This is a genomic window from Stenotrophomonas sp. A3_2 (genome assembly GCF_036624925.1).
Classification (GTDB): domain Bacteria; phylum Pseudomonadota; class Gammaproteobacteria; order Xanthomonadales; family Xanthomonadaceae; genus Stenotrophomonas; species Stenotrophomonas hibiscicola.
The window spans coordinates 54,949-96,209 of sequence record NZ_JAZKVY010000126.1 but is presented as its reverse complement, the minus strand read 5'-3'; the positions used below and the strand labels follow the sequence as shown (position 1 = coordinate 96,209).

Genomic DNA, 41,261 nt, shown 5'->3' with positions numbered 1-41,261 from the left:
TGATTCCCCTGCGGTGCTCGGCTCGCTACAAGGCGGACTCAACAGCCGCGAGCACGCATGACCACTCCTGTCGGCCTGAGCCGAGCGTGGGCTCGGCTCTACATTGGCCGCGCACGCAGGAAACCGTCGAGAGCCTGCGGGGGGGTCCCGGCCGGCCCCGGCCGGGCCCGGGGGGCGCCGCCGCGCGTGCCCGGGATGCCGTTCCCCGGGGGCTGGTTGCCGCGGGCGGGGGTTCCGGGTTTTTTGTGTGAGCTTGTCGGCCGGGTACCCCCCCGCAGGCTCCCTCTGATACGCGGAAGGCGCCGTTCTACCCAGCCAACCACCCCAACAAAAAACCCGGCCGAGGCCGGGTTTTTCGCATGACCACACAACGAGCAGGAATCAGTCGCCCTGCTGCTTCTGCAGGTGCTCCCAACGCTCCTGGGCGTCGATGGTGCGTTCAGCCGTGAGGCGCGCTTCGAGGCGCTCCAGGCCGATTTCTTCACCGGTGTCGACGCAATAACCGTAGTCGCCCGCTTCCAGGCGCTTCAGGGTGCTGTCGATCTTGCCGATCAGCTTGCGGTAGCGGTCGCGGGTACGCAGTTCCAGCGAGTTCTCGGTCTCGCGGGTCGCGCGCTCGGCTTCATCGCCGATGTCACGCACTTCCTCACGAAGATTCTCGATGGTCTGCTTGGACTCTTCCACCAGGTCCGCGCGCCAGTTCTGCAGGCGCTGGCGGAAATACTCCTGCTGCAGCGGGCTCATGTATTCCTCTTCCGAGGACGGCTTGTAGCCAGCCGGCAGGATCGGGCGGCCGGTGGCCTCGTCGGTCTTGTACTCGACCACCTTGTACTTGCTGCGCGGGGCCGGTGCAGCCGAGCGGGCGGCGACGGCCACGGCAACCTTGCCGACAGGGCGCGACACGGTCTTCGGGGCGGAATCGGATTTCACGGCGGTTTTGGCAGGCGATTTCGAAACGGGCACGGGATTCTTGGATTGCGGGGCCTTCGAAGCGGCAGGAGCGGCGGCCGGGGCCGGCTTGGAAGCCGGCTGGGCTGCTGCCACTGCCACGGTCTTGGCCGGGACAGGCTTGGCCGGAGCCGGCTTGGCAGCAGGCTTCGGTGCGGACTTCACTACTGGGGCCGGGGCCGGTTTCACGGCCGGCGCGGCAACATTCTTGGCACCCTTCTTTACAGCGGCAGGCGTGGCGACCGGCTTGGCCGCAGCGACCTTCTTTGCTACGGGCTTGGCGACCGGCTTGGCTGCAGCCTTCTTCACCACCGCCTTCGGCGCCGGCTTGGCGGCGGCCTTCTTGGCCACCGGCTTGGCGGCAGCTTTCTTCACCGGCGCAGCCTTGCTGACGGTCTTCTTCGCCGGCGCCTTCTTGCTGGCAGCGGCTGGCTTGGCCTTGGCGGGCGCAGCGGCCTTCTTCGCCACCGGCTTGGTTGCCTTGACCGGCGTTTTCTTTGCGGTGGCCTTCCTGGCCGCCGGTTGCGAGGACGCTGCCTTGGTCGCCGGCTTGCTGGCCGGCTTCTTGGCAACGGGCTTTGCCGCCAACTTCTTCACAACAGGCTTGGCGGTTTTCTTGGCGGCCGTTGCGGCCTTCTTTGCAGTTTTTTTAGCAGCCACGAAACGCTCTTCCTTGGATTCCCCGGGGCCCGGGAAAGCGGGCCTTTATAGCCTACCCGACCCGCAGCAGCAACCTCGGCACCCTGCCCCATTCAGTCCTGGAGCCAAGGCGCCCAATGGGCAGTCCGACGAACACGGACCGCCTTGCGCGGTACGGAACCTGGCCAGCACCCCACGGTGCTGGTACCGGTCGCAGGCCATCGGCGACATGCGACCAACGGCCCATCCTGCACAAATGCGGCCTTCATGCCAACTGGCATAAGATGACTGGGTGATCTCGCGCCTGCTCATCGCCCTGCTGCGCTTCTACAAGCGCTTCATCAGCCCCCTGCTGGGGCCACGCTGCCGTTTCGTGCCGAGCTGTTCTGAATACGCGATGGAAGCCATCTCGCGGCACGGCCCGCTGCGCGGCAGCTGGCTGGCTGCGCGCCGGCTGGGCCGCTGCCACCCGTTCCACCCCGGCGGCTTCGACCCGGTGCCCGAATCCAACCACGCCCCCTCTTGCCGTTGCACAGGAAAACACTGACATGTCCTCCACCCTCATCACCAACGCCCGGATGGTCAACGAAGGCCGCACCTTCGACGGCGACCTGCGCATCGAGAACGGCCGCATCACGCAGATCGGCAACGGGCTGGCGCCGCGCGACGGCGAGCAGGTGGTGGACGCGGCCGGGCGCTGGCTGCTGCCCGGCATGATCGATGACCAGGTGCACTTCCGCGAACCGGGCCTGACCCACAAGGGCGACATCGCCAGCGAATCGGCGGCGGCCGTGGCCGGTGGCCTGACCAGCTTCATGGACATGCCCAACACCAACCCGCCTACGCTGGATTCAACCATCCTGGAAGCCAAGTACGAGCTCGCGCGCGGCCGCGCCTGGGCCAACTACGGCTTCTACCATGGCGCCAGCAATGACAACCTCGAAGCGATCCGTGCGCTGGACCCGAAGAAGGCCCCGGGCGTGAAGGTGTTCATGGGCGCCTCTACCGGCAACATGCTGGTGGACAACCCGGAAACGCTGGATGCGATCTTCCGCGAATGCCCCACCCCGATCATCACGCACTGCGAAGACACGCCGATGATCGATGCCAACCTGAAGGCCTTCCAGGAAAAGTACGGCGACGCGCTGACCCCGGACATGCATCCGGATATCCGTTCGCGCGAGGCCTGCATCAAGTCGACCCGCCTGGCGATGTCGCTGGCACGCAAGCACGGCACCCGCCTGCATGTGCTGCACATCTCCACCGCCGACGAACTGGCGCTGTTCGAGAAGGGCCCGCTGATCCGCGCCGATGGCAGCCGCAAGCAGATCACCGCTGAAACCTGCGTGCACTTCCTGCACTTCGCGCGCCCGGATTACGCGACCAAGGGCAACCTGATCAAGTGCAACCCGGCGATCAAGGAAGTGTCCGACCGCGAGGCGATCACCGCTGCGCTGGCCGACGACGTGCTGGACGTGCTGGCCACCGACCATGCGCCGCACACCTGGGAAGAGAAGCAGAAGCCCTACGCGCAGGCGCCGTCGGGCCTGCCGCTGGTGCAGTACGCACTGGTGGCCGCGCTGGAGCGCGTGCACGAAGGCAAGCTGACCCGCGAGCAGGTGGTGCAGAAGTTCGCACACGCACCGGCACAACTGTTCGACGTGGAAGAGCGCGGCTTCCTGCGCGAAGGCTACTTCGCCGACCTGGTGCTGGTCGAAGACGTGCCGTTCACGGTCAAGCGCGAGGACGTGCTGTCCAAGTGCGGCTGGTCGCCATTCGAAGGCACCACCTTCCGTTCGCGCGTGGCCTCGACCTGGGTCAACGGCCAGCTGGTGTGGGACGGCAGCAAACTGGTGGGTGAACCGGCCGGCCAGCGCATGACCTACGACCGCTGATGCGCAAGGTATTTCTGTTCGGGGCGCTGCTGCTGGCCGCGCCCCTGTTCACCGCACCGTCGGCGCAGGCACAGGACGGCATCGGCAGCCTGATCGACAGCCGCGTGGTGTTGCCGGCCAGTGCGTCGCAGGGCGCGCTGGTGATCGGCAAGGTGCCCGCTGGCAGCCGCGTGCAGTACGCCGGCCGCCAGCTGCGGGTGAGCGGCTATGGCAGCGTCGTGTTCGGCATCGGCCGCGACGAGAAGGGTCCGCTGCACGTGCAGGTGCAACGCCCCGATGGTGGCACCGAGACCGCAACCATCGCGGTGACGCCGCGCGACTGGCCCACCGAGCGGGTCAATGGGGTGCCACCGAAGACGGTGAATCCGCCGGCGGCGATCGCCGAGCGGATCAAGCGCGAACAGGCGCAGGTAACCGCTGCACGTTCGCGCGACGACGACCGTACCGACTTCACCCAGACCTTCATCTGGCCGGTCCAGGGCCGCATCAGCGGCCGCTTCGGCAATGCGAGGGTGTACAACGGCCAGCCCGGTGCCGGTCATTCCGGCATGGACATCGCGGTGCCGACCGGCACGCCGGTAAAGGCACCGGCCGCCGGCATCGTCACCTTCGCCGGCCCCGACCTGTACCTGACCGGTGGCACGCTGCTGCTCGACCACGGTTTCGGGGTCAGCTCCAACTTCCTGCACCTGTCGCGCATCGACGTAAAAGTCGGCGACCGTGTGGAGCAGGGCCAGGTGATCGCTGCCGTCGGCGCCACCGGCCGTGCCACCGGCCCGCACCTGCACTGGGGCATGAACTGGTTCGAGACCCGTATCGACCCGCTGCTGGTGCTGGAGCGCAAATAACGCCCATCGCCCGGTGCAGCGGTGAGCCACTGTTGTAGAGCCGAGCCCACGCTCGGCTGCTGTCGCGCAGAGATGAGCCGAGCATGGGCTCGGCTCTGCAGACAGCATTCAATCAACCGCGCGAGGTAGCGCCGGGCCATGCCCGGCGGAGCGCGGGATCAACCGCGCGCCGCCCACCACACGCGCAGCAACGTGCGCACCGGGGTGGCTTCGATTGGCTTGCCTGCGGCCTGCGCGGCCACACGGGCACGTGCCAGGCTGGACCACACGCGGCGCGGGCGCGGTCCGGGCACGCGGGTGCCCCACCCCTTCAACAGATGCTGCGCCCAGCGCTGCGCAGCGGTGCTGGCATCACCGTCCAGCAGGCTGCGCGGCACACCGGCCACGCCGGCATCCTGCAGGCGCTGGGCCAGGGTCTGCAGCTGCACCGCACGACCGGCGCCGGTGCGCGGCTTGTCCGCGAACAAGGTTGCCTCCACTGCGGCTACGGCCTCGGCGTAGTTGGCCAGCGCGCGCTCGGCGCCGGCTGCATCGGGCGCGACGGTGCGTGCTTCAACCAGATCCGGCAGCGCTTCGGCCAACTGCGCCCACGGCGCACGCACCGGCTCCAGCAGCCGGCCCAGCGGATGGCGCGAACGATGCCCGGCCCAACTGCGCAGCTCCTCGCCCCACCACGCCAGCTTGGCGTCGGCGGGCAGCGGATCGCCGCTGGTGTTGAGCATGTCGTCGAACTCCTGCAGCAGCGCAAACCACGCCACTGCGAGCTCGCGTTGCGGTTCGGCCACGAACGGGGCGGCCACCGACCATTCCGGCCAACGGCTGCGCCACTTGTCGAGGAAACTGTCCAGCGCGGTACTGCTCACTACGGGATTCCTTACGGCTGGGCCGGGGCTGCCGGCCGGGTCGGCCAGAGACTGGCCAGTTGCAGAAGTTCAGCGTTCTCGACCAGCACGTCGGCCTGCCAGGCCAGCGGATCGTCGCTGTGCAGGCGGTAGCCCCACAGCGCCGCCACCGACGGCATGGCCGCGGCCCGCGCGGCGATGATGTCGCGCTCGTCGTCACCCACGTACACGCAGTCTTCGGCAGCAACGCCAATGGCCTGCGCAGCGTGCAGCAGTGGAAGCGGGTGCGGCTTGCGCTCGGCCAGGCTGTCACCGCCGACCAGCACCGCGCAGCGCTGCTGCCAACCATGCTGCGGCAGGATCAGGCGCGCCAGGTACTCCGGCTTGTTGGTGACGATGCCCCATACCGTACCGGCCTCATCCAGCGCGGCGAGCATGCCGGCCACGCCGTCGAACAGCACTGCGTGCTGGCCGATCAGCGCTTCGTAGCGCTGCAGGAATTCCGGGATCAGCGCGTCACGTGCGGCGACGTCCAGTTCCGGGAAGGCAGCCGAGACCATCGCCCGCGAGCCCTTCGACACCACCGGGCGCAGTGCGGCCGGATCGATGGGTGCACGACCACGTTCGGCCAGCATCGCGTTGCAGGTAGCGACGAAGTCCGGCGCGCTGTCCAGCAAGGTGCCATCCAGATCGAACAGCACCGCGCGCGGGAAGCGTGCAGCGGTCATGCCGGCTTGACCGCGTAGGCCAGATAGTTGATGTCGGTGCGGCTGCTCAGGCGGGCATGGTTGCGCCACGGCTCGTAGGCCATGCCACTGACATCCACCAGCTGCACATCAGCCTCGCGCAGCCAGCGCGCCAGCTCGGCCGGCTTGATGAATTCCTGGTAGTGGTGGGTGCCCCTGGGCAGCAGGCGCGCCACGTACTCGGCGCCGACAATCGCCACCGCGAACGCGGCGGCGGTGCGGTTGATGGTCGACAGGAACAGGTGGCCGCCCGGCTTCAGCAGGCGCTTGCAGGCGTCGATGATCGCGCCCGGGTCTGGCACGTGCTCGAGCATTTCCATGCAGGTGACCACATCGAAACTGCCCGGTTGCTCGGCGGCCAGATCCTCGGCGGCCTGCACGCGGTAGTCGACCTTGGCGCCGCTTTCCAGCGCATGCAGGCGCGCGACCTTCACCAGTTCCGGGGCCAGGTCGATGGCGGTGACGTCGGCGCCGGCCTGCGCCAGTGCTTCGCTCAGCAGCCCGCCACCGCAGCCGATGTCGAGCACGCGCGCGCCACGCAACGGCACGCGGTCGGCGACGTACTTCAGGCGCACCGGGTTCAGCGCATGCAGCGGCTTCTGCGGGCCGTCAGCATCCCACCAGCGGTTGGCCAGCGCGGCGAACTTGTCCAGCTCGGCCTGATCGAAATTGGAGGAAGCGTGGGGGGCAGTCATGAGGGGTCCTTGCGGCGCCAGGGATCAGGCGCGGATATGACGGATACGCTCGCGCCACTGGCGCGCGTTGGCGATGATGCCCGGCAGGTCCATGCCGACCAGCTCGCGCTGCACCAGCTTCGGCTTGCCGGCGATCCAGACGTCGCTGACCTGCTGGCGGCCGGTGGCATACACCAGCTGCGACAGCACGTTGTGCAGCGGCTGGGTTTCCAGCGCCGACAGGTCGACACAGACCAGGTCGGCCTGCTTGCCGACTTCGATCGAACCGATGCGGTCAGCGAAGCCCAGCGCGCGTGCGCCACCCAGCGTGGACGCGCGCAGCGTGGTTGCCGCATCCAGTGCAGTGGCGTCGTCGGCCACGGCCTTGGCCAGGATCGCCGCGGTGCGGTTCTCGCTGAACATGTCCAGGTCGTTGTTGCTGGCGCAGCCGTCGGTGCCGATCGCCAGGTTCACACCGGCGCGCTGCAGGGCGCAGGCCGGGCAGAAGCCGGAGGCCAGCTTCAGGTTCGATTCGGGGCAATGCACGACGCTGACGCCGCGTTCGGCGCACAGGTGGATTTCCGCATCGGTCAGCTGGGTCATGTGCACCGCGATCAGGCGGTCGTTGACCAGGCCAAGGCGATCCAGCCGCGCCAGCGGGCGCTGGCCGTGCAGCTTGATCGAATCGTTGATCTCCTGCGCGGTCTCGTGGGTGTGCAGGTGCACCTGCATGTCGAGCTGGTCGGACAGCATACGCACCCGCTCGAAGTTGGCATCGTTGACCGTGTAAGGCGCATGCGGCGCGAACGCGGTGGCGATCAGCGGATCGGTGCGCCACTGGTCGTGCAGTTCACCGGCCTTGGCGAAGTACTCGTCGTCGGTCTTGGCCCAGGCGGTGGGGAAATCGATGATGACCGCGCCCACCAGCGCGCGGAAACCGTGTTTCTTGTAGACCGCGGCCTGCACGTCGCCGAAGAAGTAGTTCTCGTTGGCGCAGGTGGTGCCGCCGCGCAGCATCTCGGCGATGGCCAGGGTGGTGCCGTCGGCAACGAATTCGGGGCCGATCACCGCCGCTTCCACCGGCCAGATGTGCTGCTGCAGCCAGGTCATCAGCGGCAGGTCGTCGGCGACGCCGCGCAGCAGGGTCATCGGGTTGTGCGTGTGGGCGTTGACCAGGCCCGGCATCAGCGCGGCCTCGGGGCGACTGACTACCTGGGCGGCACGGAAGCGCGCGCGCGCCTCGGCACGCGGCAGGATGGCCACGATCTCGCTGCCACGCACGGCGACGGCATGGTCTTCCAGCACCACCGCATGCGGCTCGATCGGAACGACGTAACCGGCTTCGATGAGCAGGTCGCAGGCTTCGGGGAGGTGCGGGCTATCGCTCATGCGGGCTCACTGGCTATTGGAGAAGGGCCTGGCGGGAGGCGGTAGCGCCGGGCCATGCCCGGCGGCTGTCCGCTGCGGCGCCATGGGCGCCAGCAACGGGTTCCGGGTTATGCCCGGAAAGCCGAGCATGGCTCGGCTCTACAGGTAATCCGGCTGCGCCGGATTACTTGACGCGTGCGGAGTACTCGCCCGAACGGGTGTCGACGCGGATCACTTCGTCCTGGTTGACAAACAGCGGCACGCGGACCACGGCGCCGGTTTCCAGGGTGGCCGGCTTGCCGCCGCCGCCCGAGGTGTCGCCACGGACGCCCGGATCGGTCTCGGTGATCTTCAGCTCGACGAAGTTCGGCGGCTGCACGAAGATCGGCTCACCGTTCCACAGGGTGACCACGCAGGACTCTTCGCCCTTCAGCCACTTCTCGGCGCCGCCCATGCCGGCCTTGGTGGCCTGGACCTGCTCGAAGGATTCCGGATCCATGAAGTGCCAGTACTCGCCATCGCTGTACATGAAGTTCATGTCGGTATCGACGACGTCGGCTGCATCCAGCGAGTCAGTCGACTTCATGGTGACTTCCTGGGTACGGCCGTCCTTGATCAGGCGGTACTTCACGCGGGTGAAGGCCTGGCCCTTGCCCGGCTTGACGTATTCGGTGTCGATGATGACGGCCGGTTGGTTGTTGACCAGGATCTTCATCCCGTTCTTGACGTCGTTCATGCCGTAGCTGGCCATGCGTAAACTCCTGAGTGGCAGAAACGCCGCGGGTGCGGCGAGCCGTTAGAATGGAAAGCCCACCGGATGCCGGTGGGCGACTGTTTTTCTGCCCCCATGATAACCGCAGGCCCCCTCTCCATGCAGCTTTCCGCCTTCCCCCGGCCCCAGTCGCCAGGCGCGCCCGCGCGCTGGCAGCAGCTCTGGCGCCAGGCACTGCGCGACCCACAGGCCCTGCTGGCCCGGCTGCAGCTGGACCCGGCCGCGCTGGGCGTCTCGGAAGCGGCAATGGCCCAGTTCGCGCTGCGCGTACCGGAGGGGTTCGTGGCCCGCATGCGCAAGGGTGATCCGGCCGATCCGCTGCTGCGCCAGGTGCTGCCGATCGACGAGGAAATGCGTCCCGCGCCCGGGTTCAGCTTCGATGCGGTGGGCGATGGCGCGGCCAAGAAGGCCACCGGCGTCATCCAGAAGTACCGTGGCCGCGCCCTGCTGGTCGCCACCGGCAGCTGCGCGATCAACTGCCGCTACTGCTTCCGCCGCCACTTCGACTATGGCGCGGAGAACGCCGCCAAGGGTGGCTGGCAGGAGGCCGTAGCCGCCATCGCCGCCGACCCGGACATCGACGAGGTGATCCTGTCCGGCGGTGACCCACTGTCGCTGGCCACGCACAAGCTGGTCGAACTGACCGATGCCCTGCGCGCCATCCCGCATATCCACCGCCTGCGCATCCACACCCGGCTGCCGATCGTGCTGCCCGAGCGCGTGGACGATGAGCTGGTCTCCTGGCTGGGCAGTCTGCCCTGGCCGCTGGCGATCGTGGTCCACGCCAACCATGCCAATGAATTCGACGCCAGCGTGGACGCGGCGATGGCCCGCCTGCGCGCTACCGGCGCCCAACTGCTGAACCAGGCGGTGTTGCTGCGCGGGGTCAATGACAGCGTGCAGGCCCTGCAGGACCTGAGCGAGCGCAGCTTCGACGCCGGCGTGCTTCCCTACTACCTGCATCAGTTGGACCGGGTCGAGGGCGTGGCCCACTTCGAAGTGGATGACGCCCAGGCCAAGGCGCTGATTGCCGGCCTGACCGCGCGCCTGTCCGGTTATCTGATCCCGAAACTGGTGCGCGAACTGCCCGGCGACCCGAGCAAGCGTCCGCTGTAGCCCCAAAAAAGGGGACGGAGGGGATTAAGTCGCAAATGCATAAGCGACTTAATCCCCTCCGTCCCTTTTTTTGTGTCGGTCAGAGGCCCGATTCGATCATCCGCACCACTTCGGTGGCGGTCACCGGATGACTCAGCCAGTAGCCCTGGCCAAGATCGCAGCCGCGCTGCACCAGCAGGTCGAACTGCGCCTGCTGCTCGATGCCCTCGGCCACCACGGTGATGCCCAGTGCGTGGGCCATGGCGATGATCGCCGTGGTCAGCGCCAGATCGTCGGGATCGCGCTGCATGTCGGCCACGAAGCTCTTGTCGATCTTCACCCCGTCCACCGGTACCTGGCGAAGATGGCTGAGACCGGAGAAGCCGGTGCCGAAATCGTCCAGCCAGACCTTCACGCCGGTGCGGTGCAGCTTGTCCAGCAGCTGTGCGGCCACCATCTCGTCGCCGATCACGGCGGTTTCGGTCAGCTCCAGATGCAGCCGCGAGGCCGGTAGCCCGGACTCATGCAGGCACTGCGCCACCAGTGCCGGCAGTTCGCCGCCGCGCAACTGCCGTGGCGACACGTTGACCGACACGAACAGGTCGTCCCCGGCCGTCCCGCGCGGCCATTGCGCGGCCTCCATGCAGGCCGCACGCAGCACCTTCGGGCCGATGACTTCGATAAGGCCACTCTGCTCGGCCACCTCGATGAACACCGAAGGCGGGATCGTGCCCAGGGTCGGGTGCTGCCAGCGCAGCAGCACTTCAACGCCGACCATGCGGCGGTCGCGCATGCGGAAGATCGGCTGGTAGGCCAGGCGCAGTTCGCCGCGCTCCCAGGCGCCGCGCAGCTCCTGTTCCATATGCACGCGACGCTCGACTGCATGGTCCATCGCCCGGCTGTAATAGCGATAGCAGTTCTTGCCCGCCATCTTTGCCTGGTACATGGCAATGTCGCCGTTCTTCAGCAGGGTGGTGGCATCGGCCGCATCGTCAGGGAACAGGGTCACGCCGATCGAGGTACCCAGGAACAGTTCCCGGCCCTGCACCACCAGCGGCTTGCCCAGCTCCCGCACCAGCACTTCAGCCAGCAGCCGCGCATTTGCGGCCACATCACCATCGCCCACCAGTATCACGAACTCATCTCCGCCGAAGCGCGCCAACAGGGCTTCATCGCCCCCGGCTTCGGTGACCGCGCGATCGATACGCTGTGCAAACTGCAGCAGTGCTTCATCGCCAGCTTCGTGGCCAAGGGTGTCATTGACTCGCTTGAAGTCGTCGATATCGGCGAACAACAGGCCCAGCCGGTGATTGGCGGCACGGGCAGCCATCAACCGATGATCAAGCGCCTCGCGGAATGCCAGCCGGTTGGTCAGCCCGGTCAACGCGTCGGTATAGGCCATGCGCCGCACTTCGCGGTCATGGCGGGCGATCGCATCACGCATGCGGGCAAAACCGCGCACCAGTTCACCCACCTCGTCGTCGCGGGTGTTCTCGGCCAGCGGCGTCTGGTAGTCGCCCGCCTCGATGCGACGGGCAGCGACGGCGAGATCACGGATCGGCGCAACCAGAGTACGCTGCACGTACAGGATCACGACCACGCCGATCACCACCAGTAGGCCCAGCATCAACAGCAGCCAGCCCAGGTGACGGCTGCCGACCTGCTGCAGGCGTTCGCCCAAGGTGGCGTTGGCTGCCTGCTCGCGCTGCTGCACCTCATCCAGCGCCATGCCGACGCGGACGCCGCCAATGCGCTGGTTGCCGACCATGATCGGCATGGTGTTGTCGAGCACCTTCGGCGACTCCTGCACGACCAGCGCCTGCGCAGCCGCGGCCCTGGGTGCAAGAGGATCAGCCATCGGCTGGCCGAAACCGGATACTTCGACCGAGCCGTCGTGAACCAGCCGGCCGCGTTCGTCGAACACCAGCACGTAGCGCACCACGGGCTGGCGCGCAGTACTGCGCACCAGTACGCCAACCTGGTCCAGGTCACGGTAGTACAACGGGTTGGCCAGGGCGTCGGACAGTTCACGCGCCATCGCCTCGCCGCGGCTGCGCACGCTGCGGTCGAACAATTCATGGATGACGCCACCACTGAGGTTGCGCACCTCGCCCTGCATCGCCGCTTGCCGCCCCAACAACACTGCCAGGATCGCGATCACCACGACCATTGCCCCGCCCATCGCGAGCAGGAACCGGGCCTGCATCCCCGAGCCAAGCCACTTCATTCCACTTCCATCCGCACGCGCGTCAATCCTTGTTTCAATTCATCCAGCCGCTGCTGCGCATGCGCATCGACACGGTGGAACCCGGAAGTGCCAAAAAACCGATGCAGCGCTCCCCGTGCCCGCGGGTCGCCGGCCGCCTGCAGCAGCACTTCCTGCAGGCGATCGCGCACGCGTGGATCAAGGTCGGCGCGGACCATCTCCACCGCACGCGGGTAGGGTTCGGTGCGCAACAGCTCGCGGAAGTCGCGCCGGAACGCTGCTGGTATCCGCCGTTCGTCATTCCAGTCCACGCTGCTCACCGCTCCCACGTCAACCACCCCCTTGTGCACGAACGTCGCGATGTTCAGCTCGCTGCGTGCAAATACGTAGCCCACGCTATCTGGACCCGGCATATCCCATGCACCGGCCAGGATCTGCGGCGACAGGCCTTCCTGCAGCAACGTCATCACCGGCACCAGGTAGGCACTGGTGGACGACGTGTTCTGCAGGGCCAGGCGATGGCCCCGCAGATCCTGCATGCGCTGGATCGGGCTGTCGCGGCGCACGAAGAAAACCGTCTGGTACTCCCGCACACCGTTGCGCTCGGTCAGCAGCAGCGGACGGGCGCCACTGCGCTGGCCCAGCGCCACCGCCGTACCCGAGGTTTCCGTGACCCAGTCGACACGACCGCGCCGCAGATAGCTGGCCATCTGCTGTGGATCGCGTGCCATCAGGATCCTCCCCTCCTTGATGCCAACGTCGTGCATGCGCGCCACCACGTAATCCAGCAAGGGCTGAAGCTGCTCGTAGTGGGCCTTGGGATCATCGCTGATCCGGCCCAGCACCAGCACGTGGTCCGGTGCTGCACGCACCGTCCCGGCCAGCAGGACCATGGCCAGGCTCAGCAGTCCCCCCTGCATTGCCTTTCGCAGACCCGACACAGGCTTCATCCCCCCCTGGGTATCCAGACAGACTACCCGAAAAAATGAGAACGTCGTCAGCTGTCCTTGTTGCCTGCTTGTGCCAGTCGCGCCATGCGCTGGGTGTCGGCGAGGATGCCGCGCAACAGGCGCACTTCCTGCTCGCTTGGCTCGCTACGCAGGAACAGGCGGCGCAGCTTGCGCATCGCCGATTCCGGCGCGCGGCCCTTGTGGAAATCGATCTCGTCCAGCGTGTCGCCGAGCTGGGCGAAGAAGCTCTCCATCTGCTCATGGCTGGCGGCCTGTTCGCGGAAGCCGGGCTCGGGATTGGGGGCCGGCTGCGCGCCCAGCAGCTGCATGCGCGTTTCATAGGCCAGCACCTGTACGGCGGCCGCCAGGTTGAGCGAGCTGAACTCAGGATCGGACGGGATGTGCACCGCCGCATGGCAGAGCTGCAGTTCCTCGTTGGTCAGGCCGGTGCGCTCACGACCGAACACCAGCGCCACCTCGGCGCCCTCGCCCGCCTTGGCCACCGCGCGGGCGGCGGCATCGGCCGGCAGGTACTCCTCCAGCTGCACGCGGCGGGCACGCGCGGTGCAGCCCAGCACCAGGCGGCAATCGGCCACGGCCTCGGCCAGGGTGGCGACCACCGGGGCGTCCCCCAGCACATCTTCGGCCCCGGCCGAGCGGCGGAAGGCCTCCTCGTCCAGAGGCTTTTCGGGAGCGACCAGCACCAGGCGGGCCAGGCCCATGGTCTTCAGGGCACGGGCGGCGGCCCCCATGTTGCCGGGATGCTGGGTACCGACCAGGACGAATCGGAGGCGGGTGGCGGCGGGAAACTGGGACATGAACAGGGAAAAGGTCGAGCTGGACGATGACCAATGGTAAACTGTGCGGCCGGCCACTGCGCCGGACCCGCTCTTTTCCCCCGCCAGTCCATCTCTTCTGCCTTTCCGGGAGCCCACGCCATGCAGAAACCCGCCGTCACCGTCATGGTCAAGGCCGCCCGCCTCGCCGGCAACGTCCTGTTGCGCAACATCAACAAGCTCGAGGCACTGAACGTGGTGCAGAAGGGCCGGATGGACTACGCCAGCGAAGTGGATGCGGACGCGGAAAAGGTCATCGTCAAGGAACTCAAGCGCGCTTACCCGGACTACGGCATCTTCGGTGAAGAAGGTGGCGTGCAGGGCGAGCGTCGCCAGATGTGGGTCATCGACCCGCTGGACGGCACCAGCAACTACCTGCGTGGCGTGCCGCACTACTGCGTGTCGATCGCGCTGGTCGAGAACGGCGAGCCGACCGACGCGGTCATCTTCGACCCGCTGCGCAATGAACTGTTCACCGCCAGCCGTGGTGCCGGCGCCGTGCTGAACGACCGCCGCATCCGCGTGGCCGACCGCAAGGATCTGGAAGGCACGATGATCCACACCGGTTTCGCCCCGCGCGAGCGCAGCCGCGCCAGCGCCCAGCTGAAGGCGGTCGACGCCCTGCTGGTGCACGGCGAGGACATCCGCCGCACCGGTTCGGCCGCATTGGACCTGGCCTACGTGGCCTGCGGCCGCGCCGACGCCTACTTCGAAGCCGGTGTGAAGGCGTGGGACATCGCCGCCGGCCTGCTGCTGGTCCGCGAGGCGGGCGGCAAGGTCTGTGACTTCAAGGGCGCGACCCTGGGCCGCATGGACAACCGTGGCCCGGAGACCCACCAGATCGTGGCCGGCAACCTGAAGGTGGCCGAGTCGCTGCAGAAGGTGCTGGTGAACACCGGCTACGCCGCCGAGTTCGACGCGAAGTTCTGAGGTTTCGCGTAAAGCGGTTCATGGGGACGGCATCTGCGAAGGTGCCGTTTTCGTTTGTGCGCACGGAGAGTCGTTTCCGCGACCGCGGAGGGGTGTCACTTTCTTTGCGCGCAAAGAAAGTAACCAAAGAAACGCTCCGCCAGCCGCGAGCCGTCGCTACGCGACGGTTCCCTGCGCTTCTCGGAGAATCAGGGGACGGCGCCGAACTCGCTGCGCTCAGACACCGGCGCCTCTTCGCCCCTGATTCCCCTGCGATGCTCGGCTCGCTCAAGGCGGACTGGAAGATCAAGATCAAGATCGACAGCATCCACACGTGGCGCGGATCTACTGGGTGCAGCTGTGGCATTTGACGTTGGGTCCGCCTTGAGCGAGCCGAGCACCGCAGGTCCGGCGAGGGCGAAGAGGTGCGGGTGTCTGAGCGCAGCGAGTTCCCGCACCGTCCCTCGACGGGCCGAGGAGCGCAGGGTACCGGCGTGCGCAGCACGTCGGCTCGCGCCCCGGCGGCGTGTTTCTTTGGTTACTTTCTTTGCGCGCAAAGAAAGTGACACCCCTCCGCGGTCGCGGAAATGATCCTAGGCATCGCCTGGCGCCACCAATGCGTGCGCGCGCAAAACAAAAACGCCCGGCGCGGGGCCAGGCGTTCCTGCACTAACAAGGAGCAGAGAGTTACGCCACCGTCGACGCCCGCAGCGCGGCGATGCGCTCTTCCAGCGGCGGGTGGCTCATGAACAGCTTCTTGGCCGTCGAACCGGAAATGCCGAAGGCGGCAATCTGGGTCGGCAGCGTGCTCTGGCCATGGTTGAGCTGCAGGCGCTCCAGCGCGGCGATCATCTTCTGGCGACCGGCCAGCGAGGCACCGCCGGCATCGGCGCGGAACTCGCGGTGGCGCGAGAACCACATGGCGATCATCGTCGCGAACAGGCCGAACACCATCTCCAGCACGAACACGATGATGTAGTAGGCGAAGCCGCGGCCGCCGCCTTCGCGGTTGCCCGACAGCGCGCTGTCGATGATGCCGCCGACCACGCGGGCCAGCACGATCACGAAGGTGTTCAACACGCCCTGCAGCAGTGCCATGGTGATCATGTCACCGTTGGCGACGTGGGCGATCTCGTGGCCCAGCACCGCTTCGGCCTCGTCTTCACTCATGTTGTGCAGCAGGCCGGTGGACACCGCCACCAGCGCGTTGTTGCGGTTGGCACCGGTGGCGAAGGCATTGATCTCCGGGCCGTCATAGACCGCCACCTCGGGCATGCCGATACCGGCCGCCTTGGCCTGGCGCTCGACGGTGGCCAGCAGCCAGCGTTCGGTCGGGTTGCGCGGCTCGGTGATCACCACCGCACCGGTGGAGCGCTTGGCCATCCACTTTGACAGCAGCAGCGAGATGAAGGAGCCACCAAAACCGAAGATGCCGGCCATGATCAGCAGACCGCTCATCTTGCTCGGGTCGGTTCCCGCCAGCGACATCACGATGCTGGCGAGGATCAGGACCGCGAAGTTGGTCGCCAGGAACAGGGCAATGCGGGTAAACATGGGAAAATCCGGCTCGGAAGGGGTCGATACCGGTCAATTTGCGGCGTGGTCAGCTTGAATTCAAGCGCCAACCTGACCGACGATTCAGCCAGCATGACCTCCCCCATTCCCTGCGGCCGCTTCGCGCCCTCGCCGACCGGCCTGCTCCATCCCGGATCCCTGCTCGCCGCCTTCGGCAGTTGGCTGCTGGCCCGCCACCATGGCGGCCTGTGGCGGCTGCGCATCGAAGACGTTGACCCGCCGCGTACCGTGCCCGGCGCCGCGCAGTCACAGCTGCAGGCACTGGCTGCGTTCGGACTGGTCCACGACGGCCCGGTCCTGTGGCAGAGCGCGCGAGGCGAGGCCTACCAGGCCGCGCTGGATGTGTTGCTGGCCAGCGACCAGGCCTTCATCTGCCACTGTAGCCGCAGCGAGTTGGCCGCCAACGGCGGCATCCATCACCGCTGCGTTGCGCGGCAACCGCGACCGGACCCTGCCGTCCGCTTCCGCGTGCCGCCGGGCAGCATCGTGCACTTCGACGATGGCCTGCGCGGCCCGCAGCAGCAGGACGTGCATGCCGAAGTCGGCGACTTCGTGCTGCGCCGTGCCGACGGCTGCTGGGCCTACCAGTTGGCCGTGGTGGTCGATGACGCCGAGCAGGGCGTGACCGAAGTGGTGCGCGGCGCCGACCTGCTCGACTCCACCGCGCGGCAGATCCTGCTGCAGCAGGCGTTGGGGCTGGCGGTGCCGCGGTATTGGCACCTGCCGCTGCTGCTCGATGCCCCAGGCCACAAGCTGTCCAAGTCGCTGGCGGCGCTGCCGGTGGACAGTTCGCGCCCGCTGCCAGTGCTGCGCCGGCTCTGGGAGTTGCTTGGCCAATCACCTCAAGCGCTGGAACCTGCCTGCGATCTGGATACGCTGCTGGCGGCCGCCCGGCAGGCCTTCGACCCGGCACGGCTGCCACGTGGCGACATCCTGTTGCCGGCCGGCGCACTTTCCGCGCCGATGTTGCAGAATCCCCCTTCCCCCACCTGATTCCCGGACAGCATTCCATGACATCTCGCGTCGCACTGGTCACCGGCGGAACCGGCGGCATCGGTACCGCCATCTGCCAACGCCTGGCCGACCAGGGCCACCGGGTCGCCACCAACTACCGCGACGAGGCCAAGGCCCGCGTCTGGCAGCAGGCGATGACCGAGCGCGGCTACCACGTGGCGATCTTCCCGGGCGATGTCTCCGATCCAGACAGCGCCGAAGCGCTGGTGCGCGCCGTCGAGGCCGAGCTGGGCCCGGTCGAGATCCTGGTCAACAACGCCGGCATCACCCGTGACACCACCTTCCACCGCATGCGCGCGGACCAGTGGCACGATGTGATCAACACCAATCTCAACTCGGTGTTCAACGTCACCCGGCCGGTCATCGAAGGCATGCGCCGCCGCGGCTGGGGCCGGGTCATCCAGATCAGCTCGATCAACGGCCTGAAGGGCCAGTACGGCCAGGCCAACTATGCTGCGGCCAAGGCCGGCATGCACGGCTTCACCATCTCGCTGGCCCGCGAGAACGCCGGCTTCGGCATCACGGTCAACACCATTTCGCCCGGCTACGTCGCCACCGACATGGTGATGGCGGTTCCGGAGGACGTGCGCGCCAAGATCATCGCCGACATTCCCACCGGGCGCCTCGGCAAGCCGGAAGAAATCGCCTATGGCGTGTCTTTCCTGGTGGCCGAGGAAGCCTCGTGGATCACCGGCAGCAACCTGGACATCAACGGCGGCCACCACATGGGCTGGTGAGCCGCGCAGGGGGCGCCGCGGCATGCACCGGCGGCCCCTGCCGATGGTCATGCTGCGCAGCACGCAAACCCTTGTTGCGCAACATGATCGCCCCTGAAAGCCAAGCCTGGCGGGGGCTGGGGCGGTTGCAACCGCTGCTGCACTGCGCCATGCTGCGCGTCTACTGTGACGAGTACCGCTTCATGGCTGCGACCCGCATCATCAAGAAGTATCCGAACCGCCGTCTCTACGACACCGAGATCTCCAGCTACATCACCATCGAGGACGTGCGCCAGCTGATCCTGGACGGTGAAGACTTCGAAGTCCGCGACGCCAAGAGCGGCGACGACCTCACGCGATCGGTCCTGCTGCAGATCATCGCCGACCAGGAACAGGACGGCGAACCGATGCTGTCCACGCAGCTGCTGAGCCAGCTGATCCGCTTCTACGGCGATTCCCTGCAGGGCTTCATGGGCAACTACCTGGAGCGCAGCATGCAGGTCTTCCTCGACCAGCAGCAACAGTTCCGCCAGCAGATGGGCAACCTGCTGGGCCAGACCCCGTGGGCGATGATGAACCAGCTGACCGAGCGCAACCTGGAGCTGTGGCAGGAATTCCAGCGCAGCATGGGCAGCGGCTTCGGTGGCCCGCGCCCGGGCGGCACCGGCACGGGCACGGGCACCGGCAACAAGCCGAACGAACCGGGCACCGGCACCGGCAGCAAGACCCGCCGCTGAGCCGCTTCACAGGCTGACACGAAAACGGCGCGCCCCTGGCGCGCCGTTTCTGTCTGGATCGCGCCAACGATACGTCAGCGTTTCGCCTTGCACGCCGAGCACACGCGCTCGACCTTGTACCCTTTCGCCTTCAGTTTCTCGACCACGCCATCACTGCCCAGCAGGTGCAGCGTGCCGACCACCACCAGCGTACCGCCCTGCCCGGCCTGCAGGTACGGCTGCAGCTTCGGCACCCAGGCATCGTTGCGCCCGGTGTTGATGCGCTGGTACAGCTGCGGGTACTGCTGGCGCATCTCTGCCGCCATCTTGGTCCACAGCAGGCGATCATCACCGCGGCGCCACGCATCATGCAGCAGCCGCGCCTGCTCATCGGCCTTGCCGGCCTGGTCCAGTGCTTCGGCCAGCATCTGCCGCTGTTCCTGCAGCGTCATTCCGTCAAGCATGCCGATCTGGGTATCAATGTCCTCCAGTCCCGCCGTCTTGCGGCCGGTCTTCTGCGCGCGCTCCATGAAGTGGCGGTCCAGGCCCAGCGCCGGGTCCAGGCCGAGCTTCTGCATCTGCCCGATCGAAATGCTCAGGCCGACGAACCAGGGCTTCATGCCCTGCATCTGCGCCAGCGGCAACTGGTTCTGGGCAGCAAAAGCCTGCAGCTTCTGCCAGGTGGCCGCATCCAGATCACGCTTCAGCTCGCTGCCATCGGTGCGGATCGCCGCCTGCACCATGCGGCTGGCCAGCTGGGGCGACTGCATGTCTTCCGGCGACAGTTCGAACACTACCCGCTGTGAGGCCTCGAACGCCTGTTCGACATCGGGCGACAGCGGGTAGTCCTGCGGCTTCAGCAGGTGGAAGGAACCGAGCAGGTAGAGGCGTGAGTCGCCTGGGCCGGTCACTTTCCACAGCAACGGCACCGGCGGCCTGGCCGCCGCTGCGCCAGCGGTGTCGGCTTGCAGGGTACGTGCTGCACCCAGCGGTGCCAGCGCACAGGCCGCCAACAGAACGGCGGCACGCAACAGTGATCTGATCGGCATCTCAGCCTTCTCCTTCAGGCAGGTGGTAGGCCTTCTCGCCCGCTTCCATGCGCAGGTCCAGCCGGTTTTCAGGCGGCGCCAACGGGCAGGTTGCATAGGCGGTGAACGCACACGGTGGGTTGTAGGCATGGTTGAAATCGATGCGCACCGTACCATCGGCGCCTGGCGCATCGGTGTCCAGGTAACGCCCAGCCGGATAGCTGCCGCGACCGCTGGTGCGGTCGGCGAAGATCAGGAACAGCGGCTGCCCGGGTGCACCTATCGCCTCCAGCCGCCAGTTGCGGCCATCACGCTGGAACTCGACCGCGCCCGCGTTCGGCATCTCGGTGGTCAAGCCAGTGATATCGACGATCGGCAGGGTCTTGCCTGGCGGGTGCGCGATGAAGCGCGCCTGGACCTGCCAGTCAGGACCGCCCGGCCAGTACTCCAGGCCGGCGAACCCACGGCGTGCAGGCGCATCGGCGTGCTTGACCCGCAGCGCATCGCGCGGACCGCGACGGATGATGCTGAGCTGGCCTTTGCCACCATCGAAGGCCAGCAGCGTCGGCTGCGGATCCTTGTCGGTGTCGATGCGGATGCGGCCGCGCACCGGTTTGCCCCCATGGCTGACGTCCGTACCGGCTTCGGGAGTGAACCACCATTGGCTGCCTTCGCGGCGCAGCAGGCCCAGCTTGTCCGGCCCCACCGCCAGGCGGATGCCATTGGTCGCGCCACTGCCGACAAAGTGCGATCTGTTCTGCAGCCAGTGCAGGCCGACCAGCGCTGTCCAACCGTCCGGGCGGGTCAGGTCCTGATAGCGTGCCACCCGCCACTGCTGCTGCCCGGCGGCATAGGACGGATCCTCCGCGGCCGAAGCCGGTGCCGGCGGCGGCGCGGGGCTGCAGGCGGCCAACACCATGGCGACCAGCAGGCCGCCCATTCCCCGATAACGCATCGATGCTCCCCTCAACGTCCGCGCAGGAACCAGCGGTCGATCTCCGCCAGCGAAAAACGGGCCCAGGTCGGCCGGCCGTGGTTGCATTGGCCGGACCGCTCGGTGATCTCCATGTCGCGCAGCAGCGCGTTCATTTCCGGCACGGTCAGGCGACGGTTGGCACGCACCGCGCCGTGGCAGGCCATGGTCGACAGCAGCTCGTCGCGCGCGCTGGCCACGCGGCGGCTCTGGCCGTGCTCGCGCAGGTCGGTCAGCACGTCGCGCAGCAGGCCTTCCGGTTCGGCATGCGCCAGCAGTGCCGGTATGCTGCGCACGTGCAGTGAACCGGGGCCGGCACGGGTCACTTCGAAGCCGAGTGCGGCCAGCGTGTCGGCTTCGCTTTCGGCGGTATCGGCCTCGCGCTCGCCCACCGCCAGCGTGATCGGCACCAGCAACGGCTGCGACTGCAGGCCGATGCCATCGTGCGCGTTCTTCAGCCGCTCGTAGCCGATGCGTTCGTGTGCGGCATGCATGTCGACCACGATCAGGCCTTCGGCGTTCTCGGCCAGGATGTAGATGCCGTGCAGCTGCGCGATCGCATAGCCCAGCGGCGGCACTCCGGCATCGGCACTGGTGACCGGCAGTCCGTTCTCGGTCGGCATCGGCGGCAGCGCCGCCCCGGGCTCGGCACCGGCCGGCGTGGCATACAGCGCGGCGTAGGCCGCCGGTGCATCAGCAACCTGCAGCCCCAGGGGCTGCTGCGGGCGCCAGCCGGAAAAGCCACCGCCGCCTGCGCCCGAGCCGGCACCGGGCGCAGGCCCACGCACCAGCCCGAAACCCGATGCGCCCGCGCTCGATGCCATCGATGCAGCAGCGGCGTCCACCGGATGCACCGGACCCGCACCGATCTCCTGCGCCGACATGCCCGCGCGGGTATCAGCCAACGCGTCCTTCAGCGTGCGATAGACGAAGTCATGCACCAGCCGCGAATCACGAAAGCGCACCTCGTGCTTGGCCGGGTGCACGTTGACATCAACACGGGTCGGGTCCAGTTCGAGGAACAGCACATAGGCCGGCTGCCGACCGTGGTACAGCACATCGCCGTACGCCATCTTCACCGCGTGGGCGACGCTGCGATCACGCACCGAACGGCCGTTGACGTACAGGTACTGCTGGTCGGCGCTGGCACGCGAGTAATGCGGCTGCGCGATCCAGCCATGCAGGCGCAGGCCGGCGCCACTGTGATCCACGCGCACGGCCTGGTTGGCGAAATCCTCGCCCAGCGTTTCTGCCAATCGCGTATCGGAATACAGATCGCCCGGCTTGTAACGGCGCGAGGCCTTGCCGTTGTGGGACACGCGCAGTTCGACGTCCGGCCGCGCCAGGGCCAGCGAGCGCAGCCATTCTTCGATATGGCCCAGCTCGGTGCGCTCGGCGCGCAGGAACTTGCGCCGCGCCGGTACGTTGTAGAACAGCTCGCGCACTTCCACCGTGGTACCCGGCGCATGCGCGCGCGGCGTCACCTCACCGATCTTTCCGCCTTCGATCTGCAGCGCGGAACCATGCTCGTCATGTGCGCGACGCGAGGCCAGGGTGAAGCGACTGACCGAGGCGATCGACGGCAGCGCTTCGCCACGGAAACCGAGCGTGGCCACCGATTCAAGATCGTCCAGATCGGCGATCTTGCTGGTCGCGTGGCGCGATACCGCCAGCGGCAGCTGCTCCGGCGCGATGCCACTGCCGTTGTCGCGGATGCGGATCAGGCGTACACCGCCCTCTTCAAGATCGATATCTACGCGGCTGGCACCGGCGTCGATCGCGTTCTCGACCAGCTCCTTGACCACCGAAGCGGGACGCTCGACCACTTCGCCAGCGGCGATCTGGTTGATCAGGATCTCCGGCAAGGGCCGGATCGGGCGCGGACCGGGCGCGCTCATGGGAGATGATGGGCAGCAGACTTCATGGGTCGATGATAGCGGAGCGCCCGTGGATAGAGTCGACTGTCAGTCGACTGCTCTCCGCCCGGGCGCCGAAAAGCCCCGCGCTGCGCACGTAGTCGACTAACAGTCGACTCTACCGCGCTCTACAGGAAGCGGATTACTTGCTGCCGCCGGCCATGGTGGCTGCGGCGTCGATCTCGGCCTGGGCACGGGCCGCGTACAGCGTGCCCGGCGGTGGCTGGCGGCTGAAGAAGGTGTGCACGCCATCGAGCACGGCACCGGCGATCTTGCGCTGGTAGGCCGGGTCGGTCAGGCGACGCTCTTCATCCGGGTTGGAGATGAACGCGGTTTCCACCAGCATCGCCGGCATGTCCGACGTACGCAGCACCGCGAAGTTGGCGCGCTCGATGTTCGGCTTGTGGTTGTTGCCGATCCGCTTAAGGCCGCCCAGCACGTGGCCGGCGGCGTCTTCGGACGCCTTCATGTAGCCGCTCTGCGCCAGGTCCAGCAGCACATTGGCAAGCGTGCCCTCGGTCTGCTGCAGGCGAACGCCACCGACCAGATCGGCCGCGTTTTCCTTGTCTGCCAGCCAACGGGCGCGCTGCGAAGAGGCACCCTTGGTCGACAGCACGTACACCGACGAACCGGTGGCCGAACGGTTCTCGGCCGCGTCGGCATGGATGGAAATGAAGATGTCGGCCTTGTTCGCACGCGCCTTCTGCGCGCGCATCGGCAGCGGAATGAACACGTCACTGTCGCGGGTCAGGTAGGCCTTCAGGCCCGGCGTCGCATTGACCTGACGGGCCAGTTCCCGCGCCACCGCCAGGGTGACATCCTTCTCACGCTTGCCGGTCGGGCCGATCGCGCCCGGATCCTGGCCTCCGTGACCGGGATCGATGGCCACCACCAGATGGCGCATGCCGGCCTGCATGCGGATGCGGGAGGCATCACTGGGCATGGCCGGGCGCGGCGGTTCCACCGGCGTCGGTGCCGGCGCAGGCACCGTGGCCGGCGGCGTGGTCACCACCGCTGCGGTGCGCTGCCCAGCGAGGATCGCGGCCGGCGAGGAAGAAGGCGAACTGCTGGCCACGGTACCCGCCGCCGCGACCTGGGCCGGCGCGGTGGATGGCGCCGGGGTAGGCGTGGCCGGCGCGGCGGCGGTGGCACTGGCCTGCTGCCGTACCTGGGCAGTCAGCAGCGCCGTGGCACGCGCGGCATCGGTACGCGCCTGCGCGCTCTCCGCCGGCGTCGGCGTCGGTGCGGGCGTGTTGGCCGGCGCCTGCGGCGGCACCGCCGGCGTCGCTGCCGGACGGCTGGCGGCCACGGCCGGGCCATCGCCCGGCCATTCGATCACCAGCTTGGATTCATTGCCCTCGCGCTGCATCTGTGGGCGGAACGGCGCCACCGATTCAGCAAGGTCGAAAACGACACGGAAGGTACCCGGCACCGGCTGTCCGGTGCGCACTGCGGTGACCACGCCCTGCGCCGCTGGCATTTTCAGGTTGCGTACGGCGCTGGAGTCCGGGAAATCGACCACCAGGCGGTTCGGTCCGGCCAGCGACAGCGTCTTGTAACCGCCACTGCCCACCAGCGAGATCTCGGCACGGGTGCCGGTGGCACCAGTATTCAGCAGGACCTGGCGAATTTCACCGGCCCACGCGCTGACGCTCGCCAGACCCAGTCCGACGGCGGCACAGATGGCGATGAGACGGTTCCCCGGGCGCATGGCTCAGGATTCAATCACCGCACTGAACGGAATGCAACACCTTTTTCCTTAATAATCCGTAACCTGCCGGTGTTTGTTCTCGTCAGCCGACAGATATGGCCTGCAAGTCGCCTCCTTGGGGAAGCCGTTTCAGCCATTCATGCCCTGCGTCGCTGGCGCCAGTGAGACGAACGCGACGCCCTTGTCCCTCGATCTCCAGCGCCACCACCAGGTCGGTTGGCGGCAGCGCACCGGCACCGCGTTCCGGCCATTCAACCAGCCACAGTACCGCGCTGCCCTCGTCCAGCCCGAGGAAATCGAGTTCGCCGGCCTGCCCGATCCGGTACAGATCCAGATGCCAGGCCTCGCCACCGCCGGCCAGCGGATAGCGCTCGACCAGGGTGTAGGTCGGGCTGCGGATGGCGCCCTGGACACCCAGCGCGCGCAGCAGTGCGCGGGCCGTGGTGGATTTGCCGGCCCCCAGGTCGCCGCGCAGTTCGACCAGCGCCTGCGGCGGCCGCGTGGCCGCCAGCCATTGCCCGAGCAGTTCAGTGGCATCGCTGTCGGCAAGGAAGAAATCGATCATCGGGAAAGTTCCGGGTTGGCCAGTCGCCGCAACGGCGACAGCAGATCAGTAGGAAGCAGGCCGCGCGCGCCATCGGCGGCCGCGGCGTCGCCCGCGAGCCCATGCAGCAGCGCACCGGCCGCGGCGGCGTCGAAGGCGGCCAGGCCCTGCGCGCGCAGGCTGGCGATGATTCCGGTGAGCAGATCGCCCATGCCTCCTACGGCCATGCCGGGATTGCCTGCAGCGATCAGCCGTGGCGCCTGCCCGGGCGCCGTCACGATGCTGCCTGCGCCCTTCAACACCACCACGGCGTGGAAGCGTTCGGCCAACGCCTGCGCACAACGGTAGCGATCGGCCTGGATGTCAGCGGTACTGCAGCCGAGCAGGCGCGCGGCCTCGCCCGGATGTGGCGTAAGGATGGCGTCCGGCAGCGCGCGCGGATCCTGCGCCAGCAGATTCAGTGCATCGGCATCAACCACCAGCGGCTTGTCGCTGTCCAGCACCTGCGCAAACATTGCGCGTGCCCATTCGTCCTGGCCCAGGCCGGGGCCGATCGCCACCACCCTGGCCTTGTCCAGCAGCGCCGGCAGCACATCGCCGTCTTCCAGTGCATGGGTCATCGCCTCGGGCAGCCGAGCCAGCAGTGGACCGACGTGGTCGCGGCGGGTGCCCAGGCTCAACAGCCCCGCCCCTGCGCGCAAGGCGGCCTCGGCTGCCATGGCGATGGCACCGCCGCTGCCGTGGTTGCCGCCGACGCACAGCACGTGGCCGGATTCGCCCTTGTGGCTGTTGGCGCGGCGCGGCGGCAGCAGTGCCGGCAAGCGCGCCTGGGTCCAGTGCTCCACGGCGGGTGACACGCCCTGCCATGCGGCCGCGGGCAGCTGCAGCGGCGCCAGCGCCTTCTGGCCACAGTGATCCAGCGCATCGCCGGTATACAGCCCGCGATGCGGCACGATGAACTGCAGGGTCAAAGCAGCCTTCACCGCTTCGCCCGGTACGGCGCCCCGATCGGCATCGACGCCACTGGGGACGTCCAGCGCCAGAACCGGTGCCGCCTGCGCGTTGAGGGCGGCGATCAGCGCCTGCGCCACACCTTCCGGCACGCGATCGAAGCCCAGACCGAACAGGGCATCGACCCAGATATCGGCCTCGGGCAGCACGCCGTCGAAATCGGTGAGGGTGCCGCCACCGGACTTAAATTCCGATGCGGCACGCTGCGCCAGCGACGTCGCCGGTGGCTTGCCCGGCAAGGCGATCACCATCACCGTACGCCCGGCCTTCCGTGCATGGCGGGCCAACACCAGGCCATCGCCGCCGTTGTTTCCTGCGCCAACCACCACGCCGATCCGCTGCGCTTGTGGCCAATGCTGCAGCAGGCACTGCCAGGCGGCGTGGCCGGCCTGCGCCATCAGGCTCCAGCCGCCCTCGGCAGCCAGTGCCGAGGCCTGCGCATCAAGCGCACGCGCGGCAGCGGAATCGAACAGAGCGGCAAGGTTGGCCATGCGGGGATTTTATACTGGTGCATATGTCTCCCGCCCCCGCCCCTGTCGATCCGGCCCAGGCCGTACAGCGCATCCGCGAACTGGCGCGTGCGCATGGCTTCCAGCGCTGCGGCATCGCCGGCATCGAGCTGGGCGAGGACGAGGCGCACCTGGCCGACTGGCTGGGCCAAGGCCTGTACGGCACGATGGACTGGATGGCGCGCCACGGCACCCTGCGCGCGCGCCCGGCCGAGCTGCTGCCCGGCACGGTGCGGGTGATCTCGGTAGGCATGGACTACAGCCACAAGGACGACACCGAAGCCTGGGCAACCCTGGCCGACCCGGGCCGCGCCTACGTGGCCCGTTACGCCTTGGGCCGCGACTACCACAAGCTGATGCGCAACCGCCTGCAGAAGCTGGCCACGCAGATCAACGATGAAGTGGCACCGCTGGGCTACCGGGTATTCGTCGATTCGGCGCCGGTGCTGGAGCGCGCACTGGCGCGCAACGCGGGGCTGGGCTGGATCGGCAAGCACACCTGCCTGATCGACCGCAACGGCGGTTCCTGGTTCTTCATCGGCGAGATCTACATCGATATCCCGCTGCCGATCGATGCGCCGGCTACGGCACACTGCGGCACCTGCACGCGCTGCATCGATGTCTGCCCTACCCGCGCGATCACCGGCCCGCAGCGGCTGGACGCGCGGCGCTGTATTTCCTACCTGACCATCGAGCACGACGGTGCCATCCCCGAAGACATGCGGCCGTTGATCGGCAACCGCATCTACGGCTGTGACGACTGCCAGCTGGTCTGCCCCTGGAACAAGTTCGCCAAGCGTACCGACGAAGCCGATTTCCGCGCGCGCAACAACCTCGATACCGCGCGCCTGGACCAGCTGTTCGCCTGGGACGAAGCCGAGTTCCTGCGCCGCACCGAAGGCAGCCCGATCCGGCGCAGCGGCCATGAGCGCTGGCTGCGCAACATCGCCGTGGCGCTGGGCAATGCGCCGTCCTCGGCCGAAGCGCTGGCTGCCCTGCAGACCCGCATCGACGATCCCTCGCCGCTGGTGCGTGAACACGTGCAGTGGGCACTGGGCCAGCACACGGTGCGCTGACGTGCGATCCTGAGCCCCCGTTCCGCCCGCAGCACGCCGTTCCCATGCAGCCACGCAACAACGACATCCTCACCCCCAGCCAGCTCAACACCCTGGCCCGCGACCTGCTGGAAGGCAGCTTCCCGGCGATCTGGGTCGAGGCCGAACTGGGCAGCGTGGCGCGTCCCGCCTCCGGGCATCTGTATTTCACCCTGAAGGACGCACGTGCGCAGCTGCGCGCGGCGATGTTCCGGATGAAGGCGCAGTACCTGAAGTTCGTGCCGCGCGAAGGCATGCGCGTGCTGGTGCGCGGCAAGGTGACCCTGTACGACGCCCGTGGCGAGTACCAGATGGTGCTGGACCACATGGAGGAAGCCGGCGAAGGCGCACTGCGCCGCGCCTTCGAGGAGCTGAAGGCACGGCTGGAGGCCGAAGGCCTGTTCGACCCGGCACGCAAGCGGCCGCTGCCGGCGCACGTGCAGCGCCTTGCGGTGATCACCTCCCCCACCGGCGCCGCTGTGCGCGACGTGCTGAGCGTGCTCGGCCGCCGCTTCCCGCTGCTGGAAGTGGACCTGCTGCCGACCCTGGTGCAGGGCAGCAGCGCCGCTGCACAGATCACCCGCCTGCTGCAGGCCGCCGATGCCAGTGGCCGCTACGACGTGATCCTGCTGACCCGTGGCGGCGGTTCACTGGAAGACCTGTGGGCCTTCAACGATGAAGCACTGGCCCGTGTGATCGCCGCCAGCCGCACCCCGGTAGTGTCGGCGGTGGGCCATGAAACCGACTTCAGCCTGAGCGACTTCGCCGCCGACCTGCGTGCACCGACGCCATCGGTGGCAGCCGAGCTGCTGGTACCGGACCAGCGCGAACTGGCCCTGCGCCTGCGGCGCACCGCGGCACGCATGGCGCAGCTGCAGCGGCACACGATGCAACAGGCGATGCAACGTGCTGACCGTGCCCTGCTGCGCCTGAACGCGCAGAGCCCGCAGGCGCGACTGGACCTGTTGCGCCGCCGCCAGCTCGATCTGGGCCGGCGCCTGCATGCCGCGTTCAACCAGCAGCAGGAGCGCCGTGCTGCGCGCCTTCGCCATGCAGCGGCGGTCCTGCGCGGGCACCACCCACAGCGCCAGCTCGACACGATGCAACGCCGCCTGGCCGCCCTGCGCGGACGACCGCAGGCAGCGATGCAGCGTCTGCTGGAACGCGATGCGCTGCGCCTGCGCGGGCTGGCGCGTTCGCTGGAAGCGGTCAGCCCGCTGGCGACTGTAGCGCGCGGCTACAGCATCCTGACCCGCAGTGACGATGGCACGCTGGTGCGCCAGGTCGATCAGGTACAGCCCGGCGACGCATTGCAGGCGCGCGTGGGCGACGGCGTGATCGACGTGCAGGTCAAGTAAAGGGGTTCGGCAGGGCTCCGCCCTGCACCTGCAGAGGCAAATGCAACAGCCGAAGCAACAGCGAAAGCGGCTCTGGATTGCTGATAGCTTGGCGGGGTGGTGTGGCTGTGCAGGACACGCCGTAAACCCATCCCTGGGGGCTCGATGGCGCCATCCATGGCGCCAACGGTCCTCACAGCCACACCGCCCCACCCTCGACAGTGTCCCGATGACGGTCGGTAGATCCACGCCATGCGTGGATGAATCTCTTTCAGATATCGAATCAATTCGGGGTCAGATCCGTTTTCCTGCGGAAAACGGATCTGACCCCAAGCGCCATTCCGGCAGATCGCGGACATCTGTCGAAGGCGGGGTGGGTCCGGTTGCGGGGGCGTGAGCCGCATGGATGCGGCGACCGAGCTTACATGGACGTACTTGCAGCGTCCCCTGCGCAGCCCCCCCGCCCCGCCCAACCCCACAAATCCGCTGTTGGCGGAAAGCCCCACCCACGCGGGGCGCCGGCCCCCCCCCCCCCCGCCCCCCCCCCCCCCCCCCCCCCCCCCCCCCCCCCCCACCCCGCCATCCCAAGGAATGCACGCTGTTGCTGTTGCTGTTGCTGTTGCTTCGGCAGGTGCAGGGCTGCAAGCCCTGCCGAACAACCCCCTACTTTGCCTGCTCGCAGAACTTCTGCCGGTACTCGAGTGCCTTCGGCATCAACGCCTGCAGGTTCTGGATACGGGTACCCGGGTTCGGGTGAGTCGACGCGAACTCCGGCGGTGACTGGCCACCACTGGCCTGGCCCATGCGCTGCCACAGCGGCACCGCCTCGCGCGGGTCGAAGCACGCCGCCGCAGCCAGCATCAGTCCCACTTCGTCGGCCTGGGTCTCGTGGCTGCGCGCATACGGCAACAGATACCCATAGCCCATCGCCGACATCATCATCTGTTGCTGCTGCGCATCCATGCCGCTGGCGGCGCCGGCCATCTGCCCGATCTGGGTCAGCTTCTGCTGCGCCATCCGCTGCGCACCGTGGCGCAGCAGCGCATGGGCAATCTCGTGGCCCATCACCACCGCCATCGCGTCGCGCGTGCGCGCCACCGGCACCAGGCCGGTATAGACCGCCATCTTGCCACCAGGCAGGCAGAATGCGTTGGCCTGTTCAGATGGGATCACGTTGACTTCCCACTGGAAATCACGCGCGAAATGCGCCGGCTGAACGCCGTGCTCCTGCGCCAGTGCAGTCTCCACCACATCAACCTTGGCAATCAGGCGCTGGGCGATGTCGCGCACATCGCGCGCGATCGGCGCGTTGGAGTCCATCGGCGGCTCCTCCGAGAGGATCTGCTGGTAGGCCTGCAGGCCCAAGGCGGTCTCCTGGCGGGCGTCCAGGCTGCTGTCAATCATCACCTTCTCGCCGGTGTAGGGGTCCACCGTGCGATTGGAAAACCAGTAGAAGAGCGCATAGCCGGCGGCCAGCAACAGCACCCACCAGCGGATGTTGCCAAACAGGCCGCGACGCTGCGGGCCTTGGGGCGAGCGGGAAAAGGGATCATTGCGCATCAGGGGTCGTCCAGCAGGCCCCGCCGGCCGGCGGGCACGGCGCAATCTTAGTGCGCGGGCGCCAGCAGCGGGTGAAGCCCGGTGCCGCTCAGATGCCCCGCACCAGGCGGAAACCGATGCGCGCGCTGGTGGTGTCCGAATCCTGCGACTGCCGCCACGCCGCACGGGTCTGCTCCGGCGCGTTGGCCCAGTTGCCCCCGCGGATCACCCGTGCGCGGCAGCCCGGGTTGAACCAGGCCGCGCCATCGGAGGGCGCGCGCCGGTAGCTGGCATGCCAGCAATCGGCCACCCACTCGCTGAGATTGCCCGCCATGTCGTGCAGGCCGAAGGCATTGGCCTGGAAACTGGCCACCGGCGCGGGCCCCCACCAGCCATCGCCATAGCCGATGAAGGCGTTGTGCCAGTGCCGTCCCGATGGCGAGACATCCTTGCTGCCAGTGAAGTTGCCAGCACCGGGCGGCGGCGTGCCGGCGGCGCCCCACGGATAGCGGCCACTGCTGCCGGCGCGCAGCGCGTATTCGAACTCGGCCTCGCTGGGCAACCGGTAGCTGCGCCCGGTCTGCTCGGACAACCACGCCGCATAGTTTTCGGCATCGCGGATACTGACATGCATCACCGGCAAATTGGCCATCGCGAGGCCACCGTCGTAGTCCGAACGCCAGTCCACGCCGCTGCGGCGGATGAAGTTGCCGCTGCGTTCGTCATAGACCACCGAATGGCCGCGACGGGTCGCACGCGGGCGCGCGTTGGTCGCCTTCACGTAGCGCTGGAAATCGCTGACCGTGACCTCAGTGATCGCCATCGCGAAGCCTCGATCAAAGCGCACATAGTGCGATGGTCGCTCAGCATCGCTCGAACCCGGTTCGGCATCACCGGCGCCCATCTGGAAACCGCCATGCGGCACCACCACCATCTGCGGACCGCGTCCGCCATCACGCATGGCGTCGCTGAACACCTGTCCCGGGCGGAAGCTGCCGTAGTGCGTGGCCAGGTCGATGCGCTCACGCAGCTGGGCCACCACCGCGTCTCCCGGCAGGGCGATGCGCAGGGCCTCGGCCAGTTTCTCGCGTGCCGGCTTCAGGCCCTGCGGCGTGGACAGGTCGCGCAGGCCGTCATCGCGCAACTGCAGCAATGCCGCCGCACGGATCTGCTCGATGCGCTCGAACGCGTCGGCAATGGTCGGCGACGAGTCGCGCACCTTGCTGGCTTCGGCCAGCCAGGTGCCCGCGCTGGCGAAATCGCGCGTGCGAGCAGCGTCCTCGGCACGACGGATCAACCCGCTTTCGGCCGCGGCCAGTCCCTGCCGTGCACGGCTGTTGTTCTCGTCCAGTGCCAGCGCCTCGCGGAAGTTGCCGATGGCGCCATCCCCGTCCTCGCCGATCCGGTCCGCGCGCAGGTCCTCTTCACCGGCGCGGTTGTAAGCGACCACCCGCTGGGCAAGCTCCACCCGACCCTGCAGTGCGCGTACCTTCTCGTCCTTGGGCGCCAGGGTCAGCAGCACCAGCGCCTGGCGGCTGGCCTCGGCCAGCGCCTCGCGCTGCTTCAGCGGCCGCACCAGCAACGCATCCGCCTGCTGCTGCAGGCGCTGGCGGGCACGCTGCAGGCCCTGGCGGGCCTGGCGGTCATCCGGGTCCTCTTCCTGTACTGCCAGCCACAGCGGAATGGCGGCATCGGCATCCTCATACAGCCGGCCCTCAGTGAAGGCCTGCCCGGCCGCGCGGCGCAACTGGGCCAGGCTGCGGCCCTGGCGGTCCACCCGCGGCGGCGTCCACTGCTGTACATCCTCGGCGGCATCCTCACCGGCGATGGTCACGCTGCCCTGCCCGGCCTGCGGGCGCTCGTCGCTGTCTGCGTTCGCGGACGGGCGCGCCTCCTCCCCGGCACTCCGGTCCACTGCCGTGGGGGGCGACGGCGTGCAGCCTGCCAGGGCCATGGCCAAGGCGGTGCACAGCGCGGACGACAACGGAAAACGCAAGCGGAGCCTCCTTCGGCACGGACGCGCACCGACGTTAGGCTATTCTCCCCTGCCTGAGCAAACCCGAGTAGTAGGCCCTGAACCGTGGCAACCTGGATCACCACCCCCGCCGAGCTGGATGCGTACTTCCAGCAGCGCCCGACCCGCATCGGCCTGGACACCGAATTCATCCGTGAACGCACCTTCTGGCCGCAGCTGGCCCTGGTGCAGATGGCGGTCGGGCAGGACATCCTGCTGATCGACCCGCTGATTCCCGGCATGACCGAGGCGCTGGCACCGTGGCTGGCCGATGAATCCATCACCAAGGTGATGCACAGCGCCAGCGAAGACCTGGTCGCCTTCAAGTGGGCGTGCGGTGTGCTGCCGCGACCACTGTTCGACACCCAGATCGGCGCCGCGCTGGCCGGCATTGGTGGCGGCATGGGCTACCAGAAGCTGGTGGCGGAGATCACCGGCGTGGCGCTGGCCAAGGGCGAAACCCGCTCGGACTGGATGCGCCGTCCACTCTCGGAGTCGCAACTGCAATACGCCGCCGACGACGTCGAGCACCTGTTCGCGCTGCATGACGCCATTGATGCCAAGTTGCAGGCACTGGGCCGCCAGCAGTGGCTGCACGACGACGGCGAGCGCCTGCTGGCCAGCGTCGCCAATGACGAGGACCGCTGGCCGCATCTGGCGATGCGCTCAGCGCAGTTTCTCGATGCTCCCGCGCAGCGCCGCCTGCTGCGCCTGCTGCGCTGGCGTGATGTGCAGGCACGCAGCAGCGACCGCCCGCGCAGCTGGATCCTGGACAACGAACTGGCCGCCACGCTGGCACGCACGCCACCGGCCGATGCCGCCGCGCTGGCCACGCTGTTTGAACAGTTCCCGAAGGCACCGCGCAAGCTCGCCGGCGCGGTGTGGCAGGCGCTGGACACGCCGCTGGCCGATGAGGCCGAGGCACCCCTGGCGTTGCCCGCCAACGACACCAACAAGCAGGCACTGAAGAGGCTGCAGGACGCCGTTGCCGAACGCAGCCGCGAGCTGGGCCTGCCGGATGGCGTGCTGGCCTCCCGCAAGCATCTGGAAAGCTATCTGGAACGCCGCAAATGGCCGGCCGCACTGGCCGGCTGGCGCCAGCAGGAACTGGAATCGCAGCTTCAGGCGCTGCTGCCCGCACGTTGATGACAAGGCGCCGGACCACGCCGGCGCCGTGCACCTCAAGCCTGCAGGGGCCGTGCTAGGGTTGGGCGGTACTGACAAGGAGACGTCGATGCAGACCCTCAAGATCGCGACCGCCTGCGCACCGCTGCTAACCACGTTGGGCCTGGCATGCTCTGGGCAGGCCGCACCGCTTTCCTATGCACAGGAAAAGGAGAACACAGCCAAGCTGGTGGACATCATTGACGGTGCCACCCGCGACGGTCTGGTTGCCGTGCTGGTGCCGGCCCCGTATGTCGTGCACAACGGCGGGCCAGGTGTCGGCTCTCCGGTCCCCGGCTTTCATCTGGGCAACCGCTCGACCGACCTACCCGGGTTCTCGACGCGGGTGTCCTTCCAGCACAAGGATATTCCCTCCCAGGGCTATGTGCAGCTGTTCAACACCAACGAACTGGAAACCGGCCCGCAGCGGACGGTGTTGATGGACGTGTTCGAGGTGCATCTGATTCCGCCGGGCACCTATCTGCTGAACGGTGCGGAGAACTACCGCCTGAACACCCGCGTGGCCAAGCTGAAGCCGCTGGGGACCACGGACGAAGTATCGAAGGACATCGGCGCCACCCGCCTGGCCGACGTCGATTACCGTTTCTATTCCTGGAAGAAGGTCTGGGTACCACCCGGCGTCCTGACCGATCAGCACTCCCAGCAGGTCTGCATCTCGGTGCATGTGGCCTCCGGCAACTGCGTGGCATGGGGCACCCAGAACTACGAAACCTCGCGCCCGACCGAAGGCTACTGGGATGACAGGATCGTCCCTGAAGACATCCCTGCCGTACGCATCCAGGCGGTCATCGCCAAGGCCCACGCGCCACTGGCCTTCACTGCCCGCGAAGGGCAGATCCTGCTCAGCCCCTTCATTGTTGCCGCCGACGGCGATATCGATTTCAACGCCAACGACTGCGCACCGGTCGACAAGCTGATGGGATGCGCCCTGCGCCGCTTCACGGTGCACTACCAACCCGCGCCGCTGGACGCTGCACGCAAGCACATCGCAATCACCTCGCGCGGCCTCAACGGCAAGCAGCGCAAGGTACTGGAGCGGATGGAGGCGATGCAGCTGCAGGTGCTGGGCCCCAGTGCGCCGTCCGATGCAGCGCTGGGCAAGGGCGTCAGCGCCACGCCTTGAGCACGGATGATGCCTGGCCAGCAACGAAAAACGGCGCTCGATGAGCGCCGTTTCCGGTACACGACGGGGTAAGGCTTACCAGTTCATGTTCAGCGAGACACCCACGGTGCGCGGTTCGTTGTAGACCGCCGCCATGTAGTTCTCGATCACACCCTTGAGGTTCTTCTCGTTGGTGATGTTGCGCGCGAACAGCGCAACTTCGTAGGCACCGTAGTTGCCCGAGTAGCCGATCTTCAGGCCACCTTCGAAGTCACCCTTTGAGTTGAACTCCTTGCTGTCGTACAGCACGAAGCTGGTGTAACCCTGCTTGTTCCAGTCGGTGGAGACGAACATGGTGCCGGCGTCGCTGACCGGGAAGTCGTAGCGGGCGGCCAGGTTCACGTTGTACTTCGGCGCGTTCGGCAGCGGGTTGCCGTCGATCTGCGCGAAGGTGTTGGCACCGACCTTGATGGTCGGGTCGCCGACGGTGCAGACCACCTGGCCGTTGAGGCCGCAGACCTGCGCGTAGACGCGCTTGTCCTTGATCTCGCTGTGCAGCAGGCTCAGGCCGGCGCTCAGGGTCAGGTTCGGGATCGGGCGCAGCTCCATGTCGGCTTCGAAGCCGTAGGCCTTGGCCTTGTCGGCGTTGAACAGCACGCCGTTGCCGTCCGAATCGTTGCCGTTGAGCTGGATGTCGTTGACGGTGTAGGTGAACGCGGTGGCGTTCAGGCGCAGGCGGTTGTCCCACAGGCTGCTCTTCACGCCCGCTTCCCAAGACAGGATCGTCTCGGAATCGGCGGTGGTGAAGTCGGCATTGAACACTGCCGAACGACCCTGGATGGTCGGGCCACGGAAGCCACGCGCGACCTTGGCGTAGACGCTCACGTCCGGCGTGATCTGATACATCGCGCTCAGATCCCAGCTCGGGGTGGTGTCGGACATCTTGACGTCGGTGCGGCCCTTGTAGGTGACCACGCCGGCAGCGGTGTCGGCGGTCTTCAGCAGGCGGGTGTGCTTCTCGTCCTTGGTCTGGCGCAGGCCGGCGGTAACGGTGAACTTGTCGGTGAAGGCATAGCTCAGCTGGCCGAAACCGGCCCACGAGGTGTTCTTGTTGCGCAGGCGCACCCAGTTGTTCGGGTTACGTGCCGGGCCCTGCAGGAACCACGCGCGCTGGTAGAAGTCGGTGGTGTCGCTGCCGTTGAAGTAGAACGCACCGGCCTGCCACTGCAGCGCGCGGTCGTCATGGCTGGCCAAGCGGAATTCCTGGGTCCACTGATCCAGGTCGCGGATGCGGCCCATCGACTGGCCGTAGCCGTTCGGCACGCCGTTGACCGGGAAGTTCACCGCAGCACCGCCGTCGGTGTCGCCACGGCTGTAGCCGGAGGTGGTCTCGTAGGCGGTGATCGAGGTGAAGTCGATCGCGCCGAAGTCGTAGCGTGCCTTCACCGAGCCGCCGTAGGTCTTGTAGGCCTGCGGGTTGTTGTCGGCCTCGTCGTAGGCGACCTTGTCGCGCGGCACGTCGGTCTTGTTCGAGCCCTTGGTCAGCGCACCGCGCAGGAACAGGGTCGAGGTGCCTTCATAGTCGCGGGCGTGGGCCGAGGCCAGGATCGAGAACTGGTCGCTCGGGGTCAGCAGCAGCTGGGCGCGCACGTTGCGGTCGTCCAAGCCGCCCATGGCGTTCTTCTTCGGGCTGACCGTGCCGTCGGCACTCGGGCCCTTGTAGGTGTTGTCGACGTAGTCATCGCGGTGCTGGTACAGCGCCGACACGCGGAACGAGGCGATGTCATTGATCGGACCGCCGAAGCCGCCGTCGATCGACACGCTGTTGTAGGTCGCGTAGCTTGCGCTGACCCGGCCGGTGTAGTCCTGGGTCGGCTTCAGGGTGTCGAACTTGACGATGCCGGCGGTGGTGTTGCGGCCGAACAGCGAGCCCTGCGGGCCGCGCAGCACTTCCACCTGGTCCACGTCATAGACCGGGTTGGACTTCAGCACCACGTGCTCCAGCACCACATCGTCCTGGATGATCGACACCGGCTGCGAGGCCCCCAGGTAGAAGTCGATATTGCCCAGGCCACGGATATAGAAGCGCGGGAAGATGCGGCCGGTGGTGGTTTCCGCATACAGGCTCGGCACGCGGCCGGACAGTGCCAGCAGGGTGTCGTCGCCGCCGGCGGTGAAGTCGCGCATGCGCTCGCCCTGTACCACACCCACCGAGACCGGCACTTCCTGCAGGTTCTGCTCACGGTGTTCGGCGGTCACGGTGATCGTGTCCAGGCCGGTCGGGGTCGGCGCACTGTCCTGCGCGGCGGCACCGAAGCTGCCCGCCAGGGCCAGGCCAGCACAGGCCAGGGCCAGCGGGTGACGGCGGAAGGAAACAAAGGAAGACGACAGACCCGACAGGCGGCGGGAATCGGAATGGGAGGGCATGGAATGCTCTGAGGAGGCGTCCGTGCGGCCTGCGCGAGCCGGGCGGCAAAAGGGAGGAGAACTGCGCAAGCGGCCATTATCCCCCAAATTGTTACGATTTCGTTGCGCGGACCCCGCCGCGGCGAACCGAACGGTTTCGGCACCATTGCGCGCGCTCACGCCGCGTCGTCCGGCGTCCCGGATCGGCTTGGCAAGGCGCGGCCACTTGGCTACACTTGAGTCCTGCCGTGGGGCCATAGCTCAGCTGGGAGAGCGCGTCGTTCGCAATGACGAGGTCAGGAGTTCGATCCTCCTTGGCTCCACCACTCTTCAGAAGAACCCGCAGATCGCCATGATCTGCGGGTTTTTTCTTTTCAGCGCCTCCGGCTCAGGCCGGCTCCTGGTCTCCATCCTTGCGTTGCGGGCCGCGCGAGTGCGTATCACGCACCTGTTGATCGCGCTGCCCCGGCCGCTGCTTGGCCACATCGTCCTGCTTCCTGTCCTGGCGGCTTTCCTGGATGCCCTGCTTCGGGTCCTGATCCCTGCTTTGCTCGTTCATCGAAAACTCCCTCGCCGGCAGCAGGCCAGCGCTGCCACCACGCTAGAGGTTGCCGGGTGAGCCGCAGGTCAGTCCCGCGCCAACATCCTGTGCAGGAAGCGGCTTGCCGCCACCGCCCCGCCCAGCCAGAATCCGGGGCACCACGCTCACCGGTGTGCCATGCCCTCCTCTGCCCAGCACGCAGCCCACGCGTTGCCGATGCTCCTCAATGCGACCGACGGCAGCATCCAGCTCGGCAACCTGCCAGCATTGATCGGCCCCACCTTGTTACTGGACGAAGCGCGTGCCGCCTTTGCCCCGCTGGTCCGAGGGGAGCGCGATGTCGGCACCGGCTATCGCTGGCTCAGCCTGCACCGGCTCAGCCTGGGCGGTGTGCCCGCTGGCATCAGCCTGTGCTTCCACGGGCAACAGCTCGACATGGTGACGATCGGCGTCGATCTGCCTGGTGCGACACTGGAAGACGGCTGGCCGACCCAGGCCGCGATCGATGCCGAAGTCGCTTTCATGCGGCGCACCTTGGCCACGGCACTGGGGCGCAAACTGGCAGGTGGCCGCGCCCGGTTCGACTGGGGCGAAGCCTGGGCCGGTTTCGATCCGAAGGGCTTCATGGCCAGCAGCGGCATCCGCTACGCGCCACGCTCCTGACCCCGCTCAGGTACGTGTGATCGACACCCCACCTTCCACACGCATCGCGGTTCCGGTAACGAAACTGCTTTCATCGCTGGCCAGGAACAGCGCCGCGTTGGCGATCTCCTCCGGCTCGGCCATGCGCTTCAGTGCGTGCAGCGCGCGCACGAAGTCGCGGGCATCGCCGGTGGGTGCGGCCTGCCGCCCCATCTCGGTATCGGTACCACCGGGCAGCAGCACATTGCTGCGTACGCCGCGCGCACCGTACTCGGCCGCGATCACTTGGCTCAGGCCGATCAGCCCCGCCTTGCTCGACGCATAGGCCGCCATGCCCGGGAAGCCCACGGTATGGCCGACAAAGGTGCCGACAAACACGAGCGAGCCGCCGCCGCGCGCCAGCAGTGCCGGCAACTGCGCGCGTGCCCCGTGGAAAGCGGCATCCAGATTGGTCGCCATCACTTCGCGCCAGGCGTCCACCGGGAACTCCGCCGCAGGTACGCCCGGGCCGAGCATGCCAGCATTGTTGAGCGCGATGTCCAGGCCGCCGAAGGACTGCTGGGCCAGATCGACCAGCGCTTGTGCCGTGCCCGGGTCAGCCACGTCAGCGGCATGCGCCACGGCTTCGCCACCGGCGGCGCGAATCTGCTCGACCAGCGCCTGCAGCGGCTCCGGCCGCCGTGCGTTGAGCACCAGCTTCGCCCCTTCGGCGGCGAAGCGCAGCGCGCTGGCGCGGCCAATGCCAGCGCTGGCACCGGTGATGAGAGCGATCTTGTTGTTCAGGCGCATGGTCGTGGTGCCGGTTGTGAAGTGGCCGCCACGATGCCGCGCCTTCGGCCTGCCAACACTCCGTTTCCGGGCCTGGCCCGTCGGTGCAGGAAACGGAGTTTCCGCAGAACCGGCGCATGCCAGAATCCGGCTATGGACAGTACCGCCACCACCGCCCTCGATGCCCGCGTCGAACGGGTCTGCCGCCACCTGCAGACCAGCCTCGACGAACCCTCACTGCAGGAACTGGCCGACATCGCCGGCTGCAGCCCGACCCGGCTGCACCGCCTGTTCAAGCAGGCCACAGGGTTGACCCCCAAGCAGTACGCTGCCGCGCTGCGCGCCGACCGCCTGCGCACCGGGCTTGAACAGCAGGAACGCATCACCGATGCCTTCCATGATGCCGGCTTCGGTTCCAGTGGGCGCTTCTACGAGAACGCACCGAAGTTGCTGGGCATGACTCCCAAGCAATGGCGCGCAGGGGGGCGTGGCGAAGTCATCCACTTCGCGCTTGCCGAAAGTTCATTGGGCAGCGTGCTGGTGGCCAGCAGTGCCACCGGCGTGGTCGCGATACTGCTCGGCGACGATCCGGAGACGCTGCTGCAGTCATTGCAGCAACGCTTCCGCCAGGCCGAACTGATTGGCGCCGACCAGGGCTATGAACAACTGGTGGCACAGGTGGTGGGCCTGGTCGAGGATCCCACGCGGGGCGCCACACTGCCGCTGGACATCCGCGGCACCGCGTTCCAGCAACGGGTATGGCAGGCCTTGCAGCAGATCCCACGTGGCCAGACCGCCTCGTATGCCGACATCGCCGCGCGCATCGGCGCGCCGCGATCAAGCCGTGCGGTGGCTCGCGCCTGCGCCAGCAATCCACTGGCGGTGGCCGTCCCTTGCCACCGCGTCGTACGTCGCGATGGGGACCTGTCCGGCTATGCGTGGGGCGTAGCGCGCAAGCGCGAACTGCTGCGCCGGGAAAAGGCCTCGACTGTCTGACGTGGGTGCCGACCTTGGTCGGCACGCCCAGCTTCCGGTAGGTGCCGACCTTGGTTGGCACACCGCCAAGCCCTCAATCCAGCTTCACCACCAGCTTGCCGAAGTTGTGCCCCTTCAACAGCCCGAAGAACGCCTCCGGCGCATTCTCCAGCCCTTCCACCACATCCTCGCGGTACTGGATGCGGCCTTCGCGCAGCCACTGCGGCATCTCGCGTTCGAAGTCCGGCCACAGGTGGTTGAAGTCGTGCACGATGAAACCGCGCACGGTCAGGCGCTGGCGCAGAATCTGGCTGAACAGTGCGGGCAACCGGTCCGGACCGGGCTGCTCGACGCCGCGCTCGTTGTAGGTGGCGATGGTGCCGCACACTGGAACGCGGGCGAAGTCGTTGAGCAGCGGCAGCACTGCATCCAGCACGTGCCCGCCCACGTTCTCGAAATACACGTCGATACCCGCAGGAACCGCTGCGCGCAGCTGCGCGGCGAAATCAGCGGCGCGATGATCCAGCGCCACGTCCACCCCCAACGTCTGCAGGTAAGCGCGCTTGGCTTCGCCACCGGCGATGGCGACCACGCGCGCGCCCTGCAGCTTGGCCAGCTGCGCCACGGTCGCGCCCACCGGCCCGGTCGCGGCAGCCACCACCAACGTCTCGCCCGGCTTCAGACGGGCGATTTCATGCAGGCTGGAATAGGCGGTGAAGCCGGGCATGCCATATACCCCCAGCGCCGTACTCAGCGGCAGCCCGGCCGGATCCAGCCGGCGCCCCAGTGCCTTGGCCGGCAGCACCGCGTGGGTCTGCCAGCCACCCGGTGCCAGCACCAGCTCACCTGTGGCTACGCCCTCGGCGTTCGACTGCAACACCTCGGCCACGGTCTGCCCTTCCATCACCGCGCCCACCGCCACCGGCGCGGCGTACGACGGGCCCTCGTCCATGCGTCCACGCATGTACGGGTCAAGCGACAGATAGCGGTTGCGCAGCAGTACCTCGCCGTCCGCCGGTACCGGCAGCGCTGCCTGCTCCAGGCGGAAGTTGGCCGCAGTGGGCGCTCCCTGCGGACGCGACGCAAGCACGATGCGGGAGGTGGTCGAGGAATCGGACATGGCCAAGTCTCTGCTGTTGCCAGCATTGGGAAAGGAGTACCGACACTACGCCGCAGCCATCCCCGATGGCGCCCACGAAAACAGCGTTCCATCGCCA

36 protein-coding genes and 1 tRNA gene are annotated in these 41,261 nt (G+C 67.6%); 15 read left to right on the top strand and 22 right to left on the bottom strand.

Going from position 1 to position 41,261, the window contains the following annotated elements; translation table 11 throughout:
- Nucleotides 1-381: 381 nt before the first annotated feature.
- Complete coding sequence (dksA, locus tag R5H29_RS03020; RefSeq protein WP_332328710.1) at nucleotides 382-1,608, bottom strand: RNA polymerase-binding protein DksA; 1,227 nt, start codon at nucleotides 1,606-1,608, stop codon at nucleotides 382-384.
- A 271-nt stretch (nucleotides 1,609-1,879) separates the two neighbouring features.
- Between dksA and yidD the strand changes: the two genes are divergently transcribed.
- From yidD to R5H29_RS03005, 3 genes are read left to right on the top strand one after another with little or no spacing between them, the layout of a single operon-like run.
- Nucleotides 1,880-2,134 (top strand): membrane protein insertion efficiency factor YidD, encoded by a 255-nt coding sequence (gene yidD, locus R5H29_RS03015; protein ID WP_010486626.1) that lies wholly within the window; start codon nucleotides 1,880-1,882, stop codon nucleotides 2,132-2,134.
- A 1-nt stretch (nucleotide 2,135) separates the two neighbouring features.
- The gene (locus R5H29_RS03010) at nucleotides 2,136-3,482 is read left to right on the top strand and encodes a dihydroorotase (protein ID WP_332328709.1); all 1,347 of its coding nucleotides are present in this window, start codon (nucleotides 2,136-2,138) and stop codon (nucleotides 3,480-3,482) included.
- On the top strand, nucleotides 3,482-4,330 hold the full coding sequence (locus R5H29_RS03005) for a M23 family metallopeptidase (RefSeq protein ID WP_227844597.1): 849 nt from the start codon (nucleotides 3,482-3,484) through the stop codon (nucleotides 4,328-4,330). Before R5H29_RS03010 ends, R5H29_RS03005 begins: the two co-directional genes overlap by 1 nt.
- A gap of 158 nt (nucleotides 4,331-4,488) precedes the next feature.
- Here R5H29_RS03005 and R5H29_RS03000 read toward each other — a convergent pair whose 3' ends face one another.
- The 5 genes from R5H29_RS03000 to efp all read right to left on the bottom strand — a co-directional run bounded on the left by R5H29_RS03000 (nucleotide 4,489) and on the right by efp (nucleotide 8,711).
- Entirely contained in the window at nucleotides 4,489-5,193 is a 705-nt protein-coding gene (locus R5H29_RS03000; protein ID WP_227844598.1) for a squalene/phytoene synthase family protein, read from the bottom strand.
- Between the two features lie 11 nt (nucleotides 5,194-5,204).
- Nucleotides 5,205-5,900, bottom strand: a complete 696-nt coding sequence (locus R5H29_RS02995) for a phosphoglycolate phosphatase (RefSeq protein WP_058979670.1) — start codon at nucleotides 5,898-5,900, stop codon at nucleotides 5,205-5,207.
- Nucleotides 5,897-6,613, bottom strand: a complete 717-nt coding sequence (ubiG, locus tag R5H29_RS02990) for a bifunctional 2-polyprenyl-6-hydroxyphenol methylase/3-demethylubiquinol 3-O-methyltransferase UbiG (protein WP_111097868.1) — start codon at nucleotides 6,611-6,613, stop codon at nucleotides 5,897-5,899. The genes R5H29_RS02995 and ubiG overlap by 4 nt, the downstream gene beginning before the upstream one ends.
- A 24-nt stretch (nucleotides 6,614-6,637) precedes the next feature.
- A complete protein-coding gene (locus R5H29_RS02985; protein WP_111102820.1) occupies nucleotides 6,638-7,981 on the bottom strand; it encodes a TRZ/ATZ family hydrolase in 1,344 nt (447 codons plus the stop codon).
- A 163-nt stretch (nucleotides 7,982-8,144) separates the two neighbouring features.
- Nucleotides 8,145-8,711: an elongation factor P gene (efp, locus tag R5H29_RS02980; protein ID WP_005410381.1), complete on the bottom strand. Its 567-nt coding sequence runs from the start codon at nucleotides 8,709-8,711 to the stop codon at nucleotides 8,145-8,147.
- 96 nt (nucleotides 8,712-8,807) lie between these two features.
- On the opposite strand from efp, the gene epmB reads away from it, so the two are divergent.
- A complete protein-coding gene (gene epmB, locus R5H29_RS02975) occupies nucleotides 8,808-9,848 on the top strand; it encodes an EF-P beta-lysylation protein EpmB (protein WP_111097878.1) in 1,041 nt (346 codons plus the stop codon).
- 79 nt (nucleotides 9,849-9,927) lie between these two features.
- On the opposite strand, the gene R5H29_RS02970 is transcribed toward epmB, so the two are convergent.
- From R5H29_RS02970 to R5H29_RS02960, 3 genes are read right to left on the bottom strand one after another with little or no spacing between them, the layout of a single operon-like run.
- Nucleotides 9,928-12,054 carry a bifunctional diguanylate cyclase/phosphodiesterase gene (locus tag R5H29_RS02970; RefSeq protein WP_021204177.1) on the bottom strand — a complete coding sequence of 709 codons (2,127 nt, stop codon included), beginning with the start codon at nucleotides 12,052-12,054 and terminating at the stop codon, nucleotides 9,928-9,930.
- Nucleotides 12,051-12,983 carry a phosphate/phosphite/phosphonate ABC transporter substrate-binding protein gene (locus R5H29_RS02965; protein WP_134735480.1) on the bottom strand — a complete coding sequence of 311 codons (933 nt, stop codon included), beginning with the start codon at nucleotides 12,981-12,983 and terminating at the stop codon, nucleotides 12,051-12,053. The genes R5H29_RS02970 and R5H29_RS02965 overlap by 4 nt, the downstream gene beginning before the upstream one ends.
- Before the next feature lie 47 nt (nucleotides 12,984-13,030).
- Nucleotides 13,031-13,801 carry an RNA methyltransferase gene (locus R5H29_RS02960; protein WP_019660517.1) on the bottom strand — a complete coding sequence of 257 codons (771 nt, stop codon included), beginning with the start codon at nucleotides 13,799-13,801 and terminating at the stop codon, nucleotides 13,031-13,033.
- 120 nt (nucleotides 13,802-13,921) lie between these two features.
- Here R5H29_RS02960 and R5H29_RS02955 point away from each other — a divergent pair, with 120 nt between their 5' ends.
- Nucleotides 13,922-14,749, top strand: coding sequence for an inositol monophosphatase family protein (locus R5H29_RS02955; protein WP_005417749.1), 828 nt, complete (start codon nucleotides 13,922-13,924; stop codon nucleotides 14,747-14,749).
- 666 nt (nucleotides 14,750-15,415) lie between these two features.
- On the opposite strand, the gene htpX is transcribed toward R5H29_RS02955, so the two are convergent.
- Entirely contained in the window at nucleotides 15,416-16,282 is an 867-nt protein-coding gene (gene htpX, locus R5H29_RS02950; protein ID WP_171952856.1) for a protease HtpX, read from the bottom strand.
- 93 nt (nucleotides 16,283-16,375) lie between these two features.
- Here htpX and gluQRS point away from each other — a divergent pair, with 93 nt between their 5' ends.
- The 3 genes from gluQRS to phaR all read left to right on the top strand — a co-directional run bounded on the left by gluQRS (nucleotide 16,376) and on the right by phaR (nucleotide 18,770).
- Entirely contained in the window at nucleotides 16,376-17,296 is a 921-nt protein-coding gene (gene gluQRS / locus R5H29_RS02945; protein ID WP_171952857.1) for a tRNA glutamyl-Q(34) synthetase GluQRS, read from the top strand.
- 17 nt (nucleotides 17,297-17,313) lie between these two features.
- On the top strand, nucleotides 17,314-18,054 hold the full coding sequence (gene phbB, locus R5H29_RS02940) for an acetoacetyl-CoA reductase (protein ID WP_019660520.1): 741 nt from the start codon (nucleotides 17,314-17,316) through the stop codon (nucleotides 18,052-18,054).
- Between the two features lie 182 nt (nucleotides 18,055-18,236).
- Nucleotides 18,237-18,770, top strand: a complete 534-nt coding sequence (gene phaR, locus R5H29_RS02935) for a polyhydroxyalkanoate synthesis repressor PhaR (RefSeq protein WP_031270734.1) — start codon at nucleotides 18,237-18,239, stop codon at nucleotides 18,768-18,770.
- Between the two features lie 74 nt (nucleotides 18,771-18,844).
- On the opposite strand, the gene R5H29_RS02930 is transcribed toward phaR, so the two are convergent.
- The 6 genes from R5H29_RS02930 to R5H29_RS02905 all read right to left on the bottom strand — a co-directional run bounded on the left by R5H29_RS02930 (nucleotide 18,845) and on the right by R5H29_RS02905 (nucleotide 26,423).
- Nucleotides 18,845-19,798: a TraB/GumN family protein gene (locus R5H29_RS02930; RefSeq protein WP_171952859.1), complete on the bottom strand. Its 954-nt coding sequence runs from the start codon at nucleotides 19,796-19,798 to the stop codon at nucleotides 18,845-18,847.
- 1 nt (nucleotide 19,799) lies between these two features.
- The gene (locus R5H29_RS02925) at nucleotides 19,800-20,732 is read right to left on the bottom strand and encodes a DUF1684 domain-containing protein (RefSeq protein ID WP_332328708.1); all 933 of its coding nucleotides are present in this window, start codon (nucleotides 20,730-20,732) and stop codon (nucleotides 19,800-19,802) included.
- An 11-nt stretch (nucleotides 20,733-20,743) separates the two neighbouring features.
- Entirely contained in the window at nucleotides 20,744-22,648 is a 1,905-nt protein-coding gene (gene mutL / locus R5H29_RS02920) for a DNA mismatch repair endonuclease MutL (RefSeq protein ID WP_021204166.1), read from the bottom strand.
- A 160-nt stretch (nucleotides 22,649-22,808) separates the two neighbouring features.
- A complete protein-coding gene (locus R5H29_RS02915; RefSeq protein WP_019660525.1) occupies nucleotides 22,809-24,377 on the bottom strand; it encodes an N-acetylmuramoyl-L-alanine amidase in 1,569 nt (522 codons plus the stop codon).
- A gap of 82 nt (nucleotides 24,378-24,459) precedes the next feature.
- Nucleotides 24,460-24,942: a tRNA (adenosine(37)-N6)-threonylcarbamoyltransferase complex ATPase subunit type 1 TsaE gene (tsaE, locus tag R5H29_RS02910; RefSeq protein WP_019660526.1), complete on the bottom strand. Its 483-nt coding sequence runs from the start codon at nucleotides 24,940-24,942 to the stop codon at nucleotides 24,460-24,462.
- Entirely contained in the window at nucleotides 24,939-26,423 is a 1,485-nt protein-coding gene (locus tag R5H29_RS02905) for an NAD(P)H-hydrate dehydratase (protein WP_171952862.1), read from the bottom strand. The genes tsaE and R5H29_RS02905 overlap by 4 nt, the downstream gene beginning before the upstream one ends.
- Nucleotides 26,424-26,446: 23 nt before the next feature.
- On the opposite strand from R5H29_RS02905, the gene queG reads away from it, so the two are divergent.
- The gene (queG, locus tag R5H29_RS02900) at nucleotides 26,447-27,517 is read left to right on the top strand and encodes a tRNA epoxyqueuosine(34) reductase QueG (protein WP_019660528.1); all 1,071 of its coding nucleotides are present in this window, start codon (nucleotides 26,447-26,449) and stop codon (nucleotides 27,515-27,517) included.
- A gap of 44 nt (nucleotides 27,518-27,561) precedes the next feature.
- Complete coding sequence (gene xseA / locus R5H29_RS02895; RefSeq protein WP_332328707.1) at nucleotides 27,562-28,893, top strand: exodeoxyribonuclease VII large subunit; 1,332 nt, start codon at nucleotides 27,562-27,564, stop codon at nucleotides 28,891-28,893.
- A gap of 642 nt (nucleotides 28,894-29,535) precedes the next feature.
- Here xseA and R5H29_RS02890 read toward each other — a convergent pair.
- Together R5H29_RS02890 and R5H29_RS02885 are read right to left on the bottom strand one after the other, a co-directional pair.
- Nucleotides 29,536-30,432, bottom strand: coding sequence for a M48 family metallopeptidase (locus R5H29_RS02890; protein ID WP_019660530.1), 897 nt, complete (start codon nucleotides 30,430-30,432; stop codon nucleotides 29,536-29,538).
- 88 nt (nucleotides 30,433-30,520) lie between these two features.
- Nucleotides 30,521-32,407, bottom strand: coding sequence for a formylglycine-generating enzyme family protein (locus tag R5H29_RS02885; protein WP_134735709.1), 1,887 nt, complete (start codon nucleotides 32,405-32,407; stop codon nucleotides 30,521-30,523).
- Nucleotides 32,408-32,491: 84 nt separating this feature from the next.
- Between R5H29_RS02885 and rnd the strand changes: the two genes are divergently transcribed.
- Together rnd and R5H29_RS02875 are read left to right on the top strand one after the other, a co-directional pair.
- The gene (rnd, locus tag R5H29_RS02880) at nucleotides 32,492-33,571 is read left to right on the top strand and encodes a ribonuclease D (RefSeq protein ID WP_332328706.1); all 1,080 of its coding nucleotides are present in this window, start codon (nucleotides 32,492-32,494) and stop codon (nucleotides 33,569-33,571) included.
- Nucleotides 33,572-33,659: 88 nt separating this feature from the next.
- Complete coding sequence (locus R5H29_RS02875) at nucleotides 33,660-34,733, top strand: hypothetical protein (RefSeq protein ID WP_058979641.1); 1,074 nt, start codon at nucleotides 33,660-33,662, stop codon at nucleotides 34,731-34,733.
- 75 nt (nucleotides 34,734-34,808) lie between these two features.
- Here R5H29_RS02875 and R5H29_RS02870 read toward each other — a convergent pair whose 3' ends face one another.
- The gene (locus R5H29_RS02870; protein WP_332328705.1) at nucleotides 34,809-37,139 is read right to left on the bottom strand and encodes a TonB-dependent receptor domain-containing protein; all 2,331 of its coding nucleotides are present in this window, start codon (nucleotides 37,137-37,139) and stop codon (nucleotides 34,809-34,811) included.
- Nucleotides 37,140-37,368: 229 nt separating this feature from the next.
- Here R5H29_RS02870 and R5H29_RS02865 point away from each other — a divergent pair.
- Nucleotides 37,369-37,444 (top strand) — tRNA-Ala (locus tag R5H29_RS02865).
- Nucleotides 37,445-37,506: 62 nt separating this feature from the next.
- Here R5H29_RS02865 and R5H29_RS02860 read toward each other — a convergent pair.
- Nucleotides 37,507-37,677, bottom strand: coding sequence for a hypothetical protein (locus tag R5H29_RS02860; RefSeq protein WP_019660537.1), 171 nt, complete (start codon nucleotides 37,675-37,677; stop codon nucleotides 37,507-37,509).
- Nucleotides 37,678-37,836: 159 nt separating this feature from the next.
- On the opposite strand from R5H29_RS02860, the gene R5H29_RS02855 reads away from it, so the two are divergent.
- The gene (locus R5H29_RS02855) at nucleotides 37,837-38,322 is read left to right on the top strand and encodes a hypothetical protein (RefSeq protein ID WP_019660538.1); all 486 of its coding nucleotides are present in this window, start codon (nucleotides 37,837-37,839) and stop codon (nucleotides 38,320-38,322) included.
- A 6-nt stretch (nucleotides 38,323-38,328) separates the two neighbouring features.
- Here the strand turns inward: R5H29_RS02855 and R5H29_RS02850 are convergent, their stop codons facing one another.
- The gene (locus tag R5H29_RS02850) at nucleotides 38,329-39,090 is read right to left on the bottom strand and encodes an SDR family oxidoreductase (protein WP_332328704.1); all 762 of its coding nucleotides are present in this window, start codon (nucleotides 39,088-39,090) and stop codon (nucleotides 38,329-38,331) included.
- A 132-nt stretch (nucleotides 39,091-39,222) separates the two neighbouring features.
- On the opposite strand from R5H29_RS02850, the gene R5H29_RS02845 reads away from it, so the two are divergent.
- Nucleotides 39,223-40,065, top strand: coding sequence for a methylated-DNA--[protein]-cysteine S-methyltransferase (locus R5H29_RS02845; RefSeq protein WP_332328703.1), 843 nt, complete (start codon nucleotides 39,223-39,225; stop codon nucleotides 40,063-40,065).
- Nucleotides 40,066-40,138: 73 nt separating this feature from the next.
- Here R5H29_RS02845 and R5H29_RS02840 read toward each other — a convergent pair whose 3' ends face one another.
- Nucleotides 40,139-41,164 (bottom strand): NADP-dependent oxidoreductase, encoded by a 1,026-nt coding sequence (locus R5H29_RS02840; RefSeq protein ID WP_134735703.1) that lies wholly within the window; start codon nucleotides 41,162-41,164, stop codon nucleotides 40,139-40,141.
- Nucleotides 41,165-41,261 lie beyond the last annotated feature (97 nt).

Coding starts and splice junctions, on each gene's coding strand:
- R5H29_RS03010 (WP_332328709.1), top strand. CDS start 2,136: ATGTCCTCCACCCTCATCACCAACGCCCGGATGGTCAACGAAGGCCGC.
- R5H29_RS03005 (WP_227844597.1), top strand. CDS start 3,482: ATGCGCAAGGTATTTCTGTTCGGGGCGCTGCTGCTGGCCGCGCCCCTG.
- R5H29_RS02995 (WP_058979670.1), bottom strand. CDS start 5,900: ATGACCGCTGCACGCTTCCCGCGCGCGGTGCTGTTCGATCTGGATGGC.
- ubiG (WP_111097868.1), bottom strand. CDS start 6,613: ATGACTGCCCCCCACGCTTCCTCCAATTTCGATCAGGCCGAGCTGGAC.
- R5H29_RS02985 (WP_111102820.1), bottom strand. CDS start 7,981: ATGAGCGATAGCCCGCACCTCCCCGAAGCCTGCGACCTGCTCATCGAA.
- efp (WP_005410381.1), bottom strand. CDS start 8,711: ATGGCCAGCTACGGCATGAACGACGTCAAGAACGGGATGAAGATCCTG.
- epmB (WP_111097878.1), top strand. CDS start 8,808: ATGATAACCGCAGGCCCCCTCTCCATGCAGCTTTCCGCCTTCCCCCGG.
- R5H29_RS02970 (WP_021204177.1), bottom strand. CDS start 12,054: ATGAAGTGGCTTGGCTCGGGGATGCAGGCCCGGTTCCTGCTCGCGATG.
- R5H29_RS02965 (WP_134735480.1), bottom strand. CDS start 12,983: ATGAAGCCTGTGTCGGGTCTGCGAAAGGCAATGCAGGGGGGACTGCTG.
- R5H29_RS02960 (WP_019660517.1), bottom strand. CDS start 13,801: ATGTCCCAGTTTCCCGCCGCCACCCGCCTCCGATTCGTCCTGGTCGGT.
- R5H29_RS02955 (WP_005417749.1), top strand. CDS start 13,922: ATGCAGAAACCCGCCGTCACCGTCATGGTCAAGGCCGCCCGCCTCGCC.
- htpX (WP_171952856.1), bottom strand. CDS start 16,282: ATGTTTACCCGCATTGCCCTGTTCCTGGCGACCAACTTCGCGGTCCTG.
- gluQRS (WP_171952857.1), top strand. CDS start 16,376: ATGACCTCCCCCATTCCCTGCGGCCGCTTCGCGCCCTCGCCGACCGGC.
- phbB (WP_019660520.1), top strand. CDS start 17,314: ATGACATCTCGCGTCGCACTGGTCACCGGCGGAACCGGCGGCATCGGT.
- phaR (WP_031270734.1), top strand. CDS start 18,237: ATGGCTGCGACCCGCATCATCAAGAAGTATCCGAACCGCCGTCTCTAC.
- R5H29_RS02930 (WP_171952859.1), bottom strand. CDS start 19,798: ATGCCGATCAGATCACTGTTGCGTGCCGCCGTTCTGTTGGCGGCCTGT.
- R5H29_RS02925 (WP_332328708.1), bottom strand. CDS start 20,732: ATGCGTTATCGGGGAATGGGCGGCCTGCTGGTCGCCATGGTGTTGGCC.
- mutL (WP_021204166.1), bottom strand. CDS start 22,648: ATGAGCGCGCCCGGTCCGCGCCCGATCCGGCCCTTGCCGGAGATCCTG.
- R5H29_RS02915 (WP_019660525.1), bottom strand. CDS start 24,377: ATGCGCCCGGGGAACCGTCTCATCGCCATCTGTGCCGCCGTCGGACTG.
- tsaE (WP_019660526.1), bottom strand. CDS start 24,942: ATGATCGATTTCTTCCTTGCCGACAGCGATGCCACTGAACTGCTCGGG.
- R5H29_RS02905 (WP_171952862.1), bottom strand. CDS start 26,423: ATGGCCAACCTTGCCGCTCTGTTCGATTCCGCTGCCGCGCGTGCGCTT.
- queG (WP_019660528.1), top strand. CDS start 26,447: ATGTCTCCCGCCCCCGCCCCTGTCGATCCGGCCCAGGCCGTACAGCGC.
- xseA (WP_332328707.1), top strand. CDS start 27,562: ATGCAGCCACGCAACAACGACATCCTCACCCCCAGCCAGCTCAACACC.
- R5H29_RS02890 (WP_019660530.1), bottom strand. CDS start 30,432: ATGCGCAATGATCCCTTTTCCCGCTCGCCCCAAGGCCCGCAGCGTCGC.
- R5H29_RS02875 (WP_058979641.1), top strand. CDS start 33,660: ATGCAGACCCTCAAGATCGCGACCGCCTGCGCACCGCTGCTAACCACG.
- R5H29_RS02870 (WP_332328705.1), bottom strand. CDS start 37,139: ATGCCCTCCCATTCCGATTCCCGCCGCCTGTCGGGTCTGTCGTCTTCC.
- R5H29_RS02860 (WP_019660537.1), bottom strand. CDS start 37,677: ATGAACGAGCAAAGCAGGGATCAGGACCCGAAGCAGGGCATCCAGGAA.
- R5H29_RS02855 (WP_019660538.1), top strand. CDS start 37,837: ATGCCCTCCTCTGCCCAGCACGCAGCCCACGCGTTGCCGATGCTCCTC.
- R5H29_RS02850 (WP_332328704.1), bottom strand. CDS start 39,090: ATGCGCCTGAACAACAAGATCGCTCTCATCACCGGTGCCAGCGCTGGC.
- R5H29_RS02845 (WP_332328703.1), top strand. CDS start 39,223: ATGGACAGTACCGCCACCACCGCCCTCGATGCCCGCGTCGAACGGGTC.
- R5H29_RS02840 (WP_134735703.1), bottom strand. CDS start 41,164: ATGTCCGATTCCTCGACCACCTCCCGCATCGTGCTTGCGTCGCGTCCG.